The organism is Streptomyces sp. NPDC001617 (genome assembly GCF_053596855.1).
This window is the reverse complement of the sequence record NZ_JBSFHA010000087.1, coordinates 1-43,651: the sequence shown is the minus strand read 5'-3', so window position 1 is coordinate 43,651 and position 43,651 is coordinate 1. Positions and strand designations below refer to the sequence as shown.

Sequence of the window (43,651 nt, the reverse complement as noted above, 5' to 3'; positions counted from 1 at the left end):
GTGCTGCTGGAAGACGCTCTTGCGGTAGAAGACCGCCCACGGGTACGTGGTCATCGGCACGAAGTAGTACTTACCGTCCGCGCCCTTGCTGAGCTTCTTCATCGCGTCGGGGAAGTTGCCCCCGATCTTCTCCCACACGTCGTCGATCGGGGAGGCGAGGTTCTTGGCCGCGAAGAACTGCATGCGGTAGCCCGCGAACCAGTTGAACACGTCGTCCGGCGTGCCCTGCAGATACGAGTTGATCTGCTCCTGGAACGTGTTGTGGTCCTTGGTGTTCACGTCGACCGTGATCCCGGACTGCTTCTTGAACGCCGCGTAGATCTCGGCGAACGCCTTCTTGGGGACGGCGTCGGACGCGTTGGAGCCGAGGGTGACGGTCTTCGGGCCGGCGGAGGCACCGCTGCCGCCGCACGCGGACAGCAACGGTATGCCGGCACCGAGCAGAGCGGCCCCACCGAGTCCGCGCAGCACGGCGCGGCGGCTGGTACCAGGCAGGGATTGACCAGGGGATGAAAGGCGCATTTCGGCTCCTGAGGGGCTGTCATGGCCCGGGCGTGGCGCGTTGATTCAAGGGGGCATGACGGGAAGCGGTCGACGATACGACCAGAAACAAACGTGATCGGACAGATCCGATCGATCGACGCGTCGAAGAGTGAACTTTCCAGGGACCCGCTGTCAAGGCCCTGCGGGGAACGTGGTGAGCGGACCGCTCCTTTCGCAGTCGTCCGGCCTGTCGGCGGAAGAAAAGCTGCGCGGGCTCTTGACGCGTGACCGTCCGGCTGTCTAGATATGACCGCGCGGTCAGTGACCGCGCGGTCATACAGCTGACCTCGCCTGATGCGGGTACCAGATGGCGAGGCGGCAGGCGACAGGCATACGGCCAACAGGAGCTCTCATGACACCAGTGGCAGGGCGCGGCGCGGGGTCTCCCGCGCCGCGCAGCGCGGACGTGGCCCGCGTGGCCGGCGTTTCGCGCAAGACGGTGTCGCGGGTCCTCAACAACGAGCCGTATGTGTCCGAAGAGGTCCGGCGACGCGTCCTCGGCGCTGCCGAGGAACTCGGATACCGGCTGAACCAGGCGGCGAGGGCGTTGGCCTCGGGGCGCAATCGCTCCATCGGCGTCGTCGCCCTGGGGACGGCCGGATATGGAACCGCCATGCTCCTCGTCGGCATCGAGAAGGCCGTGCGCGACGCCGGTTACGCGCTGCGTGTGGTCAATACGCCGGACGGAGACCCCGAAGGCATCGCCGGCGCCGTGATGTCCCTCCTGGAACAGGGAGTTGACGGAATCGTCGTCTCCGAGCCCGTCGTGGAAGGAGAGGTCTCCGTCCGCATCGACGTGCCGGTCCTGTTCCTGGGGGCGCCACCGTCCTTCCCTTCCGCCCGGACCCTGACCGTGGGCGTCGGTGCTCACGCCCTGGCACGGGCGGCCACCGATCATCTGCTGGACCTGGGGCACACGACCGTTCACCACCTCGCCGGACCCGGTCGCTGGTACGCGACCACGGACCGTATCGAAGGCTGGCGGGCGGCGTTGGCGGTTCGCGGGGCACCGGAACCGCCGGTGCTCCAGGGGGACTGGTCAGCCGAGTCCGGTTACGCGGCAGGCCGCGCACTGGCCGCGGACACCTCGGTGACGGCGGTGTTCGTGGCGGGCGACGAGATGGCCATCGGCCTGATCCACGCCCTGCGGGAAGCCGGCCGGCGAGTGCCGGAGGACATCAGCGTCGTGGGCTTCGACGGTAACCCCGTCTTCGCCTACGTCGCTCCGCCCCTGACCACCGTGCGTCAACCCTTCGACGCCGCGGCACGGGAAGGAATCAAGCTTCTCGTGCACGCCATCGAGAAGCCGGAGACCGAGCTGCCTGCGGCGAGCGAGCCACCGGTCGACCTCGTCGTCCGCGGCTCGACCGCGCCCCCGCCGTCCCACAAGGACCAGACGGCGCTTCCCACCACCTGATCACCTGCCCCGTCCGTAGCGGGCGAAGAGCGCACGCCCGCGCACCAACCTCCGCCGCCCGATGGCCGCCTCACCGTGACATCTGTCGGACGCCCCCCGCCATCGCGGCGTCGGCCGACACGGCCATGTCGGCCGACGCCGCCCCCCGATTCCGCCGTTCCCGTCCGGACCGATCCGGGGTGCGGCGGGCACCAGAGCACAACCCCTTTCCCTCCCTTCTTTGAGAGCCGCACATGTTCGCTGCCCGAACAGGCGCCAGAACCAGCGCCGTTCCTCGTTCCCGTCCCCTCTCCCTCCTGTCGACGGCCTTCGCCCTGCTGGCCGTGGTGGCGACGCTGGTTCTGCCGGCCGCCGGCCGGGCGGATGCCCTGGCACGTCCGTCGCAGACGATGTACACCCCGCCGTCGGATGCGCCGTCGCCCGGGTCGCTGTACCCGCGGGCGCTGCGTCTGCAGCACAACGGCTCGGCCAACGGCACGATTCTCTCGACGTTCGAGCAGTACACCTCCGGCACCCCGGTCTTCCCGATCTACCGCAGCACCGACAACGGCAACTCCTGGACGAAGATCTCGGAGGTCGCCGACACGCAGAACGGCTGGGGCATGCGCTGGGAGCCCGAGTTGTTCGAACTGCCCACGGCGATGGGTGATTTCCCGGCGGGCACCATCCTGGCCGCCGGTGACTCCGTGCCCGGCGACCGGTCCGCAACCAAGATCGACCTGTACGCCAGCACAGACCGCGGACAGACCTGGAGCTTCGTCACCAACATCGCCACCGGCGGACGGGCGATATCCAGCAACGGCTACACGCCGGTGTGGGAGCCGTTCTTCCTCTACGCGGGCGGCAAGCTGATCGTCTACTACTCCGACCAGCGCGACCCCGCCCACGGCCAGAAGATCGTGCACCAGGTGTCCACCGACCTCCGCACCTGGGGGCCGGTCGTGGACGACGTGGCCATGCCGAACTACGCCGACCGCCCCGGCATGCCGGTGGTCACCCGGCTACCCAACGGCAACTACGTCATGACCCATGAGTACTGCGGCGCACCCGAGGGCGGCTGCTCCGTGTACTACCACATCTCCTCCGACCCCGAGGCGTTCCTCTCCGCCCCCGGGCAGGTGCTGCGGGCGACCGACGGCACCATCCCCAGCGGGGCGCCGTACGTCACCTGGCTGCCCGCCGGAGGCCCCAACGGCACGCTCGTCGTCAGTGGCGACACCCAGAACGACCTGTTCGTCAACACGGCGAACGGCGCAGCCAACGCCTGGACCCACATCCGCTCCAACGTCGCCAGCGGCTACAGCCGCGGCATGCTCCCGCTGCCCGACGGCCACAGCCTGCTGGTGCTGAGTGGAGGGCGTGGACGAAGCACCGGCCTCAATCCGGTCACGTACAGCACGGTCGACCTGGGCGGCGGCATCTCGGACGGCGCCACCTACACGGTGTCGAACGCCAACAGCGGCCTGAAGCTCACCATCGCGGGCGGTTCCGCCGCCAACGGCACCTACGCCACGCAGCAGAACACCGACAACACGACCGACCAGCAGTGGCGCTTCGTGCAGCAGGCATCCGGGTTCTTCAAGATCTTCAACGTCGCCAGCGGGAAAGTCCTGGGCGTGGAGAACCAGTCCACCGCCGACGGCGCCAAGGTTCTGCAGTGGGACGACAACGGCACCCTCGACCACGAGTGGGCCGTCGCCCCGAACCCGGCCGGCGGCTACACGATCACCAACCGCGTCACCGGCAAGTACCTCGAGATCCCCAGCGCCTCCACCGCCACCGGCACCACCGCCGACCAGTGGAGCGACAGCGGCTGCGCCTGCCAGCGCTGGAATTTCACCCAGACCGCCCTGCCCCCGCTGGGCACCGGGCAGTACGTCCTCGTCAACAAGAACAGCGGCAAGTACCTGGACATCCCCCAGGCCTCCACCGCCACCGGCACGGCAGCCGACCAGTGGCAGGACTCCGCCTGCTTCTGCCAGCTGTTCACCTTCCAGTCGGCCGCCGGCGGGGCCTGGACCGTCAAGAACGTCAACAGCAACCTCAACCTGGACATCTCTGGCGGTTCCACCACCGCGGGCGCCGCGGTCGTGCAGAACACACCGTCCAGCACCGACTCGCAGAAGTGGACCCTCACCGACGCGGGCAACGGCTACTACCGGTTCAAGAACGTCAACAGCAACCTCAGCATCGGTGTCGCCCAGTCCTCCACCGGCAACGGCGCCGCTGTCATCCAGTGGAATGACCTGAGTGTCGACGACCAGCTCTGGAAGATCGTCCGCATCAACTGAGTGGCTGCGTGCGACGAGGAGAGCGGGCGTGTATCCACGCCCGCTCTCCGCATCCGGCAAGGGAGCAATCCCTCCTTTTGGCGGGACGTTCCTGATGGGCGGCACGGAATTCGTCGTGGCCGACTTGCTCCCGATGCGCGGCGGCGAGGACCGCTCGATCCGCACATCCTTCGACACGTTCACCCCCATGGGACCCCCTTGGTCATCCCTGACGAGGTGGGCCCGCCGGAAGCGCTCGAACTGCGCTGTTCGGTGGAGGGCACGCTGCGGCAGCATGCCCGCGTTGCGAACCTCATCCGGGACGTCCCGAGGCTGCAGTCGTACACCTCGAGCGCGGTGCGGTTGATACCGGGTGACGTGGTCACCACCGGCACGTTCGCCGCGTCGGTACCGGCTCGCTGATCCGCCCCGACGCCGACCGAGCTCCCGCCTTCGCTCAGTGCAGCACCTCGGCCGCCTCCTCGGCGATCTCGCGCAGCACCGCGCTGATCCGGCGCTGGTCGGCATGGTTCATGCGACTGATCGGCACGGAGACGTTGAAGGCGACCTGCATGGGCGCTCGGTGGGCGGACAGGGCCACGGCGACCGAGCCCACCCCCTCCTCGCTCTCCTCGGAACTGGTGGCGTACCCGAGCCTGCGGGCCAGTTCGACCTCCCTTTCCAGCTCCGCTCGGGTGGCCACGGAGTTCGGCGTCAGCTGCCGCAGTTCCTCGTCCGGGTAGCGCCGTCGCAACTCGTCGTCGGCCAACTGCGCGAGGAGAGCCTTGCCGCTCGAGGTGCAGTGGGCCGGCATCGACTGCCCGAGGCGGGATGCGACGCGCACGGCGCGCGGACTCTCCAGGGCATCCACGAACCTGACCGTCGTCCCGTCCAGGACCCCCAGGTGCACCGTCTCCTGCAGTTCGGTGTTGAGCCGTTCCAGGAAGGGATGCAGGGTCTGCCGGACGTCGAAGCGCTGGAGGATGGAGAAGGCGACCCCGGTGAGTGCTGTTCCCGGTACGTACGCCTTGCCGCGCTCAGCCTGCCTGATGAAGCCGCGGTACATCAGCATCGCGAGCAGGCGGTGTGCGGTGGAGGTCGCGACCCCCAGATAGCTCGCGACCTCGGTGAGCCTGAGCTCGTTCCGCTCGCCGAGCAGGAGCAGGACCCTCAGCGCGTTGTCCACCGACTCGATCGGGTACTGCGGCGCCGGTCCGCTGGTGAGCGACGGCTGGACCTCGGACTTCTTCATAGCAGAAGGATAAGGCTGGTACGAGTCCCCCACCCTCCTCGGTTGACCGCACGCTCGAGAATTGTTCTACTGGGCAGAGTTAATCTCTGTTCTACGGAAACGGAGGGGTGATGGGCGATCATGCCGACGTCCTCGGCGACGTGCGCCGCGGAATGATCCCCGCGCACATCTACAACGACCAGGGTGTCTTCGAACTGGAGAAGAAACGCCTGTTCAGCCGTGTGTGGATGTTCGTCGGGCACGAGTCGGAGGTGCCGGCGCCCGGCGACTACGTCGTACGGCGCGTACTCGACGACTCCTTCATCGTCGTCCGCGACGAGAGCGGGCAGATCAACGCGCACTTCAATATGTGTCTGCACCGCGGAATGCAGGTGTGCCGTGCGGAGATGGGTAACGCCTCCCACTTCCGTTGTCCGTACCACGGCTGGTCCTACCGCAACGACGGCCGCATCGTGGGCCTGCCCTTCCACCAGGAGGCCTACGGCGGCGAGGCCGGCTTCCGCCGCAAGGGCCGGCGGCTGCTGCCCGCCCCGAGTCTGGACACGTACAACGGCCTGATCTTCGTCAGTCTCGACCCGGAAGCTCCGGACCTGCGCGACTACCTCGGCGACTTCGCCTTCTACCTCGACTACTACACGAAGCAGAGCCCGAGCGGCATCGAGCTGCGCGGTCCCCAGCGGTGGCGGGTGAAGGCCAACTGGAAGATCGGCGCGGAGAACTTCGCCGGCGACATGTACCACACGCCGCAGACCCACACGAGCGTCGTCGAGATCGGCCTGTTCCGCGAGCCCAAGGCGGAGAAGCGCAAGGACGGCTGCACCTACTGGGCGGACAACGGCGGAGGCACCACCTACAAGCTCCCGCCGGGCACCCTGGAGGAGCGCCTTCGGTACGTCGGCTACCCCGACGAGATGATCGAGCGGATGAAGAAGTCCTGGTCCGACGACCAGCTACGGGTCGTCGGCAACGACGGTTTCATGATCTCCGCCGCTTCCCTCTTCCCCAACATCAGCCTGGTGCACAACTGGCCGAAGGTTGGCGACAGCGACGCCGTGCTCCCGTTCATCTCCCTCCGTCAGTGGCAGCCGATCAGCCGGGACGAGACGGAGGTGCTGTCCTGGTTCGCCGTCGACGCCGAGGCACCCGAGGAGTTCAAGGAGCTGTCGTACAAGGCGTATCTCATGTGCTTCGGCTCCACCGGCATGTTCGAGCAGGACGACGTGGAGAACTGGGTGTCCCTCACGAACACCGCCGCCGGCTCGATGGCACGGCGCCTGCTCCTCAACAGCCGCATGGGCCTCCTGGCCGACGGCACCGAGGTCAGCCCGCAGCTCACGCCCGAGCAGTTCGCGGGTCCCGGCACGGCACACGTCGGCTACGGCGAATACAACCAACGCGAACTGCTGAACCGCTGGGCCGACTACCTCGCCACACCGGCCGAGGCGGCATCCACCATGGAGGTCGGCCGGAACGGCGGCACCTCGACAACGCAGTCCAACGGCGCGACGGGGCATCCGGCATGAGCACACAGACCGGGATGTACCGGGGCGGCGCCTACTCCTCAGGCCGCCAGGGCACCCACTCCGAGCAGGCCGTACTCGGCGCCCGAGCCTCTCGCGTCCGTCGGGAGGGGGCAACACTGCCCTTCCACGACGAGCGTCACCTGCTGGCCCACCAGTGGCTCGTCGACGAGACGTACCTCCTGGACGCCCAGCAGTACGAGGAGTGGCTGGACCTGCTCACGGACGACATCCACTACGTGATGCCGGTCCGGGTCACCACCGCGCTCGGTGCCGGTTTCGACACTGCGCCCGGTATGGCGCACTTCGACGAGGACAGGTACTCGCTCTCGCGTCGAGTCGCCCGCTTCCAGACCGAGCACGCCTGGACCGAGGATCCGCCGTCGCGGCTGAGGCACCACCTCACCAACGTCCGCACCTTCGCCGCCGACACACCGGATCACCTGGTGGTGGAGTCCGGTGTGCTGCTGTACCGCAGCCGCGGCGACTACCAGGAAGCGGCGCAGATCTCCGCCGGACGGGAGGACCTGCTCCGCCGCACGGACGACGGATGGAAGCTGGCGCGCCGCACCATCCTCGTCGACGACTCGGTGATCCGTATGCAGAACCTGGCGGTGTTCCTGTGACCCTGAGATGGAAAGGCGAGGAGGAGGACCTCCGGGCCGCCCACAGGGCCGCCGCGGAGAAGGCCGCTCTGGAGCTGGGCCGCACCGGCGAACCCCTCACGCTGGGCAACGAGTTCGCCGAGATCCGGGTCAGTCGCGTGGAGACCCGCAACGGCGCGCGGCTGCTCGTGGAGTCGACCCGCTCGGGTCAGTGGGTGGCCCTCTGTCCCCTGGAGCTGGAGGCGCTGACCTGGCAGAACACAGCCACGTTCGCCGCGATGATCGGCAAGTCCTTCGGCCCGCTCGTCCCCGAGGAGGAGATATGAGCGGCTGGCTGGACGGAAAGCGCGCTCTCGTGGTCGGTGCCGGATCGGGCATCGGGAAGGCCGTCGTCGACGTGTTCCGGATCGAGGGCGCACAGGTCGCCGCGCTCGAACGGGAACCGGCCAAATGCCGGGCGCTGCGGGACGACGTCCCCGAGACTCCCGTGGTCGAGGGCGACGCCACAACCCGATCCGCCAACGAGCGGGCCGTCCAGGCAGCCGTGGACGCCTTCGGCGGCCTCGACGTCCTCGTCAACTGTGTGGGGATCTTCGACTACTACAAGGGGCTCGGCGATCTGCCCGCCGACGTGCTGGACGAGGCGTTCGACGAGATGTTCTCCGTCAACGTCAGAAGCCAACTGCATTCCGTCAAGGCGGCCCTGCCCGTCCTGCGGGAGGCCAAGGGGACGATCGTCCTCACCGAGTCGACCTCCGCCTACCACCCTGGACGCGGCGGCATCCTCTACGTCTCGTCCAAGTTCGCCGTACGTGGCATGGTCACCTCCCTCGCCTACGAACTCGCCCCGGACGTCCGCGTCAACGCGGTCGCCCCCGGCGGCACCCTCGGCACCGACCTGCGCGGACTGGACAGCCTCGGACTGGCAGGTCGCAGCCTGGGCGACGCTCCGGGCCGGGCCGACGAACTCGCCGCCCGGGTCCCGCTGCGGACCGCGCTCACCGCCACCGACCACGCCTGGAGCTACGTCTTTCTCGCCTCCGACCGCTCGCGTGGCATCACCGGCCGCGCCGTCCACCCCGACGGCGGCATCGGCGTCAAAGCCTGAGTCTCATTCGACCCCTGTGAAGGGACAGCACCATGCCTCTCCTCAAGGCGGACCTGGCGGCCTGTCAGGGATACGCGAACTGCGTCATCGCCGCACCGGACACCTACGACCTCGACGACGACGGCGTCGTCATCCTCCTCAAGAGCGAGATCGCCGACGAGGACCTGTCCCGCGTCCGGGAAGCGGCCCGCAGCTGCCCCGTCTCCGCCCTCACCATCGAGGGCCCATGAGCGGCCGCACCGTCCTGATCGTGGGCGCCTCCGTAGCCGGCGTACAGACGGCCCGCTCCCTGCGTGCCCAAGGCCACGGGGGAAGGATCGTGCTGGCGGGTGCCGAGCCCCATCTGCCCTACGACAAGCCCCCGTTGTCCAAGCAGTTCCTGGTGGGGGAGTGGGACACGGAGCGCGTCCGCCTGCTCAGTAAGCAGGAAGCCGGGGCCCTGGGCATCGAACTACGGCTGGGCAGCCCGGCGGTGGAACTGGACCGGGCCGGGCAACGGGTCCGCTTCGAGGACGGCACCGAGTGCGGTTATGACGTGTGCGTCGTGGCCACGGGTGCTCAGGCGCGGCCTTCGCCGTGGCAGGCCGACGCCGGACTGCACCAGGTCCGCTCCCTCGCCGACGCCACCGCCCTGCGGGAGGACCTGGCGAAAGGAGGACACGTCGTGGTCATCGGCGCCGGTTTCATCGGGGCCGAGACGGCCTCCACCGCACGCGCCCTCGGCTGCCAGGTCACGGTCGTCGACCCGGCCCCCGTCCCCATGGAACGGGTACTCGGCGCGGGACTGGGCCAGCTGTTCGTCTCCCTGCACGAACGCCACGGCGTGCACACGCGACTCGGCCGTGGCGTGCGGTCGGTCAACGGGAGGGCGGGCGATCTCGCCGTCACCCTCGACGACGGCGAGACACTGCGGGCGCACACCGTCGTGGTCGGTATCGGAGCCGTCCCCAACGACGGCTGGCTCGCCGGATCCGGACTGCGCCTGGCGAACGGCGTCGTATGCGACGAGTACTGCCGCGCTGCCGTGGACGTCTTCGCGGCGGGCGACGTCGCCCGCTGGTTCCACCCAGGTCGCCAGGAGCACCTGCGTGTCGAGCACTGGACCAACGCCATCGACCAGGCCGCGCTGGTCGCCCACAACATCGTTCATCCCGGGCAGCCGCGGACCTACGCGCCCGTGGAGTACGTCTGGAGCGACCAGTACGACTGGAAGATCCAGATCGTCGGCCGTCCCGCCACGGCGGCCGCGCACACCGTGATCGGTGAGTTCGACGACAACGCCCGTGCAGTAGCGCTGTTCGGAGAGGAAACCGGCCGCTTCATCGCGGCCGTCACCGTCAACTGGCCCCGCGCCCTGCTGGAATGCCGCCGCCTCCTCTCTGCCGGAAGCACCCTGGCCACCGCCGAGCAGCGCGTCAACACACTCGCCCACCGACCCGTCCTGACCTCGGGAGCCGCCTTGTGACGAAACAGGACCTGGATGCCCTGCGTCGGCTCGTCTCGGACGCCTGCCGCGTGCTCGCGGGCCGCGGGCTCGCCGACGGCATTCTCGGACACATCAGCCTCCGTATCGACGAGTACACGCTGCTCGTCCGCTGCCGTGGCCCGCACGAACGCGGACTGCTGTACACCGAGCCGGACGACATCCGCCTTGTCGACCTCGACGGAACGGCGGCCGCCCCCGGGGAGCTGGAGGGATGGACGGTACCGAACGAACTCCCGCTGCACACCGAGGTCCTGCGCACCCGGCCGGATGTGGCCTGCGTCGTCCACGCGCATCCGCCGGCCGTCGTCGCTGCCGATCTCGCGGGACTCGGGATCCGCCCCGTCATCGGCGCATTCGACATCCCCGGCACCCGGCTTGCGGCCCGTGGCGTACCGGTTCACCCGCGGGGAGTGCTGATCCGCGATCGTCGGCTCGCGGCCGAGATGGTCGCCGCGCTCGGTGACCGTGACGCCGTCGTGCTCCGCGGCCACGGACTGACCACCGTCGGCACCGGCGTCCCCGAAGCCGTCTTGCACGCGATCTCGGTCGACACGATCGCCCGTCTCTCCCTGGACGTCGTCAAGGCGGGCGGGACTCTGAGGGATCTTCCGGAAGAAGACTTGCGTGAACTTCCCGACCTGGGCTGCTCGTTCAACCACGACACCGCCTGGCGACATGAACTGGCACGGCTCGGCCGGCCGGCGCAGACATCATGACCTAGACCTTCGTGCTCATCCCCGGTGCCTGGCACAGGGAAGACCTCGCGGAGGGAACCCCTCATGCGGAATTCGGTCTCACCCCACGCTTCCCACAAGGCCTCGGCTGCGCTGCCCAAGGCCTGACGTCCTCCCCGACCTTTGGAGTTCACCCATGAGTTCTGCGACCGAGATCCGGCTCGCGTCCCGTCCCGGCAAACAGCCGACGCTGGAAAACTTCGCCCTCGTGGATGTCGATGTACCCAGACCCGGGCCGGGCCAGCTCCTCGTCCGCAATGCGGTGCTCAGCGTCGACCCCTACATGCGCGGCCGGATGAGCGCGGCGTCGTCCTACGCCGAGCCCTACGAGGTGGGCAAGGTCATGCACGGCAGCGCGGTCGGCGAAGTGCTCGAATCCACTGTCGACGACTATCGGCCCGGTGACTACGTGCTGCACGGGCTGGGCTGGCGGTCGCATGCCGTGGTCGACGCCGGGAACGCGTCGAAAGTGGATCCTGACGCCGCGCCGCTGAGCACCCACCTGGGCGTGCTGGGCATGACCGGTCTCACCGCGTATGTCGGGCTGCTGGAAATCGCCCGGTTCAGGCCCGGCGACACCGTCTTCGTCTCGGGAGCGGCCGGGGCGGTCGGTTCCATGGTCGGTCAGCTCGCGAAACTGAAGGGCGCCAAGCGGGTCATCGGCAGCGCGGGTACCGCGGGCAAGGTGAGGCATCTCATCGGCGACCTCGGCTTCGACGCCGCCTTCAACTACAAGGACGGCCCGGTTGCCGGACTGCTCGAAGCCGCCGCCCCCGACGGCATCGATGTGTATTTCGACAACGTCGGCGGTGAGCACCTCGAGGCCGCGATCGAAGCGGCCAACCTGCACGCTCGGTTCGCCATGTGCGGGATGATCTCGATCTGGGACTCGACGGAACCGCCGACCGCGCCGCGGAACCTGATGAAGATCGTCGGTAAGCGCCTCGACATGCGCGGTTTCCTCGTGGGCGACCACTACGGACTGCAGCAGCGGTTTCTTGCCGAGGTGGCTCCGATGGTGAAGGAGCGCAGGCTGCGCTACGAGGAGACCGTCGTGGAAGGGATTCGCAACGCGCCGCAAGCCTTCCTCGATCTGCTCAAGGGTGCCAACACGGGCAAGATGTTGGTGCGTCTGTGACCGATCGGCGCACGGGCGCACCGAGGGGCTGACTGTGCAGGCCCGGGCGTCGCTCACGCCGACTGCGCGGCGGCGCGAACGGAGTCGCGTCGGGGCCCCACGACGTGATCCGCGTCGGGACGACCCTGCCCTGATCGTCCCGAAGCCCGGCCCCAGCCGTTCACCGCCCTCGTTGTCGGCCTGGGCGCCGACGCGGAGTTCGATGCCGCACGGTGTTCATGGATCAGTCGTGGGCTCTCGTTTCCGCTGAAGGCGGAGGCCGTCACGAGACCTCGGCGAGGCTGTCGAGTGCGCGCGAGTCGAAGTACTCCTCGATCCGTGTCACGAGCCCGTCCGAGTCGACCTGTACCCGCATCATCGCCGGCATCCGGAACGTACCTCCGGAGCGGAGCTCTGCGGTCAGCGTATGCTGCAGGAACGCCTGCGAGCCGACTGTCGTGATGTGTCGGTCTTCGTAGGTTCGGCTCGTCGAGACAGCGCAGAGGTGACCGAGCAGCGCAATCACGGCGTCGACATCCTGCTCGATCTCGTCGTGGTTGTGCCAGACAAGCGCGCCAGGCGCGAAGCAGCGGCGCAGCCCGTCCATGTCGCCCTTCTCGATCAAGGCCAGCTGGGTGTTCACCACGCTGAAGTCGGTGGTGCGAGGTTCTTCGCTTGACATGTCACTCCTCAATTCTGTCGGCGATGAATGGTCATCCTCCGACGCGACTCCTTTGGGCGTCGCTGTACGACGCGCTTGACGTTCACTCGCCGTGCCGGGTCGGTGATCCAGTCGTGCGAGCGGGCAGGTTCATCGGCAGACCCGGCAGTTGATGACCAACCCGACCGATGCCGTCCATGCCGCCGTAAACCCGGGAACGTCCCACACATCGAGTGCCACGCCGAGGCGCGAGCCGGACGGCTCACCGGTCCTGACCGGCAGGACCGGAGCACCGGCGGCGAGCGCGGCGACCCCTTCCGTCCCACGGCCCGAGGGCTGCACCTCGCCGTGTTCCCGAAACGCGTGCGGATCCAGTCGTACGCGCGCACTGTTGCCTTGCGCGTGGGGGAGGGGCGTGGGTGTCAGCCCACCGCGACCGCCTCCACCGCGGTCGGATGCACGTCGAACTCCGTCGTCTCCGCCAACTTCGAGATGCGTCGTCCCGCCTCGGTGAGCTCCAGGTTCGCCCTGGTCTCGATCAGCCAGGCGACGTATCCCTCGGGCACGTTCTCCTCCGGGCCCTGGTGGATCACGCCCTTGGGCACCCAGACCGCGGTGCCGGGCATGGCGACCGCGCCGAGTGCGCCGGGGCCCTTGACGTAGATGCCGATCTCGTCATAGTCCGCGTTGTGGTGCACCGGCGGCCGGCTGCTCTCCCGCGAGCCGAGGTAGTAGATCATCGTCTCGGTGGTCGGGTCGGTCATGAGCTGCGCCGGCGGAGACCCGACGCCCTTGACGGTCAGCGGGTGGACGTCGGACAGGTTGAAGCGCTGGACCACCGGGGCGCCGGAGGCCTGCATGATCGGCAGCGGGTCGTAGTCGTAGAAGTAGCTCGTCGTGTGCTCGCCGTGCCGGAGCACCAGCTCGTACTCCCCGGGCTGCCCGCCGGGATTCTCGTACGCACGGGGCAGGTCGACCTGCGCGGGGTTGAGTACCGAATCGTTCTCCGGGTTCACGTTCACCGGATTGGCCGTGGCCAGGATGATCAGGTGGAGCTCCTGCACGTCGACCAGGCGCAGCGCGACCGAACGCGGGATCCGAACGATGTCCATCGGCTTGAGATCGAGCACACCGAAGTCGGTTTCCAGCCGGGCGTGCCCTTCCAGGACGTTGAACACCTGGTCGTGATGCACGTCCCGCATCGCGAACGGAGTGTCCTCCGTGCGCTGCCACACGTCCAGCCGGACCGTGGGACCACGGAGGATCGTGACCGGCAGGGCCCGTGGATCGGCCGCCTCGGAAAGCGGGTGCCACGCCTCCAGGCGACGCGGTGTGTAGTCGCCCTCGACCCGGGTGTAAGTGGGGGTGTACTGCCGGCGCAGCATGACCGTGGACGGTCCGGCGAACCCGTTGCGGGTGTACAGATCCATGAGTGGCGCCCCGTTGGCGGGCGGCAAGGTCTCGGTCATGGTTACGCTGCCTTCCCGGAGTCTCCGGCGCGCCCGAGCCCGAGTCGGTCCCGGGCCTCCGCGGCGGTCGCGACCTTGCGACCGAGGACCGCCGCGGTGGCCACGGCACGCTCGACGGACTCCTTGCTGCTGGTGAGCAGGTCGTTGCGGTGCGGGAACTTGAACGCAGTGTCCTCGGTACCCACCCGGACGTCCAGGCCGAGCAGCATGGCCGCGGTGACCATGTACTGGCTCGCCCGGCCGGCGGAGGCAACCAGGATGTCGGCGTCGGCGTCGATCTCGCGGATCCGGTCCACGATGTTGATGAGCTCGTGGAACATCGCCTTGGGGTGCGGCAGGTACGTCGCCAGCCGGGTGTGCGAGTCGTCGTAGGGGTAGCCGATGAGGATTCCCCACATCGGCTTCTGCTTCAGGATCCCCTTGGACAGGATGAGACGGTTGGCCAGGTCGACCTCGGCGGCGGAGTGGATCGCGAAGACCAGCCGGACGCCGTGCTCGGTCGCCACGTGCGCCGCGGATTCCATCCAGGGCACCGGGAAGTTCGGCGCCATCGGCACCGTCTCGGCGATGCCACTGGTGATGGCGAACATGTTCTCCTCGAACGTGTCGCCGGTGAGGACGTTGGCGTCGCAGATCCAGTCCTTGTCGGTACCGACGTTGATCGCCTTGTGGAGCCGGCTGTACGCCTGCGGCAGGGTCAGGCCCTGCTCCCAGATCTTCGGGATGCCGAGGATGTCCAGGTGTATGCCACTGGCTCCCGCTTCGATCGATTCCACGGCGGCGGTCACGAACGACTCGTAGTCGAGGCCGAAGCCGGCGGAGCGGTCCTCCGACTCCTGGCGGACGATACGACCCGACACCGCGGCGGTGATCACGACCGTGTCGGGGACGTCCCACGGCGGCTGGACGTCGATTGACGGCAGTTCGTCCATGTCGGTGCGGCCGCGCGTTTCCACGGCAGAGCGGAGCGACGGCAACTCTGACCAACTCTGTGTGAGATCGAACATCGATACCTCCTTGTATCGCCAGCCGAGCGGTAGCGTGTCGAGCAAACCACGAAACATTCAATGTTTCAATAGATGGCTCAGGGGTGGCTCGATGACGCGTGGAACGGGGGCATCGCCGAGGGCGGACGTGCCGCCCCGCGCCTCAGCTCGCCGGGTCGGCGATCTCGTCGTGCCAGATGCCGGCGACGTGCTCGCTCGTCAGCCGCCGCACCTCGTCCGGCTCGTGCCGCCTGAGCGCCTCGAGGATTCGCTGGTGCTCGGCCAGGACGCGCCAGGGGTCGAAGCCGCCGCCGGGCGGCCCGGGCACCCGGTTCAGCGTCCTGCTCAGCAGTTCGACGATGACCGCCAGGAAGCGATTGCGCGTCGAGTTGATCAGAATGGAGTGGAACTCCACGGCGGACTCGGTGATGTCCTCGCCGCGTTGGATCTGCTCGTGTGTACGGTCGACGTTCGCCGCCAGTCGGTCGAGGTCCTCCGGCGTGATGCTCTCGGCGGCATAGGCGCTGATCACCGGTTCCAGGACGAGCTTCGCCCGGGCGAACTCGCCGACGGTGGACTGGTCGAGGGTCAGCAGATTCTCGAGGGCGGTGACGGCGGCCGGCAGAGACGGCCCCGCGACGAACGGACCGCCGCCCACGCCACTGCGTACCCGCACCAGACCCTGCTGTTCCAGGACCAGCAGAGCCTGGCGCACCATCGAGCGACTGACCTCGAACCGCTCGCTCAACTCGCGCTCGATCGGCAGGCGATCCCCGGGCGCGTACGTGCCGTCCAGGATCGCCTGCCGCAACTGACGGGCCACGTTCTCGTGGGGGCGCTCGATATGCTTCACCGGTTTCATGGGACCATTCTAGTCAACCATGCAATGGATCGATGTTTCCGGAGTATTAGACGCCGACGACAAAAAATCCGGCAGGTTTTGCCCCGGCCTCTCGTGTCACCGAGGCTCGCCAGTGGCGTCTTTTCGTGGCGTCATGAGATCAAGAGCGAATCGCACATATTGTTCGGCGATCTGCGCGGGGCCGTAGGGGCCTCCGGGGCGCCACCAGGTGGGCAGTGCGGTGCACATGGTCACAACGGCCCGGGCGGCCTCGTGGGGGTGGTCCGACCGGAACCTGCCCGCACGGACTGCCTGCTCGACCTCATGATCGATCAGGCGCTGCTGAGCAGTGCGCCGTTCGGCGATCCGGTCCCGTTCGGCGGGCTCCAGACTGCGCATTTCGCTGGCGCCGACGAAGCCCAGCTCCCTGCGGTGCGTGTGGAACAGGGCCAGGTTCTCGACGAGCGCGCTGAACCGTTCCACCGGGTCACGGCCCTCCCGGCGGGCGGCGCGAGCGCGGAGGGACAGGTCGCTCATCGTGTGGTCGAGGATGGTGACCAGCATCTGCTGTTTGCTCACGTGGTAGTGGTACATGCCCGAAACGGACAGGCCGGCCCGTGCCGCGATGTCACGCACGGTGGCGGCGTGATAGCCGACCTCGATGAACTCCGCGAGCGCAGCGCTCAGTACGGGATCGAAGCCGAGAGGCCCGTATGCGCGCCATGCGGCCGCACTCCTGCCCACCGAGGCGTCGGATGCCAGCGGTGTGGCCGAGGCCCTTGTCGCTCCGGCGTCCTCCACGCCGTGCAGGATCTGGTCGACGGTGGTGTTCAGCGCGTCGGCGACCTGGCGCAGCCGGACGACGCTCAGTCCGGTGTGCCCGTTCTCGATCTGGCTCAGAGTCGCGGGACTGACGCCGATCAGCCCCGCCAGGCCGCGCAGGCTGACGCCTCGCGCCTGGCGGGCCATGCGCACCCGCACCCCGGGTGCGTCGTCCGCGGGCTCGTTTCTCCGGGCTGTCGCCATCCGTCTCTCCCTCCACCGTGCATTGTTTGGGAATTCTAAACATTACCGAAGCTCCTCAGGTGATCTTATGTATTGACTGGTAAAAGGCATCTCGGGCACTCTGTCTGAACGGTTGCGATCGAGCGCTCGCACGTTCCAGCGAGCACCTCGCATACAGGAGGACGCATGAGTGTGCGGGCCGAGCAGGAGCAAGGGGTGCGGGAGGACCTTTCGTCCCTGGTGCGACTGGACCGGTTGACGCCGGTCCTGGCCGCCGCCCTCGACGACGACCGCTGGCTCGCGTCGGAGGCGACTCTGATGGCCGGCGGGAAGTCCAACCTCACGTTCGAGATCAGGAGTACGGCCGGCTCCGTAGTTCTGCGCCGGCCTCCCTCCGGGGAACTACTGCCCCGCGCGCACGACATGGGGCGCGAGGCGCGGGTCCAGCGAGCACTGCGGAACACCTCGGTGCCGGTGCCCGCCGTCCTGCTGGAGGAGCAGGACGCCGACGTGATCGGTGTGCCGTTCTACGTCATGGAGAAAGTGCCCGGTTTTGTCGTTCGCGGAGCCTTGCCTCCCTCGTATGCCACAACGACGCAGGACCGTACCGTGCTCGCCGACGCGCTGGTCGACGTGCTCGTCGCCCTGCACTCCCTCGATCCCTCCGAGATCGGGCTGGCGGACTTCGGCAGGCCGGGGGGATTCGTCCAGCGGCAGGTGCGACGTTGGCAAGGGCAGTGGGCCAGGTCGAAGAGCAACGACGTTCGCGCGCTCGACGAGCTGGGCGCACGGCTGGCCGCGGCGGCCGAGACCGTTGACCCGGCAGGCCCCGCCCTCACGCACGGCGACTACCGCCTCGACAACTGCTTGCTGGACACGTCGGGTGTCGGCCGGATCACCGCCGTACTCGACTGGGAACTGTCCACCCTCGGTGATCCGTTGGCCGACCTGGGGCTCCTGCTGTTCTACTGGCGCGAGCCGGGCGAAACGGTCTCTCCGCTCACGCCCACCGTGACGACCGAGCCGGGATTCCCCGACCGTGCGTACCTCGCCCGGCGGTACGCGGCAGCGACCGGGACCGACCTGAGAGGCCTCGCCTTCTACGAGGCGTTCGCCCACTTCAAGTTCGCCGTCATCGTGCAGGGAATCGCCGCCCGCACCGCCGCCGGATCAATGGCAGGACAGGACTTCGGAGACCTCGGGGCCGAGGTGGTCCGATGTGCCGAGGGAGGCCTGGAACGCCTCGCGAAGGGAAGCCACTGATGGACTTCGCGCCTTCCGCGAGGACGGAAGAACTGTGCGGGCGCATGTGGGAGTTCATGCGCGAGGAAGTCTTCCCCGCCGAACCCGTCTACCACCGCCATCTCGCGGAGTCCGGCCGGCACGACCGTCCCCCGGTCATGCGGCACCTCCAGGAATCCGCCAGGAACCGGGGCCTGTGGAACCTGTTCCTGCCCGCCGTGTCGGGCCTGACGAACCTGGAGTACGCCGCCGTGGCGGAGATATCCGGGTGGTCGCCGGTGATCGCTCCGGAGGCGATCAACTGCCAGGCCCCCGACACCGGCAACATGGAGTTGCTGCATGTGTTCGGCACTCCCGAGCAGAAGCAGCGATGGCTGGAGCCCCTGCTGGACGGGCGGATCCGGTCGGCCTTCGCGATGACCGAGCCCGGTGTGGCTTCGTCTGACGCCACCAACATCATCACGCGGATCCGCCGCGACGGCGACGCCTACGTCGTCGACGGCCGCAAGTGGTGGACCAGTGGGGCCATGGACGACCGCTGTCGGGTGTTCGTCGTGATGGGGCAGACCGATCCCGCAGCCGAGCCGCACCGCCGCCAGTCGATGATTCTCGTACCACGCGACACTCCCGGCGTCATGGTCAAGCGGGACCTGCCCCTCTTCGGCTACCACGACCAGCACGGACATGCCGAAGTGGTCTTCGACGACGTACGCGTCCCGGCGGCGAACCTGCTCGGCGGGGAGGGGGAGGGCTTCTCTATCGCCCAGGCGCGGCTGGGCCCCGGCCGGATTCATCACGCGATGCGGGCCGTCGGCATGGCCGAGCGGGCCCTGGCCCTGATGGTGGAACGCGCCCGCTCCCGCCATGCCTTCGGCGGTCCTCTGGCAGAGCAGGGCGTGGTCCGTGAGCTGATCGCGCAGTCGCGGATCGACATCGACCAGGTGCGCCTGTACGTACACAAGACCGCCTGGCTCATCGACCGTCACGGTGCCAAGGGTGCCCGCACCGAGATCTCCGGTATCAAGGTCGCCGCTCCCGCGACGGCGACCGCCGTGATCGACCGGGCCATCGAGCTCTTCGGAGCCGAGGGCATCTCCGACGACACCCCGTTGGCGTACTTCTACGCCTGGTCGCGCGCGCTGCGGATCGTCGACGGCCCCGACGCCGTCCATCGACGTTCCATCGCCCGTGAGGAACTCCGGCGCAGGCCCGTCCACGGCAGCAGCGGGCAGGACACCGCGCAGCAGGTTCTCCGGGAGGGAACGCCCGCCCGTGAAGTCGGCTGAGAAGGGCCTGGCCGTCCGGGCGGGTGCACACCCCGATCAGCAGCTTGAAGGGCGTGTTCGCTGATGCGGCCCAGGCAGTCGCCGCCATCCAGGACCGCCTCCTCGGGGTTGATTTGACCTGGAACTCGACACCATGGCCGCGCGTACGGGCGACGGTCAGACGCCGTCCGCCCATCCGCCCGTCCGCCGTGTGTCGGCCGGGGCCTGTTATTTCCTTCCATGAGAGTGAGCACGCCATGAGTGACCTCGTCCGTTACGAGCACGCTGCGGGCGTTGCCCGGATCGTTCTGGCACGCCCGGATCGCGCGAACGCCGTCGACCTGAGCACCGCTCGGGCGCTCGGCAAGGCCGTGAACAGGGCGGCCCATCCCGACGTCCGCGTGGTCGTCATACGCGGTGAGGGTGGTCGGTTCTGTGCCGGCGGCGACCTCGCGTCGATGGCCGCCGCACCTGACCGGGCCGCGTATGTGGAAGAACTGGCCACGACACTGGACGATGTGTTCCAGGAACTCGCCGCCCTGCCCAAGCCGGTCGTCGCCGCGGTCGAGGGGTCCGTGGCAGGGGCCGGACTCGCCCTGATGCTCAGCTGCGACGTGGTCGTGTCGGCCGCCTCCACGAAGTTCGTGCTGGCATACGCCGGGGTGGGCCTGACGCCCGACTGCGGGGTGTCCTACCTGTTGCCTCGTGTCATCGGACAGCAGCGCGCGCTCGACCTCGCATTGACCGGCCGCCGACTGACGGCAGGGGAAGCCCTCTCCTGGGGCCTGGTCTCCGATGTGGTGGACGACTCTTCCCTCGGGGCGCAGGTCGACCGTCTCACCCAACGGCTAGCGGTGGGAGCGCCGTTCGCGCTCGGGCAGGCCAAACTGCTCTTTCGCTCAAGGGAGTTGACCCGCGAGGAAATCGGACGTGCGGAGGCTCGGGTGATCGCGCAGGCCATCAACCGGCCTGAGACGACGGCGCTCGTCGAGGCTTTCACCGGACGCGGCGCGGCACCCGCTTGACCGGGGGCCTGTAGCAGTCGGTGCCTCGGAACATCGCGGTCTGCTGATGCCGCCGGCTCATCCCTGTGGGGACGCGACGTCGATCCTTACCGAGACCTCAGTGAGACGCTGAACAGTGCTCCCGACGGGGCGACAGGGCCCCCAGGCACTCGGATCGTTTCGCGATCCGAACCGCCGGGAGGCCCTGCTTCACGCGCGGTCCCTCAAGAGATCACGCACCCGGAGACCCCAGTTCTGAGTGCCCCGTGGGCGCTCACGTCTGCTCTGCGAGGGGACGCATGGTTCCACCCTCACTCGCACGCCCCGCCCGAGTGTCCGCTTCCGGTGTGCGGGGAACCAGGCCGATCAGCAGAGCGCCGATGATGCCGGGCACGGCCAGCGCGTAGAAGTTCCACTGGAACGCCAGCCCGGCCCCGATGATGAGTCCGAGCAGCGGCGGAGCGAGCATCGAGCCGACGCGGCCGAAGCCCAGCATCCAGCCCAACGCCGTGGCGGCCATCCGTACCGGATAGTGCTTCGAGACGTAGGCGAGGACGAACGTCTGCGTTCCCATCGCCCCGACGCCGCCCAGGGCGACGGCCGCGTACAGCACCGTCGTGGGCAGGCGCAGGCTGAGCAGTATGACGGCCACGCTGGACACGAGGAACGTCGTAGTGATGATCGGCTTGGAGCCGAGCCGGTCGGCTGCCAGGGAGAGGACGAGCGTGCCGATGACAGCTCCGAGGTTGAACACGAGCAGGAAGCCGAGCGAGGAGCCCGCGGAGTGGCCTGCGCGCCGCATGATCTCCGGGAGCCAGGTGTTGTAACCGTAGATCATGAACAGACACAGGCACGTCATCAGCAGGAAGCACACAGTCGCCACGACGTAGCCGCGCGAGAGGAGAGCACGCACCGGCGACATGCTGTCGGAATCGGTTCCGGACCTGCCTGGCTCAGAGACCGGGACGGCCTTCTGCTCGTCGTCCAAGGTGATGTTCCAGCGGTCGGCGGTCTTCTCCGCCTCGGCGTGCCGCCCTTGCGCCCGGAGGAAGACGATCGACTCGGGCAGGAGCTTGAAGGCCAGCGGAACGACCAGGAGCAGTGGCAGGAGGCCGATCAGGAACATCGCCTGCCAACCGAACCGTGGAATCACGAACATTCCGGTGAGAGCCGCGATGATGCCGCCGACAGGAAAGCCGCTGAAGAGGATCGCGAAGACGAGGTTTCGCGACTTGGGGTGCGAGTACTCACCGGTGAGCGCGCTGGCGGTCGGGAGCACGCCGCCGAGGCCGAGGCCGGCGAGGAACCGGAAGAGGCCGAACACCTCCGGAGAGGTGGCCGTCGCGCACAGGGCCGTCATCACCGAGAACCAGGCCAGGCAGGAGATCAGCATCCTGCGTCGGCCCAGTCGGTCGGTGAGCGTGCCGACCGCCGTAGCTCCGATGAGCATCCCGACCAGGGCGAGGGAACCGATCAGACCGGCACCGGCGGGCGTCAGGCCCCACCGGGGTTCGTGCAGAAGGGACGGAATCACCGCGCCGTAGATGACCACGTCATAGCCATCGGAGATGACGGTGACGCCACAGATTGCAAGGACGAGCAGCGTCACGGGAGGCCAGTTGGCCTTGGAGAGTCTTTCTCTGTGACTGATTTCGTGCATGACGGTTCCTCTCACATGGCTTCGCTTTTCGGCGAGGGTTCTCTCGCTCCGGGTGTGCCGTGCGGACGTCTCCGTGACGGCGTCCGCCGGTGCCACCCGCACGGGCGGGGGGTGAAGACATGCCCGCCTGGATCAGCGGGTTCGACTCTCGTGTGCGGGCCGCCGGGGCGGCCGGGCGCCTCGGCTCGTACGAGGACGGCGGCTCTCCTCGCTCATGTCGTGTCCCATCCGGAGGCTCCGGGCCACAACCATTGGTTCCTGACTGCATCGTCCGCGATACACCTCGCACCGCTAAGTGTGCACAGTATGACGGGCCTGTAAAGAGCGGGGTGCAGGAAACCTGTATGCGGGTGGTCAGGAAAGCCCGTGATCACCCTTGTGGTCGCCCGGTGCGGTCGGCCCTCCGCGGCGGTCTCGGCTACCGCCCCGAAGGCGGCACTCGTTCAGGACGCCCCACGTCGCGATGGCTCTATGCGCGTCGGCAATACGGATCGCGCAGTCCGGGAGGTGTGGACAGGTGCCGCCTTGGAACCGGACGCAGACCCTTGGTCACGCGTTGGCTGCGGAACTCCTGGTGAGGGGGCGTAGTTTGGGATGTTCGGCTCTGACAGGTCGGTGGCACTCCGCCAGTCACCTGAAGTGTATGCATATCTGCGCCATGTGTGGCCACGTGGACCCGTCAAGCGTTCTCGCGCCCCGTTGCCGGACCCCCAGGCGTCAAGCGGCCGGGCCGACCCGTACGACCTCGGTGCTCAAGCGACGGCCTGGACGAGCTGGCTGCGCAGCCACGCCCGGCCGGGGTCGCCGGCGGTGCGCGGATTCCACACCAGATCCACTCCGAGCATGGGCAGGGGAACCGGCGACTCCATCACCCGCAGCCCGCTCGGAGCCGCCACCCGCTCCGCGAGCCGGCGCTGCAGCAGCGCGACCATGGGAGTGCCGCTCACCATCGAGGGGATCATCAGGAACTCGAAAACGACGATCCGCACGACGAGATCGGGGATCAGCCGGGCGAGTACCTGCTGGGCGCCGACTCGGACCCCTTCCGACTCGAACACCACGTGAGGCAGTCGGGCGAGGTCGTCGGCGGTCAGTGTCGCCCCGATGCGGTCATTGTTCGCGTCGGCGACCACGACCCAGTCCTCCTGGTAGAGCCGCTCCCTCGGCAGCCTGGTCGGCACGGTGTCAGGCAACAGCACCACGTCCGCGGCCGACTCGTTCAGGGTGAGGACCGCCGAGGGCTCGAACGCCTCCACATGGAGCCGGACACCTGGTGCGGACGCGGCGAGCGTGGCGCTCAGGGCGGGAAGGATGGTCAGGGCGGCGGCGCCGGCCGTCGCGATACGGAAGATGCGCTCCGAGGTCGCCGGATCGAACAGCGGCGAACTGAGCACCTGGTTGGTCGCGGTCTCCAGGATCAGGTTGACCGGGCCGATCAGTGCGCCGGCACGTGAGGTGAGTACGTACTCCCGGCCGACCCGGACGAGGAGTTCATCACCCAGCGTGCGCCGTAGGCGCCTCAGGGCGTTGCTCATGGCCGGTTGTGTCAGACCAACAGCCTGCGCGGCGTGCGTGACACTGCGGTGCTCGAGGAGGGCGGCAAGCAACGGGAGCAGATTGAGGTCCACGCGATGCAGGTCGGCCGTCGTGCTCGTGGCCCGCCAAGAAGTATTCACAACATCTATATATCGCATGGGTAACAGTCATTCGACTGATCGACCGGTGAGTGATTACCGTCGATACCGGTCAAGAGGAGACTCCGCGAAGCGAAAACCTCCTGCTCATCGCCGGGCCGGCCTCAATGGGTTGAGCGGCTGAGGCATCGAGACCCACAACCGCCCGCCCGCCGAGCCGGGGCCGACGCCGCCATCCCACGCAGAACGGAAGTCCTCGTTGTCGAAGATCGAGACGGACAAGCACGAACTCCGTGAACGCATGGAGAACCGGGGGTGGCGAACCGCTTCCGGTCGTCGGCGTCGCGCCGGTTCCTCGGCGCTCCATCTGGACCCGCAGCTGCTGGGTCTCTTCCCTGTCGGCCACCGCCATCTCGGCTATCTGCAGACGATGGCCGGAGCACGGAGCACCGGTCCCTGTATGTCGCTTGCGACGAGGGAACCACGCCCCGCAAGCCGGTCTCTGTCCTGCCTTTGATACGAAGGAACAGTGCCCATGCACAACGCCGAAATGTCTGCCACCCGACGGCTGACCGTGGGCGTCTTCCCCGGCGCCGGGGGCGTCCATCTGTACCACGCTCTCGACTCCGGCTACTTCCAGCAGGCCGGACTGGAGGTGAACCTCGTCGAGGTCATCTCCTCCGACCAGCAGATGAAGGGCTGGAACGACGGCGACTACGACATCATCCACACCTCTCCCGACCACCTGCTGAGAGGAATCCTGAAACGGGATCCCGTGGCCGTTCGGGCCGAGGGCATCGGTGAACTCGCCGTTCACCGCCGTTCCGGCTCACCGTTGTCGACGGACCGGTGGGCCGTCGACAACGCGCAAAGCGCCTTCGCGTTCGTGCTGCGTGCCGTACTCGCCGACGTCGCCGAGTCCCCCGTCACCGACAGCCAACTCGTCCCGGTCGGCGGAACGCTGCAAAGGTTCCAGGCCCTGCCGACAGGCGCCGTCGACGGGACCACACTCCATCCGCCCTTCGACGCCCTCGCCACCGAGAGGGGGTACCCGCGTCTCGGCGGCCACCTTCAGGTCGCGCCCGATCTCATCACCAACGTGGTCGTCACTCCGCGCGCCACAGGCCGCACCTGGCATACCCGTGCCTACCTCGAGGTCTGCCGCGCGAGCACCGCGGAACTACTGACCTCCGGGGCGGGGGGCACAGAGGCGGCTCTGGTACGGCGCGGTCTGCCGGCAGCCACCGCCCGGGCCGCGGTCACCGGTCTCCTCGGGCCCGCCGGCCTCTCCACCTCCCCCGATGTGACCCTGCGCGGCATGGAAGCGGTGGCCGACCTGCGCCGCCGCTTCAATCCTGGCTGGGAGCCCTCCTGTCCGCTCCAGTCCCTGATCGGCCCCAGCCAGGAGGGCTGAGCAGGAGCAGCCGTCGTGGTGAGTGCATACAGCCCGCCCCTGCTGAACCAGATCACATCAGGTCGTTACGGCAGGACCTGCTGCTTGCCGTCCTTTCGTGCACTTGACCTGCATACACCTGGGTAGACTCCTGGCATGGACAGGCGAAGTAACGTGCCCACGGAGCGGTCGGCGGAGAACGGAAGCAGGGCGCAAGTCCCATCCGGGCCGTCGAGCGGTACACCGGGGCAGGCCGCGGGCGGACGCCGACTGGCACTTGACGTTCACGGACAGCTGCGGGACATGATCCTCAGCGGCGAACTGCGTCCGGGGTCGGCGCTGCTCCAGGCCGAGATGGCGCGGCAGCTGGGCGTCAGCCGCACGCCGATGCGTGAGGCGTTCCGGTTGCTCCAGGAAGAAGGGCTCATCGAGGCGGAGCCCGATCAGCGAGCCAGGGTGCGGGCAGTGGATCCCCAGGACCTCGACGGTGTCTACGGGGCCCGCATCATGCTCGAAACACTCGCTGTGAGCATGACGGCCAAGTCGCTCACGGCCGAGGATCTTGAACACATGGGCGAAGTGCTGCAGCGCATGCGAGAACTGGCGGGCAACGACCAGTCGGACGAGTGGCACGCCGCGCACAAGGAGTTCCATCGCGTCGCGACCCAGTCCGTGGGGCCGCATCTGCAGCGCATGATCGCGTCGCTCGGCGAGCACGCCGAGCGCTACATCCGGCTGGCCCAGCTGGGCGTTCCCAGTTCGTGGGGCCGCGCACACACAGAGCACGAAGCGCTGCTGGAGGCGCTGCGGCTCAATGACCCGGCAGAAGCGGCACGCGTGATCGCCCGGCACCTCGCGCGTACCGCGTTGAATGTCCTGGCCGACATCGCCCCGGAGTACGAACCGGCGGCCACACGGACGGCACTGGGGATCGCCCGCAACGGTCACTCGTGATGCCGTGTCCGGCCCGACGGCGATGTCACCGCCACGCCGTCGGCATCATCGACGCGGATGAGGGCCAAACCGAGCGCTGAGAGGCACTCCGCCTTCCGGCCCGAGGTCCAGAGCGACCTTCCGGTGTGCCGGCCAATGCCGTCCTGCAGTGCGACCACAGCCACCCGAATATGCGGCAAGGTCTGCAGGGCATCCTCTTGGAGCCCTCTTGGGTCAGGCGGGCCCCTGCTCCTGGTTGGTGATGAAGTCGGCCGGCATCTCGGGGCACCACACGGCGGCCGGGCAGTCCCAGTCGCTCGGCTTCCAGTCCTCGGTGATGCGGTCCATGTCGCCGGAGTACTCGATCCAGCTGCCCCAGGGGTCCTGGATGTAATGGAAGAGGTTCGAGCCGAGGGTGTGACGGCCGAGGCCCCAGCCCTTCCGGTAGCCCGCCGCCGCCATGTTCTGCGCCCCCATGGCGATCTGGTCGATGTCGGCCACCATCCAGCTGGAGTGGTGCAACCCGGGCTGCGCCGCCGGGACGAATCCGAAGACGTGGTGGTCGCCGGGCCCTGAGTTCATGAACGTGGCGATGCCGCGGATACGGTCCGACAGGCCCAGCCCGAGGGTGCGGGTGTAGAAGGCCTCGGAGGCGTCCAGATCGGAGCTGAAGATCAGCATGTGCCCGAGCCGCTGGGGGCGGGGCTTCTCTGTCGCGGTCAGCCAGCGGGCCTGGTCGATCCGACGCACCCGGTCGCCGACGTTGGCATCCTGCGCGTCGGTGGTGCCGAAGGCGCGCCAGGGCGCGACCCCCTCGTCACGAAGGTTGATCAGGTTGCCCTCGTGATCGCGCAGCCACAGCCCGCCGGGCACGTCGGCGGGCGCGTCGAGCAGCTTCAGGCCGAGACCTTCCAGATGGCGCTGCCACTCGGGCAGCGAGCCCGGCTCCACGGCGAAGGCCACGTGGTGCAGCCGCTTGACCGGCCCCTCCATCAGCACCGTCTGGTCCTGCTCCCGGCCGTCGCAGCGGATCACCACCGCGTTGCCGCGCTCAGCCGTATCCAGTCCGAACGCGTTGTAGAAGTTCGCGCCCGTATCCAGCGAGGGCACCTCGAGTCCGTAGTGCAGAAGGCCTTTGACACGCAACATGTGCTCTCCTCGATTTCCGGACCCACGTTCCCACGAGCCCTATAAGTGTGTACACCTATGTTGGTGTAACGTCCAGGCATCTTGGGAACCTTTTCCGATTTGAAGCCGTAGGTCATGTCCGCCGTTTCCAGGACATCACAGGCTTCCCGTCGGGGGCCGAGGAAGGCCGGGCCGGCGATCGCCCGAGGCGCTGCAGGGGTGACGGCTCGCCCCGAGCCGCATGGCACGGTGCGGCTTCCCGGCCGCGATTACGGCGCAGATGCTGTGGTGTGCGGGGCGGCGCCGTGCGGACGCACCCCGATGTCGACCCTGTATCACCTGGTGGTAGCGCTGGCCGTGCCTCGCATTTGAGGCGATGGTACGTCGGCCGGTGGGCGCGCACCGGGCGACCAGGATTCGCCGGATCGTGCACCCCCTGCGATGTGGGCCGTCGGGCCGGCGGCCGCGGTCGAGGGGGCCGACCATGCCCCCACCCCGATCGATGGAAGCCGGCGTCCGTTACCACCTGCATGTCTTCCCCCGCCCCACTTCCCATCCTAATGTGTATGCACTATGGTCCTGCTGCTAACAGAGCCGCTTGTCGGAGGAACGCATGACGCCGCCTGAATGGGCCTTGGTGCAGTACCGGGTCGACGACTCGGAAAAGATCGCCGTCGGTGTGAGCGCCAAGGGGACCGTGGTCCAGGGGCCACCCTGCACCGAAGGCCTCACGCTGATGGAAGTGCTGGGCCGGTGGGACGCGCTCGCACCACTGTTGCGCGACTGGACGCCGACGGCGTCGGACGCCGTGGTCGGCGCCCGACTCGCCCCGCCGCTGACGTATCCGGGCAAGGTGCTCTGCGCGGGTGCCAACTATTGGGACCACATCGCCGAGATGGGCTGTGAACGCCCCGATGAGCTGAGTGACCCGTTCTTCTTCCTCAAGCCGCCGACGACGACCGTGACGGGACCGGGCGACCAGGTGCCGTTGCCCGCCCATCCGGGCTCCTGTGTCGACTGGGAGGCCGAACTGGCCGTCGTCATCGGCCGAGGCGGCCGCAACCTGACGCCCGAGCAGGCCATGGACCATGTGGCCGGCTACCTCGTGGCGAACGACATCTCGGCCCGGGACCGGATCAAGGCCGCCAACCCGGTCGCCGATCCGTTCGCCTTCGACTGGCTCGCGCACAAGGGCCAGGACGGCTTCTGCCCGCTCGGCCCCGGCATGGTCCCCGCCTGGCAGATCCCCGACCCGCAGAACCTGCGGATCCGGTTGCATATCAACGGAGTGCTGAAGCAGGATTCCTCCACCGCGCAGATGATGGTGAAGATCCCTGAGGTGATCGCGGCGGCCAGCCGCCTGACCCGACTGGAGCCCGGGGATGTCATCCTCACCGGCACACCGGCCGGCGTCGGTTTCCCCCGTGGCGAATTCCTCGCCGCCGGAGACGAAGTAGTCGTCGAGATCGAGGGCATAGGCCTCCTGGAAAACACGGTGGTGGCGTCATGAGCAGCACTTCGACCGCTCCCCGGCTGGGCTGGCCGGAACCGCTGCCGGTTCCGGCGACCATGCGAGCCATGCTGTTCCGTCGGTTCGGACCTCCCGACGTCCTGGAGCAGGCCACGATCGACACGCCCCGCCCCGGCCCCGGTGAGGTGCTCGTGCAGGTCGCCGCGGTCGGCATCGGCCGGCTGCTCGACCTCACGGCACGTGCGGGCGACCACCCCTACGCCACCATCACGCCGCCCCACGTCCTGGGCGCGGACCATTCCGGCGTCGTCGCCGCGCTGGGAGAGGGCGTGGACTCCGTCCGGGTGGGGGACCGCGTGGCCGTGCTGCCTGCGGTCTCGTGCGGTCACTGCCACCTCTGCGCGGAAGGCCGCGAGGAAGTCTGCGACGAACTGACCGTGATTGGCACACACCGCCCCGGCGCCTACGCGGAGTACTGCGCGGTGCCCGCTCGCAACGTCCATGAGGTGCCGGACGGCATTCCGGCCGCGATGGCGGCCTCGCTGGCACTCCTCGGCGCGGTGGCCGCCAACCAGCTGACCCAGGCGGGGCTCCGCCCCGGGCACTGGGTACTCATCCAGGGCGCCGCCTCCGCGCTCGGCGCCACCACGGGTGCCTTCGCCCAGCACCTCGGCGCCAGGATCATCGCCACCTCCCGCTCGCCGGAGAAACGCCGGGCACTGGCCGCCGCGGGAGCCGACGTCGTGCTCGACGGCACTGCCCCGGACTTCGTGGAACGAGTGCGCGAGGTCACTGGCGGCTACGGCGTCGACATCGCCGTCGACAACCTCGGTGACCCGGCCCTCTGGGACGCCACCATCGGCACCCTGGCCCGCGGCGGGACCGTGGTCACTTCCGGTGCCTTCCTCGGCGGCCAGGTCAAGATAGACCTGCGGAGGGTCTACTCCGACTGCTACCGCATCATCGGTGTACGAACCGGGAACGCGGCCGCGGTGAAGGAACTGTGGACGCAGGTGGAGCGCGGATTCCGTGCCGTCCTCGACCGCACGTTCCCCATTGCCCGTGCCGCTGACGCCCACCGCTACATGGAGGACGACAACAACATCGGACGTGTGGCACTCACCCTGGACCCGGGAGACTGGGAGGCCTGAGAACACGGCTCCTGCCCCATGGTCCGTCCGCCGCCGTATCGCTGACGTCTCACGCGATGGAGCGACTCCGCCCCCGGAACAGCCGACGGCCGTGCCCCGGGGGCATTCCTCCCGGCGAAATCCTCGCCCCGCCATGCACCACGATCTGCACTGAGGGGATCGTTCGGCGCGGCATCACTCGATTCAGCACCGGGCGCCGCAGAAATCCCGGCGCGTTCGAGAGCGCTGCTCCCCGCTGTCGACCACGCTCAGGCTATTGGCCGCGTTCCAAGCGGGCTCCGGCTCGCACGAGTCCTGAAGGCCGGAGCCGACGCGCACGCGGTTCAGACCCGCACCGAGTCCAGCGGGATCGTCGGATACATGGGCGGCTCCTGGTCGGGAGTCAGCGCCGTGGGGCCGTAGACCCAGTCCATGAAGGCGTAGTCGTACGTGTCGCGGGCGCGCAACACGGCGTTGCGCTGTTCCCGCTTGGTGCCGGAGTGGTGCCACAGTTCGCCCCAGGGTCGTGCGGTGAGGACCACTCGGCGGCAGTGTTCGGGGCGTACGGCCTCGTAGGCGGCGAGTGCCGTCTCCCAGTCGACACCGGAACCCCGCGCGGACCGCTTCGCGAGCTGTGCGCCCACGTGTTGGGCCAGCACCCAGCCGTCCTCGACGGCCATGACGGCGCCCTGGGCCATGTACTGCAGCGGCGGGTGGGCCGCGTCGCCGAGCAGGGCGATGCGGCCGGTGACCCACTTCATGAGCGGCTCACGGTCGAACATCCGCCACCAGCGGTCGCGCCACATCGACGGCAGGCCCTTCTGGACCGGGCCGCACATTCCCTCGAAGGCCCGGTCGAGTTCGTCCGGGGTGCCCCAGTCGTCCTGGCCGGCCAGGGCCTTCGGCGACCGGAACACCGCGACCTGGTTGAACATCCGGCCGCCGCGCAGCGGGTACTGGACGAAGTGGCAGTGCGGTCCGACGTACAGCACGACGTCTTTCTCGTGAACGTCGTTGGCGCGCACCTGCTCGATGGGGACCGCGCCACGGTAGGCGACGTACGCCGAGTTGACGGGTTCGTCGTCGACGAGCAGGGTTCGCGCGATGGAGTGCAGCCCGTCGGCGGCGAGGACGACCTCGGCCTCGTCGCTCCGGCCGTCGGCGAAGGTGACACACGCGCCGCCCTCGATGTTCTCGTACGTCACGCAGCGCGTGCCGGTCACCAGTTCCACTCCCGCCCGCTCGCAGCCGCGCAGGAGGACGCCGTGCAGGTCGCTCCGGTGGGTCACCAGGTACGGGAAGCCGTACCGGCGTTCCATGTCCTTGAGGTCGACCCGGGTCAGCTCGCTCGCGTCGAGGGCGTCCTTCATGATCATGTGCTCGGGCAGGACGCCGAGTCCGACGACCTCGTCCAAGAGCCCGTAGTCGTGCAGGATCCGCGTGCAGTTCGGCGCGAGCTGCAGTCCCGCCCCGACCTCGCCGAACTCCGGGGCCTGCTCGTAGAGGCGGACTCGCAGGCCCTGGAGGGTGAGTGCCAGCGCGGCCGAGAGACCGCCGATTCCGCCACCGACGACCAGTACGTCGGGGCGGCGGGGGGTGTCTGTGGTGTTCATGTCTCGCTCCCGAGGGATCACAGCCACGGAGTCAGGGGTTCGGCCGGGGAGCCGTTGTCGGTCGTCACGCCGGTGTACGGGCGGCCCGCCAGATAGGCGGTGATGTCGGCGTCGCTGCCCTGGACGGCTGGGACGGTGTCGCTGCCGCGCCTGCCGACGATGTCGTGACGCAGTTCGGCGAGGAACTCCTCGGGCAGGTCGGCGAATCGGATACCCGTGTCCAGGTCGACGGCATGCACCATGACCTCCCTGGTGCGCATCCACGGGACCTCACTCGCCGGAACGGTCCGCCCTTGGGCGGTAAGTACCTCCGCCTGCCACTGCTCCTCGGCCAGGTCGGACATCGCGTAGGCCAGCAGTTGCGCCGACTCCTCGAACCAGGCGGTGAGCCATGCGGCGGGCAGCCGCGCGCCCGACTCGATGTCCGCCAGGCGTTGTTCCGGCGAGCTGTACATCGGGGTGGGCTCACCGGTGCGTGCCCAGTGCATGAGGTTCCTGAGGGCCCGAGCGTTGCCGGCCACATGGGCCACGACGTGCCCCCGGGTCCAGCCGGGGAGCGACGAGGGCGCGCCGTACGCCTCCTCGTCGAGGTCGGCGACGGCCTTGCGGCACAGGTCGGTTCCCTCGGCCGCCCAGGTCAGCGTCGTCCGGAGGGTTCTCATCGTGCCCCCTCGGAGACGACGCGGTTCTCGAGGCGGCCCAGGCCCTCGATCTCGGTGACGATGGTGTCGCCCTCGTGGAGGAACACCTGCGGCTTGCGGGCGTGGCCGACGCCGCCGGGGGTGCCGGTGGCGATGATGTCGCCGGGGTTGAGGCGGATCATCGTGGAGACGTAGCGGACCAGGTGCACCGGGTCGAAGAGCAGGTCGCCGGTATTGTCCTGCTGCATGACCTGGCCGTTGACCTCGCAGCGGATGTCGAGCGCGGGGCGCGGGCCGCCGACCTCGTCGGTGGTGACCAGGAACGGACCGAGCGGGGTGGTGGAGTCCCAGTTCTTGCCCTGGAGCCACTCGCGGGTGCGGAACTGCCAGTCGCGGCAGGTGACGTCGTTGAGGACGGTGAAACCCGCGATGGCGGCCTCCGCCTCGGCTTCACTCGCGCGCCGGACCTGTCGGCCGACGACCACGGCGAGTTCGGCCTCCCAGTCGAACTGCTCGGTCTCCACCGGACGCCGTACGTCGTCGAGGGCGCCGACGAGGGTGTCCGCGAACTTGCAGAAGAGGGTGGGGTATTCGGGCAGGTCGCGGCCCATCTCCTTGATGTGCTTCTGGTAGTTGAGGCCGACGCACACCACCTTGGTGGGGCGGGGCACGAGTGGGGCGAACTCGGCGTCCGTGCCCGCGTACTGCTGACCGTCGGCCGCGGCCGCGGCCTCCAGACCGCCGGCCGATGCCAGTACGGCGCCCACGTCCGGCAGCCCGAGCTCGACGAGGGCGTCGCCCTCGACGCGAACCGCCGTGGTGCGGTTGCCGATTCGGATGGTGGCGAGCTTCACGCGTTCTCCTCGATGTGGGTGCGGAACAGGGCGAGCTTGGTGAACAGCGGGGCGTCGCTGAACTGGAACAGATCGAGCGCGCCGGAGTCGGAGTCGGACGGCGAGGCCTCGGACCGGATCGACAGGGGCTGCCAGGAGGGGACGACGAAGAGGTCGCCGCGCTGGACCGACCAGGAGAAGTCGCCCACGGTCACTCGGCCGGAACCGTCGAAGACCTGGTAGACCGACGAACCCGTCTCGCGGCGCGGAGCGGTCTCCGCGCCGCGGACGATGCGGTGGAACTGGGCGCGGATGGTGGGCAGGACGTCGCCGGCCGTGGTGGGGTTGGTATAGCGCACCAGCGCGTGGCCGGGTCCGACGGTGCCGGGGTGGCCCTGGCGTTCCAGCTCCAGCTGGTCGGTGAGCGCGGCGTGGGTGTCCACCCAGCGGTAGCACAGCAGGGGAGTGCCCTCCCGGCGCCCGAGCTGCGAGACCGGTGCCAGTCCCGGGTGGCCCCACAGGTGCTCCGAACGCGACCGCTCGGGCGTCGCGTGCTCCTCCTGGGACAACTCGTCCCGGCCGAAGTCGAAGAACTGCGCCTCGATGTCGTACTGGAAGGGAATGTCGAGACCGTCGATCCACGCCATGGGCGTGCTCGCCGAGTTGTGGTGGGCGTGCCAGTTCATGCCGGCCTGCGGCAGGAAGTCGCCCCGGCGCATGGGCACCGGGTCGCGCTCGACGACCGTCCACACGCCTTCGCCCTCCACCACGAAGCGGAAGGCGTTCTGGGTGTGCCGGTGCTCGGGTGCGTTCTCGCCGGGCATCAGGTACTGGATGGCAGCCCACAGGGTCGGAGTCGCGTAGGGCCTGCCGCCCAGGCTCGGGTTGGCCAGGGCCATGGCCCGACGCTCTCCGCCTCGGCCCACCGGCACGAGGCCGCCGGACCGGGCGGCCAGCTCGACCAGCGACTTCCACTCCCACAGGTGCGGTTGCGCCTTCGACCGCGGATGCTCGGGCATCAGGTCGCCGATCCGGGTCCACAGCGGCACCAGGAGGGCCTTCTCGAAGTCCCGGTAGAGGTCCTCCAGCTCGGGCGTGACGGGCGGCTGGTCCGGCCGGTCCTCGGCGGTGAGGTGCAGGGGGGAGACGACGTCGTCCTCTTCGCTCATACCCCCACCGTGCGTCGCCTTCCCCTCCCTGGAACAGTAGATTCTGTTCAGCAGAACAGACCTGGGAGAGGCGGCACCCGTGGCCAAGTCGATGAAGAACCCGCCTGCCTACGGGGTGACGAGCGTGGACCATGCCCTCCAGCTGGCGGTGATACTGCAAGTGGAGGGACCGCTCACCGTGTCGGAGGCCGCCCGGCGGCTCGGAGTGGCCCGCTCCAGTGCTCACCGGCTGCTCTCCACACTCGTGTACCGGGACTTCGCGGTACAGAACGACGACCGCAGCTATCGGGTCGGCCCGGTGCTGGAGATGGCGGCCAAAGCCCAGTCGAACGTCAGCGCCCTCCGGTCTGCAGCCCTCGGCCCGTTGCAGACCCTCGTCGACACTCTCGACGAGACCGCGAACCTCACCATCCGCACCGGCCGTACCGTCCGCTTCATCGCCTCGATCGAATGCGGACAGGCCCTCCGCGTCGGCAACAGGGAGGGCATGGTCTTCCCCGCACACCAAGTGAGCGGAGGCCTGGTCATGCTGGCCGCCCTCACCGACGACGAGGTGACCGCGCTCTACACCGACCTCCCGGCCGATGCGACCGAAGACCGCCCGGACCTCACGGAGTTGCACGCCGAGCTCCGGGTCGTTCGGCGAAGCGGCGTCGCCGTCAACCTGGAGCGATCCGAGCGCGGTGTCGTCGCCATCGGGTGCGGGGTGACCGACCGGAGTGGCACCACGATCGCGGCCCTGTCGGTGTCCCTGCCCAGCGTGCGGTACTCGGCAGGCCGGGTGAAGAGGCTCGTGGCGGCCCTGACCGCCGCAGCGGACGGTGTCTCAGTCGCACTGGACGGGGCACGGGACTCCCGGCGGCGATGAGTCGGCTGCGATCCTGCCGTCACCCTCGGCCCGTGCCGGTCACCGGCGACGAATGGGTCGTCCGACGTGCTGCCGTCGCCGCGGACGAAGTCATCCGTTCAGATACCCGCCGTCGACAGGCATGGTGATGCCCGTGATGTAACGCGCTTCGTCCGAAGCCAGAAAGACGACGGCGTTGCTGACATCGGCCGGGGCGAGCAGTGCCACGGGCAGCGGGTTGGCGAACCTCGCGTTGGCGGTGACTTCCGGATGCTCCTCGACGAACTGCTGAAACTCGGGATTCGTCACCATCGGGGTCTCGACGCCACCCGGGTTCACGGTGTTGACCCGGATCGAGTGTCGGGCGAACTCGGACGCATAGCGCCGCATGAGGCCGACGAGTCCGTGCTTCGAGGCGCTGTAGGCCAGGTTGCCGGGGTGGGCGTTGATGCCGAGGCTGCTCAGGCCCGCGGCCGAACTGGTGATGATGATCGAGCCGCCGGCACCGCGCTCGATCATCCCCGGAGTGCACACCTCGATCGTGTTCCAGGCGCCCGTGAGATTGACGGCGATCGTGTCGAACCAGGCACTCTCCTCGACTCCTTGGTGGATCCAGCTGTTGATACCGGCGTTGCACACCACGATGTCGACCTGGCCGAACGCGGCGACGCCGGCGTCGTACACGTTTCGCAGCGTGCCCCGGTCACGGACGTCGGCCGGCTGGGCCACGATCTCGCCACCCTCGGCCTGGACGAGTCGGACGGTCTCGTCGAGATCCTGCTTGGTGGCGAGGGAGTAGTACACGCTCGGGATCTGGTCGCAGAGGTCCGAGGCGATGATCTTCGCGCCCTCCTGAGCCAGCCGAATCGCATGCGACCGGCCCTGTCCACGTGCGGCACCGGTGATGAAGGCGACCTTGTCGTCGAGTCGTCCCATGAGTGGTTCTCCCTTCTCCTGTGCCCGCCCGGTCAGGCCAACGGCTTGGCGTGAAACATTGAATCATTGAATATTTGATTCCGGTAACCCTCTGGTGAGCGAGCACATCGCCGGTGTCCGGCGCGACGAACTGGGTGACTTCGCGAGCTGTGCCGTCGGCATCGTGATGGCCGAGGTACACGCGACTCCTGATGGACCTTGAAATATTGAATGTTTGGTGATTTGCTGCAGAATGAAGCCGAGGCAACGACTCGATCCGGCAATGGAGCCGACGGGCTCCTGTCCGCGGCAGAAAGGTGCAGGGCCGATGTTCGATCTCACCAAGGCATGGGCGGAGTTGCCGTCGGAGGTCACGCTGTTCCGGATCGGCGGAGACCTGCGTCTTGACCATGGTTGTGGTGAAGCGGCGGGGAGTATCGCTTTCGCGGCCCGGTCCACGTCGTCAGGACCGGCCCAGCTCAGTCGGCGACCGGTTGTGTGCAGGGCGCGCGCCCTGGTGGAGCCGCGGCGATGACCGGGCAGGTGCTGTGGGAGCCGACGCCCGAGTCCGTGGCGGCCAGCAGGATCGGCCGCTACGCCACCTGGCTGGACGAGTCGAGAGGGAGGGACTTCGCCGACTACCAGGAGCTCTGGCAGTGGTCGGTGGACGACCTCGACGGCTTCTGGCAGTCGATCTGGCACCATTTCGACATCCTCGCCGACGGCGACCCGACCGTGGTGCTCGCCAGTCGCTCGATGCCGGGAGCACGCTGGTTTCCCGACGTGCGACTCAACTACGCCGAGAACATGTTGCGCGGCAGTGACCACGATGTAGTGGTGACCGCATTGTCACAGACGCGCGGCGAGATCCGGCTGACGCGAGCCGCACTGCGCGACGCGGTCGCCCGTGTGGGCGCGGCGCTCCGCCGTCTCGGCGTCGGCAGGGGAGATCGCGTCGTGGCGTACCTGCCGAACATCCCCGAGACACTCATCGCGATGCTGGCGACGACGAGCATCGGCGCCACCTGGGCAGTGTGCGCGCCCGAGCTCGGTACGCAGAGCGTCCTCGACCGACTGACCCAGCTCGAACCGAAGGTTCTGCTCGCCGTCGACGGCTACCGGTACGGCGACAAGGACATCGATCGGCGGCCCGAAGTCGACAGGATCCGCGGCGCTCTGCCAAGCCTCGCGGTCACGGTCGCCGTTCCCTATCTGTTCCCGGAGGACGCACCCGCGGACCTCCTGCGCTGGGAGGAACTGCTGGCCGAGCCGGCGCGGCCGAAGTTCGAGCGGGTCCCCTTCGACCATCCACTGTGGGTGCTGTTCTCGTCGGGCACGACCGGCCTGCCCAAGGCGATCACGCACTCGCACGGCGGCATGACGCTCGAGTACGCGAAGGCTCTTGCGCTCCAGTGCGACCTCGGCCCTCACGACAGGTTCTTCGTCTACACCACGACCACCTGGATGATGTGGAACTTTCAGGTGTCAGGGCTGCTGACCGGGGCGATGATCGTGCTGTTCGACGGAAACCCGGCATACCCGGACGCCGCCGGCCTGTGGCGCGTCGTCGAAGACACAGGCGTGACGGTCTTCGGCTGCGGCGCGGCCTTCCTGGTGGGTTGCCGCAAGGCGGGGATGCGACCAGGTGATCATTTCGACCTGTCCCGTCTGAGAGGGATGGTCTCGACCGGCTCGCCCCTCCCCGCGGAGGCCTTCCAGTGGGTGTACGGCGCGGTGAATCCCACCGTGCTCCTGCAGTCCTCCAGCGGCGGCACCGACGTGGCCACCGCGTTCGTCGGAGGAAACCCGATGCTTCCGGTGCACGCCGGGGAGATCGCGACTCGGATGCTGGGAGTGAACGCGCAGGCCTTCGATGAGGACGGCAGCCCGGTCGTCGGACAGCCCGGAGAGTTCGTCGTCACCGAGCCGATGCCCTCGATGCCGGTCTTCTTCTGGAACGACCCTGATGGCAAGAAATACCGGCAGGCGTACTTCGACCGCTATCCCGGCGTGTGGTGCCATGGGGACTGGGCGACTTTCAGCGCAAGCGGTGCATGTGTGATCACAGGCCGCTCCGACGGCACCCTCAACCGTGGCGGTATCCGTCTGGGCACGAGCGAGTTCTACTCCGTGCTCGGCGAGGTCGTCGGGGTTGCCGACAGCCTCGTCGTCCACATCGACGACCCGTCCGGCGGACCCGGGACGCTGATCCTCTTCGTCGAGCCCGCCTCGCCGACGGCAGAGGTGGACGAAGAGCTTCGATCACGCATCGTCTCGGCGCTTCGAGAGCGGCTCTCACCGCGGCATGTGCCGGACGAGGTCATCGCCGTACCGGCCATCCCGTACAACCTGACCGGAAAAAAGCTGGAGATACCGGTCAAGCGGCTCCTTCAAGGGCACCCACGCCCGGCGGTGGTGTCCGAGGGGGCGGTCCGCAACCCCGAGTCCCTCGAAGCCTTCAGCCGTCTGGCCGAGAAGCGCGAGTGACCCCTGTCGTCCTCCGCGGGCTCACGACGACAGAGGACTTCGATCCCGCACAAACCCAGTTCAGAGCAAGGATGCGAGAGGTAGAAGCGGTCATGAAGGCCATTGTGTTCAACGAGTACGGCGGTAGCGAGGTTCTGCGGGTGGCGGAGACCGAGGAACCGCATGCGGGCCCCGGCCAGATCCGGTTGAAGGTGGTGACCGCGTCCGTCAACCCTCTGGACTCCAGGGTGCGCCGGGGCTGGTTGCAGGACATGTTCCCCCTCTCCTTCCCTGCGGTAGCCGGTGCCGAGGCGGCCGGGATCGTGGACGAGGTGGGTGAGGGTGTGACCGGTGTCTCGGTGGGGGACGAGGTGCTGGGCTGGACCGATACCGGTTCCTACGCCGAGTACGCCCTGAGCGCGAACTTCGCGCCCAAGCCCGCCGGACTCGGCTGGGAGACGGCTGCCGCGCTGCCCGTGGCCGTCGAAACCTGCGACCGCGTGCTCGACATCCTCAAGCCGACCGAAGGGGAGACCCTGCTGATCCACGGGGCAGCCGGGGTGGTGGGCTCTGTGGGGGTTCAGCTCGCCGTGTCCCGCGGCGTCGTCGTGGTCGGTACCGCCTCCGAGGCCAACCACGACTACCTGCGCTCCCTCGGTGCGATCCCCGTCACCTACGGCGAGGGCCTGGCCGACCGGGTCCGTGCCGCCGCTCCGCAGGGCATCGACGCCGTCTTCGACGCCACCGGTCACGACGTGCTGGAAGCGTCCGTCGAACTGCGCGGCGGAACCACCGACCGCATCGTCACCATCGCCGACCCTCGCGCCGCCGAACTGGGCATCATCCTCTCCGGAGGCCCCACCCGCCCGTTCGGACCGCAGCTCGCCGACTACGCCCGTCTCGCGGCCGAGGGCCGGCTGAGCGTCCGGATCGACCAGACGCTGCCGCTCACCGAGGCCGCCAGGGCCCAGGACCTCAGCGAAGCCGGACACTCACGCGGCAAGCTCATCCTGCACCCCTGACACGGTGCGGTGTACCGAGCACTGCTGGCTTCCTTCGCCTGAAGCAAACCCGCGTCCGGCGAACCTGAGCAGGCCGCCCTCGCCCTGGTCAACCGGGAGCGACGCTGGGTCATGCACGAGCAGGAGACCCTGGACAGCTGGACCAACGGGCGGGTGACGCCGCTCGGCGACACCGCCCACCCGACGGCTCAGCACCATGGCGCCGACCTAGCCACCATGCGACGTACTCGCCTGCAGTTGAGCTGCTGTCATCCGGCCAACCCGGCAGAGAAGGGCGAAGACATGAGAGGTGTCGGGTCGAGCCCCCCCTCGCACCCGGTGGGCACGGACACCAACAGGGGACTGCACGTCGGAACAGTGTCGCCGGATCGCCGCGGGGCAAGCGCCCTTACGCCGCAGGCTGCTGCCCGAAACCATCAAACCGGTGCTTTCCCTCGCCGTGGATGCGGCAGTGGGAGTACGGCCCAGAACATCGTCGTCGCCGGAGGCTGACACATTTATGAGCGCACGGCAAAACATCCACCTGACGCTTGCCATCAATGATTCCGACCAGGTTCGTGATCTCGTCACCGGCCGTGTGCCCACCGACGGGATCGACCTCACGTGCCTGCTCTACGAGGTGGAGGAGATCTTCTTTCGGTTCACGAAGTTCCGGGAATGGGACATCTCCGAGATGTCCCTGGGCAAGTACTGCTCACTCGTGGCCGACGGCGACGACTCCTTGGTCGGTCTGCCGGTCTTTCCTTCACGGTCGTTCCGGCATTCGGGGATTTTCATCCGCAGCGATGGACCGCTGGATAATCCTGCCGCACTCGGCCAGGCCCGAATCGGCATTCCCGAGTGGACTGTTACAGCCACGGTGTACCAGCGGGCGTTGCTTCAGCATGAATACGGCATAGATCTCACCCAGGTGCAGTGGGTTCAAGGCGGGATCAACGAAGCGGGCCGGATCGAAACCCTTCCCATAAACCTTCCCGCAGGTGTGAAGGTCCATCCTGAGCGAGAACGTTCTCTGAACGAGCTACTTCTCCGTGGCGAACTCGACGCCATCCTGGTTCCACACCCACCCGAGGGGTTTACCGACGGCTCTGGTCGCATCGTGCAGCTGTTCAGTGAGAGTCAGTCGGTCGAGGAAGACTACTACCGGCGTACCGGAGTTTTCCCCATCATGCACCTGATCGTGCTCAGAGCGGACGTGTACAAGCGCCATCCCTGGGCGGCCGGGAATCTCGCCAAGGCATTCAACATCGCAAAGAACCGCAGTCTGGTGCGCCTACGCGATTCCACTGCACCGCATTTCCCGCTGCCGTGGGGCCCGGATATAACTCGCTCTGCTGAGGGAATATTCGGTCCCGATCTCTGGCCCTATGGCATCGAACCCAACCGGGCCACGATCGACGCCTTTCTCCGCTTCGCTCACGAGCAGGGCTTGACGGCGCTGCGGCTGAGTTGTGAAGACCTGTTTCCGCCACCGGTCCGCGAGACCTATGTAATCTGACGCACGGCTGCGGCGCGTGAGCCCGGGCGAGGCCGACGGCGACATTGATCGCCCTCCCTTCATCACCGGGCGCCGACATGGACGGAAGCGCCACTCCGGACGGGGTGTCCCATCCAACGATCCGCCCGCCCGCCACGGGCGTTCGAAGTTCGCCGCCCACCGCGCTGATCGGACCCGCGAATTGCGCGGGACCGGCGCTCCACACTGACCGCACACCGGACGTAATCGGGCCGAGGGACGGCACGGTGCTGCAGGGTCCCTCTCCCGCCTGGAGGAGAACACAGCCGACGCCGCTCACCCTCACCGAGGAAGAGCGCGCCCACCTCGCCTGATGCCGACCTCACCCGACTTCGTAGACGAAAGATGGCCATACCATGAAGCTGTTGATCCTCGGTGCGACCGGACCCACCGGTCGTCATGTCGTCGACCTTGCCCTGCGCTCGGGTGACCAAGTCACCGCCCTGGTCCGTAACCCGGCGGGGCTGGGCGACCTGGCGGACCAGGTCACCGTGGTAACCGGCGACGCGACCTCCCGTCGCGACGTCGCCGCTGCCCTGGCCGGACAGGACGCTGTCATCTCCGCTCTGGGCAGAGGCAAGTCGGCGGCCGCCGACGCCCTCTTCACAGGCTCCTCGGCGGCCCTGATCGCCGCGGCCGGGGAAACGGGCGTCTCCCGCCTCATCTGGTTGTCGTCGTTCGGCGTGGGCCACACTTACGCGTGGTCGAGCGGTTTCCAGAAGGTGATGTACCGCACCTTCCTCCGGTGGCTCTACGAGAACAAGGAAGTCGCCGACGACAGCATCCGCTCAAGCGACCTCGACTGGACCGTCGTCTACCCGACCATGCTGACCCATGGCCCGGCCAGGGGCACGTACCGCGCGGATGACCGGCTGCCGATGAAGGGCAACCCCAAGATCAGCCGGGCGGACGTCGCCGCCTTCATGCACCAGGCGGCACACGGAAGCGAGTGGATCCGCCGCTCGGCCGTCATCTCCGACTGACCGTGCTCACCCCGTCTCATGACTGTCGTTGTAGGCGGGCGCAGCTTGCTGCTCGCTACAACGGTCTGCCCTGGGACGTGTCGTGACGATCGTCAACTTGAACACTCGATCTCGCCCTGGCCGCACGGAGCGGCTTCCAGGCGCCCGCCGAGATGGAAAACGCAACGAGGAGTCTACGCATCGTGAACAGGCTTGCAGGAAAGGTAGTTCTTATCAGCGGAGGCGCACGCGGGATGGGTGCGGCTCACGCTCGTGCGGTTGTTGCCGAAGGCGGGCAGGTCGTCGTCGGGGACATCCTGGATGGCGAAGGTGAAGCCCTAGCCCAAGAGATAGGCAGCGAGAACGCCGTCTTCGCGCACCTTGACGTGACCAGCTATTCCTCTTGGGAAGCTGCCGTCAAGACGGCGACGGACACGTTCGGCTCCCTCACGACGCTTGTGAACAACGCCGGCATCCTGAGCTTCGGAACGCTGGAGGACTGCAGTGTCAGTGACTGGGAGAAGATCATTTCTGTCAACCTGACGGGTCAGTTCCTGGGAGCCAAGGCTGCACGTGCCAGCCTGGTTTCGGCCGCGCCTGCCTCCATCATCAATATCTCGTCGGTGGCGGGCTTCCGTGGCTTCGCCGGCCTCTTGGGCTACAACGCCTCCAAGCACGCCATACGTGGCCTCACCAAGTCCTTGGCCCTGGAACTCGCTCCGGTCGGCGTCCGCGTCAACTCGGTGCATCCGGGGGCTGTGGCGACGGCGATGATCCAGGGCCTGGGCGGCGACGCTGAGCCGAACCCCATGAACAGGATCGCGGATCCCGCGGAACTCTCGGGAATCGTGGTCTACCTCGCCAGCGACGAGTCGAGCTTCGCAACCGGTGCTGAGTTCGTCGTCGACGGAGGTGAACTGGCCGGTGGTGGAACCATCAACGCCGGTTGATCAAAGCCGATGAGAGGCGCGGCATTTGGCTCGGGACACGGGGCGAGCTTGATGCGGGTCAACTGCGCGCTCTGGAGGCAGCGTGGGAAGCCGGTCCGGCCTCGAGTGCACCCCGGCCGGGCTGGACCGGCTGCTGCACCGCATCGGCTGGAGCGTTCAGATCCCGACCCGTGAAGCCACCGAGGGGACGAGTTGAAGATCGCCGCAGGGCCTGGGGCCGCCCAAGGGACGCACCTGGGGCCACCGCGGCCCCACACCGGTCGCGAAGGTCCCCGCCGCCGGCACGAAACATGTCTCGATGGCCCCGCTGATCTGCACCAAAGACAGCCGCAGGCCACAACTGATCTACCGCATCCACCTCGACCGCGGCCCCGCCACGAACCGGCACAAGGGCTTCACCGAGACCGACTACGCCCGCCTGCTGGACGCCGCACACCACGCACGAGCCGATCGCCGCCCGATCATGGCTGACGGGCAAGGAGTCCGAGTACCTGCACCCCCCGAGCGTCCGGGGCGTTCAATGGGGCGGGCTTGGTCGTCCGGTGAGGTGTACGCGGCAGCCCGGACCGAGGGGGCCGCTTGCCGCTCGGGTCACGTCCGCTCGACTGATCCAGCCGACCCCGCCGCCGCGCCCGTCCCGTACATGATCGGTACGGTGGTGCCGGGACGACGAGAGGGGGCGGTGCGGCCGTGGGTGAGCAAGCGGACATCAGGACGGCGAAGGAGGCCGCCGACCATGAGCTCATTCTGGCGTTCGGCCGGCTGCAAGGGGCGGCCAACCGGCTGGAGTACATCCTCGGCCGGGCGCTCGAAGTGGAGTGCGGCGTCAGCCACTTGATGTTC

39 protein-coding genes and 2 pseudogenes are annotated in these 43,651 nt (G+C 68.2%); 26 read left to right on the top strand and 15 right to left on the bottom strand.

Translation table 11 applies throughout. The annotated features are described in order from the left end of the window. The coding region (locus ACWC09_RS42295; RefSeq protein WP_450856370.1) for an ABC transporter substrate-binding protein at nucleotides 1–522 on the bottom strand (522 nt) is incomplete at its 3' end. Nucleotides 523–895: 373 nt separating this feature from the next. On the opposite strand from ACWC09_RS42295, the gene ACWC09_RS42290 reads away from it, so the two are divergent. The 3 genes from ACWC09_RS42290 to ACWC09_RS42280 all read left to right on the top strand — a co-directional run bounded on the left by ACWC09_RS42290 (nucleotide 896) and on the right by ACWC09_RS42280 (nucleotide 4,653). Beyond that, nucleotides 896–1,960, top strand: coding sequence for a LacI family DNA-binding transcriptional regulator (locus tag ACWC09_RS42290; RefSeq protein ID WP_450856369.1), 1,065 nt, complete (start codon nucleotides 896–898; stop codon nucleotides 1,958–1,960). Between the two features lie 233 nt (nucleotides 1,961–2,193). After that, on the top strand, nucleotides 2,194–4,251 hold the full coding sequence (locus ACWC09_RS42285; protein ID WP_450856368.1) for an RICIN domain-containing protein: 2,058 nt from the start codon (nucleotides 2,194–2,196) through the stop codon (nucleotides 4,249–4,251). Further along, on the top strand, nucleotides 4,252–4,653 hold the full coding sequence (locus ACWC09_RS42280; protein WP_450856367.1) for a fumarylacetoacetate hydrolase family protein: 402 nt from the start codon (nucleotides 4,252–4,254) through the stop codon (nucleotides 4,651–4,653). A 34-nt stretch (nucleotides 4,654–4,687) separates the two neighbouring features. Here the strand turns inward: ACWC09_RS42280 and ACWC09_RS42275 are convergent, their stop codons facing one another. After that, nucleotides 4,688–5,482, bottom strand: coding sequence for an IclR family transcriptional regulator (locus ACWC09_RS42275; protein ID WP_450856366.1), 795 nt, complete (start codon nucleotides 5,480–5,482; stop codon nucleotides 4,688–4,690). A gap of 110 nt (nucleotides 5,483–5,592) precedes the next feature. Here ACWC09_RS42275 and ACWC09_RS42270 point away from each other — a divergent pair, with 110 nt between their 5' ends. The 8 genes from ACWC09_RS42270 (at nucleotide 5,593) to ACWC09_RS42235 (ending at nucleotide 12,073) form a co-directional block, all read left to right on the top strand. Further along, nucleotides 5,593–7,005, top strand: a complete 1,413-nt coding sequence (locus tag ACWC09_RS42270) for a Rieske 2Fe-2S domain-containing protein (RefSeq protein ID WP_450856365.1) — start codon at nucleotides 5,593–5,595, stop codon at nucleotides 7,003–7,005. Continuing rightward, nucleotides 7,002–7,628 carry a 3-phenylpropionate/cinnamic acid dioxygenase subunit beta gene (locus ACWC09_RS42265; protein WP_450856364.1) on the top strand — a complete coding sequence of 209 codons (627 nt, stop codon included), beginning with the start codon at nucleotides 7,002–7,004 and terminating at the stop codon, nucleotides 7,626–7,628. The genes ACWC09_RS42270 and ACWC09_RS42265 overlap by 4 nt, the downstream gene beginning before the upstream one ends. After that, nucleotides 7,625–7,933 (top strand): hypothetical protein, encoded by a 309-nt coding sequence (locus ACWC09_RS42260; RefSeq protein WP_450856363.1) that lies wholly within the window; start codon nucleotides 7,625–7,627, stop codon nucleotides 7,931–7,933. The genes ACWC09_RS42265 and ACWC09_RS42260 overlap by 4 nt, the downstream gene beginning before the upstream one ends. Next, nucleotides 7,930–8,715, top strand: coding sequence for a 3-(cis-5,6-dihydroxycyclohexa-1,3-dien-1-yl)propanoate dehydrogenase (gene hcaB / locus ACWC09_RS42255; RefSeq protein WP_450856362.1), 786 nt, complete (start codon nucleotides 7,930–7,932; stop codon nucleotides 8,713–8,715). Before ACWC09_RS42260 ends, hcaB begins: the two co-directional genes overlap by 4 nt. A gap of 32 nt (nucleotides 8,716–8,747) precedes the next feature. Next, nucleotides 8,748–8,945, top strand: coding sequence for a ferredoxin (locus ACWC09_RS42250; RefSeq protein ID WP_450856361.1), 198 nt, complete (start codon nucleotides 8,748–8,750; stop codon nucleotides 8,943–8,945). Continuing rightward, on the top strand, nucleotides 8,942–10,180 hold the full coding sequence (locus tag ACWC09_RS42245) for an NAD(P)/FAD-dependent oxidoreductase (RefSeq protein WP_450856360.1): 1,239 nt from the start codon (nucleotides 8,942–8,944) through the stop codon (nucleotides 10,178–10,180). The genes ACWC09_RS42250 and ACWC09_RS42245 overlap by 4 nt, the downstream gene beginning before the upstream one ends. Continuing rightward, nucleotides 10,177–10,917 carry a class II aldolase/adducin family protein gene (locus tag ACWC09_RS42240; protein ID WP_450856359.1) on the top strand — a complete coding sequence of 247 codons (741 nt, stop codon included), beginning with the start codon at nucleotides 10,177–10,179 and terminating at the stop codon, nucleotides 10,915–10,917. Before ACWC09_RS42245 ends, ACWC09_RS42240 begins: the two co-directional genes overlap by 4 nt. Before the next feature lie 154 nt (nucleotides 10,918–11,071). Next, nucleotides 11,072–12,073: an NADP-dependent oxidoreductase gene (locus ACWC09_RS42235; protein ID WP_450856358.1), complete on the top strand. Its 1,002-nt coding sequence runs from the start codon at nucleotides 11,072–11,074 to the stop codon at nucleotides 12,071–12,073. A gap of 262 nt (nucleotides 12,074–12,335) precedes the next feature. Here the strand turns inward: ACWC09_RS42235 and ACWC09_RS42230 are convergent, their stop codons facing one another. The 5 genes from ACWC09_RS42230 to ACWC09_RS42210 form a co-directional block, all read right to left on the bottom strand. Further along, complete coding sequence (locus ACWC09_RS42230) at nucleotides 12,336–12,698, bottom strand: nuclear transport factor 2 family protein (RefSeq protein ID WP_450856357.1); 363 nt, start codon at nucleotides 12,696–12,698, stop codon at nucleotides 12,336–12,338. A 437-nt stretch (nucleotides 12,699–13,135) separates the two neighbouring features. After that, the gene (locus tag ACWC09_RS42225) at nucleotides 13,136–14,182 is read right to left on the bottom strand and encodes a hypothetical protein (protein ID WP_450856356.1); all 1,047 of its coding nucleotides are present in this window, start codon (nucleotides 14,180–14,182) and stop codon (nucleotides 13,136–13,138) included. Between the two features lie 2 nt (nucleotides 14,183–14,184). Continuing rightward, nucleotides 14,185–15,189 (bottom strand): 3-keto-5-aminohexanoate cleavage protein, encoded by a 1,005-nt coding sequence (locus ACWC09_RS42220; RefSeq protein ID WP_450856355.1) that lies wholly within the window; start codon nucleotides 15,187–15,189, stop codon nucleotides 14,185–14,187. A 142-nt stretch (nucleotides 15,190–15,331) separates the two neighbouring features. Further along, complete coding sequence (locus ACWC09_RS42215) at nucleotides 15,332–16,030, bottom strand: FadR/GntR family transcriptional regulator (RefSeq protein WP_450856354.1); 699 nt, start codon at nucleotides 16,028–16,030, stop codon at nucleotides 15,332–15,334. A gap of 96 nt (nucleotides 16,031–16,126) precedes the next feature. After that, the gene (locus tag ACWC09_RS42210) at nucleotides 16,127–17,035 is read right to left on the bottom strand and encodes a TetR family transcriptional regulator (RefSeq protein ID WP_450856353.1); all 909 of its coding nucleotides are present in this window, start codon (nucleotides 17,033–17,035) and stop codon (nucleotides 16,127–16,129) included. 165 nt (nucleotides 17,036–17,200) lie between these two features. Here ACWC09_RS42210 and ACWC09_RS42205 point away from each other — a divergent pair, with 165 nt between their 5' ends. The 3 genes from ACWC09_RS42205 to ACWC09_RS42195 all read left to right on the top strand — a co-directional run bounded on the left by ACWC09_RS42205 (nucleotide 17,201) and on the right by ACWC09_RS42195 (nucleotide 20,546). Further along, a complete protein-coding gene (locus ACWC09_RS42205) occupies nucleotides 17,201–18,277 on the top strand; it encodes a phosphotransferase family protein (protein ID WP_450856352.1) in 1,077 nt (358 codons plus the stop codon). Next, nucleotides 18,277–19,542: an acyl-CoA dehydrogenase family protein gene (locus ACWC09_RS42200; RefSeq protein WP_450856351.1), complete on the top strand. Its 1,266-nt coding sequence runs from the start codon at nucleotides 18,277–18,279 to the stop codon at nucleotides 19,540–19,542. The genes ACWC09_RS42205 and ACWC09_RS42200 overlap by 1 nt, the downstream gene beginning before the upstream one ends. Before the next feature lie 236 nt (nucleotides 19,543–19,778). Continuing rightward, nucleotides 19,779–20,546, top strand: a complete 768-nt coding sequence (locus ACWC09_RS42195) for an enoyl-CoA hydratase/isomerase family protein (protein ID WP_450856350.1) — start codon at nucleotides 19,779–19,781, stop codon at nucleotides 20,544–20,546. Between the two features lie 253 nt (nucleotides 20,547–20,799). On the opposite strand, the gene ACWC09_RS42190 is transcribed toward ACWC09_RS42195, so the two are convergent. Both ACWC09_RS42190 and ACWC09_RS42185 read right to left on the bottom strand, forming a co-directional pair. Then, the gene (locus ACWC09_RS42190; RefSeq protein ID WP_450856349.1) at nucleotides 20,800–22,185 is read right to left on the bottom strand and encodes an MFS transporter; all 1,386 of its coding nucleotides are present in this window, start codon (nucleotides 22,183–22,185) and stop codon (nucleotides 20,800–20,802) included. A gap of 752 nt (nucleotides 22,186–22,937) precedes the next feature. After that, nucleotides 22,938–23,879 (bottom strand): LysR family transcriptional regulator, encoded by a 942-nt coding sequence (locus tag ACWC09_RS42185; protein WP_450856348.1) that lies wholly within the window; start codon nucleotides 23,877–23,879, stop codon nucleotides 22,938–22,940. A gap of 475 nt (nucleotides 23,880–24,354) precedes the next feature. Here ACWC09_RS42185 and ACWC09_RS42180 point away from each other — a divergent pair, with 475 nt between their 5' ends. Both ACWC09_RS42180 and ACWC09_RS42175 read left to right on the top strand, forming a co-directional pair. After that, nucleotides 24,355–25,233 carry an ABC transporter substrate-binding protein gene (locus ACWC09_RS42180; protein WP_450856347.1) on the top strand — a complete coding sequence of 293 codons (879 nt, stop codon included), beginning with the start codon at nucleotides 24,355–24,357 and terminating at the stop codon, nucleotides 25,231–25,233. Between the two features lie 135 nt (nucleotides 25,234–25,368). Next, a complete protein-coding gene (locus tag ACWC09_RS42175) occupies nucleotides 25,369–26,166 on the top strand; it encodes a GntR family transcriptional regulator (RefSeq protein WP_450856346.1) in 798 nt (265 codons plus the stop codon). Between the two features lie 213 nt (nucleotides 26,167–26,379). Here the strand turns inward: ACWC09_RS42175 and ACWC09_RS42170 are convergent, their stop codons facing one another. Beyond that, the gene (locus ACWC09_RS42170; protein WP_450856345.1) at nucleotides 26,380–27,294 is read right to left on the bottom strand and encodes a VOC family protein; all 915 of its coding nucleotides are present in this window, start codon (nucleotides 27,292–27,294) and stop codon (nucleotides 26,380–26,382) included. 592 nt (nucleotides 27,295–27,886) lie between these two features. Between ACWC09_RS42170 and ACWC09_RS42165 the strand changes: the two genes are divergently transcribed. Then, the gene (locus ACWC09_RS42165; RefSeq protein ID WP_450856344.1) at nucleotides 27,887–28,783 is read left to right on the top strand and encodes a fumarylacetoacetate hydrolase family protein; all 897 of its coding nucleotides are present in this window, start codon (nucleotides 27,887–27,889) and stop codon (nucleotides 28,781–28,783) included. After that, nucleotides 28,780–29,895, top strand: a complete 1,116-nt coding sequence (locus ACWC09_RS42160; protein ID WP_450856343.1) for an alcohol dehydrogenase catalytic domain-containing protein — start codon at nucleotides 28,780–28,782, stop codon at nucleotides 29,893–29,895. The genes ACWC09_RS42165 and ACWC09_RS42160 overlap by 4 nt, the downstream gene beginning before the upstream one ends. 323 nt (nucleotides 29,896–30,218) lie before the next feature. Here the strand turns inward: ACWC09_RS42160 and ACWC09_RS42155 are convergent, their stop codons facing one another. The 4 genes from ACWC09_RS42155 to ACWC09_RS42140 are packed head-to-tail and all read right to left on the bottom strand — an operon-like array spanning nucleotide 30,219 to nucleotide 34,130. Continuing rightward, entirely contained in the window at nucleotides 30,219–31,487 is a 1,269-nt protein-coding gene (locus tag ACWC09_RS42155; protein WP_450856342.1) for an FAD-dependent oxidoreductase, read from the bottom strand. A 17-nt stretch (nucleotides 31,488–31,504) separates the two neighbouring features. Then, nucleotides 31,505–32,149 carry a maleylpyruvate isomerase family mycothiol-dependent enzyme gene (locus ACWC09_RS42150; RefSeq protein ID WP_450856341.1) on the bottom strand — a complete coding sequence of 215 codons (645 nt, stop codon included), beginning with the start codon at nucleotides 32,147–32,149 and terminating at the stop codon, nucleotides 31,505–31,507. Then, the gene (locus ACWC09_RS42145) at nucleotides 32,146–32,982 is read right to left on the bottom strand and encodes a fumarylacetoacetate hydrolase family protein (protein ID WP_450856340.1); all 837 of its coding nucleotides are present in this window, start codon (nucleotides 32,980–32,982) and stop codon (nucleotides 32,146–32,148) included. The genes ACWC09_RS42150 and ACWC09_RS42145 overlap by 4 nt, the downstream gene beginning before the upstream one ends. Next, a complete protein-coding gene (locus ACWC09_RS42140) occupies nucleotides 32,979–34,130 on the bottom strand; it encodes a cupin domain-containing protein (protein ID WP_450856339.1) in 1,152 nt (383 codons plus the stop codon). The genes ACWC09_RS42145 and ACWC09_RS42140 overlap by 4 nt, the downstream gene beginning before the upstream one ends. Nucleotides 34,131–34,209: 79 nt before the next feature. Between ACWC09_RS42140 and ACWC09_RS42135 the strand changes: the two genes are divergently transcribed. Then, nucleotides 34,210–34,998 carry an IclR family transcriptional regulator gene (locus ACWC09_RS42135; RefSeq protein WP_450856338.1) on the top strand — a complete coding sequence of 263 codons (789 nt, stop codon included), beginning with the start codon at nucleotides 34,210–34,212 and terminating at the stop codon, nucleotides 34,996–34,998. Nucleotides 34,999–35,088: 90 nt separating this feature from the next. On the opposite strand, the gene ACWC09_RS42130 is transcribed toward ACWC09_RS42135, so the two are convergent. Next, nucleotides 35,089–35,913: a mycofactocin-coupled SDR family oxidoreductase gene (locus ACWC09_RS42130; protein WP_450856337.1), complete on the bottom strand. Its 825-nt coding sequence runs from the start codon at nucleotides 35,911–35,913 to the stop codon at nucleotides 35,089–35,091. 510 nt (nucleotides 35,914–36,423) lie between these two features. Here ACWC09_RS42130 and ACWC09_RS42125 point away from each other — a divergent pair. The 7 genes and pseudogenes from ACWC09_RS42125 to ACWC09_RS42095 form a co-directional block, all read left to right on the top strand. Further along, nucleotides 36,424–38,379, top strand: coding sequence for an acetoacetate--CoA ligase (locus ACWC09_RS42125; protein ID WP_450856336.1), 1,956 nt, complete (start codon nucleotides 36,424–36,426; stop codon nucleotides 38,377–38,379). Between the two features lie 92 nt (nucleotides 38,380–38,471). Next, entirely contained in the window at nucleotides 38,472–39,380 is a 909-nt protein-coding gene (locus tag ACWC09_RS42120; protein WP_450856335.1) for an NADP-dependent oxidoreductase, read from the top strand. Between the two features lie 424 nt (nucleotides 39,381–39,804). After that, nucleotides 39,805–40,878 carry a hypothetical protein gene (locus tag ACWC09_RS42115; protein ID WP_450856334.1) on the top strand — a complete coding sequence of 358 codons (1,074 nt, stop codon included), beginning with the start codon at nucleotides 39,805–39,807 and terminating at the stop codon, nucleotides 40,876–40,878. A 374-nt stretch (nucleotides 40,879–41,252) separates the two neighbouring features. Next, nucleotides 41,253–41,879 (top strand): NAD(P)-dependent oxidoreductase, encoded by a 627-nt coding sequence (locus ACWC09_RS42110; protein WP_450856333.1) that lies wholly within the window; start codon nucleotides 41,253–41,255, stop codon nucleotides 41,877–41,879. 182 nt (nucleotides 41,880–42,061) lie between these two features. Then, entirely contained in the window at nucleotides 42,062–42,808 is a 747-nt protein-coding gene (locus ACWC09_RS42105) for an SDR family oxidoreductase (RefSeq protein ID WP_450856332.1), read from the top strand. A gap of 52 nt (nucleotides 42,809–42,860) precedes the next feature. Continuing rightward, nucleotides 42,861–43,244, top strand: a pseudogene (locus ACWC09_RS42100) (winged helix-turn-helix domain-containing protein); the annotation flags it as partial. A gap of 254 nt (nucleotides 43,245–43,498) precedes the next feature. Further along, nucleotides 43,499–43,651 (top strand): annotated as a pseudogene (locus tag ACWC09_RS42095) (MarR family winged helix-turn-helix transcriptional regulator); the annotation flags it as partial.

What these genes read in the sequence shown, in the direction of transcription:
- ACWC09_RS42190 (WP_450856349.1), bottom strand. Translation starts at nt 22,185, where the DNA reads ATGCACGAAATCAGTCACAGAGAAAGACTCTCCAAGGCCAACTGGCCT.
- ACWC09_RS42275 (WP_450856366.1), bottom strand. Translation starts at nt 5,482, where the DNA reads ATGAAGAAGTCCGAGGTCCAGCCGTCGCTCACCAGCGGACCGGCGCCG.
- hcaB (WP_450856362.1), top strand. Translation starts at nt 7,930, where the DNA reads ATGAGCGGCTGGCTGGACGGAAAGCGCGCTCTCGTGGTCGGTGCCGGA.
- ACWC09_RS42200 (WP_450856351.1), top strand. Translation starts at nt 18,277, where the DNA reads ATGGACTTCGCGCCTTCCGCGAGGACGGAAGAACTGTGCGGGCGCATG.
- ACWC09_RS42195 (WP_450856350.1), top strand. Translation starts at nt 19,779, where the DNA reads ATGAGTGACCTCGTCCGTTACGAGCACGCTGCGGGCGTTGCCCGGATC.
- ACWC09_RS42290 (WP_450856369.1), top strand. Translation starts at nt 896, where the DNA reads ATGACACCAGTGGCAGGGCGCGGCGCGGGGTCTCCCGCGCCGCGCAGC.
- ACWC09_RS42125 (WP_450856336.1), top strand. Translation starts at nt 36,424, where the DNA reads ATGACCGGGCAGGTGCTGTGGGAGCCGACGCCCGAGTCCGTGGCGGCC.
- ACWC09_RS42250 (WP_450856361.1), top strand. Translation starts at nt 8,748, where the DNA reads ATGCCTCTCCTCAAGGCGGACCTGGCGGCCTGTCAGGGATACGCGAAC.
- ACWC09_RS42170 (WP_450856345.1), bottom strand. Translation starts at nt 27,294, where the DNA reads ATGTTGCGTGTCAAAGGCCTTCTGCACTACGGACTCGAGGTGCCCTCG.
- ACWC09_RS42235 (WP_450856358.1), top strand. Translation starts at nt 11,072, where the DNA reads ATGAGTTCTGCGACCGAGATCCGGCTCGCGTCCCGTCCCGGCAAACAG.
- ACWC09_RS42210 (WP_450856353.1), bottom strand. Translation starts at nt 17,035, where the DNA reads ATGGCGACAGCCCGGAGAAACGAGCCCGCGGACGACGCACCCGGGGTG.
- ACWC09_RS42160 (WP_450856343.1), top strand. Translation starts at nt 28,780, where the DNA reads ATGAGCAGCACTTCGACCGCTCCCCGGCTGGGCTGGCCGGAACCGCTG.
- ACWC09_RS42175 (WP_450856346.1), top strand. Translation starts at nt 25,369, where the DNA reads ATGGACAGGCGAAGTAACGTGCCCACGGAGCGGTCGGCGGAGAACGGA.
- ACWC09_RS42110 (WP_450856333.1), top strand. Translation starts at nt 41,253, where the DNA reads ATGAAGCTGTTGATCCTCGGTGCGACCGGACCCACCGGTCGTCATGTC.
- ACWC09_RS42180 (WP_450856347.1), top strand. Translation starts at nt 24,355, where the DNA reads ATGCACAACGCCGAAATGTCTGCCACCCGACGGCTGACCGTGGGCGTC.
- ACWC09_RS42245 (WP_450856360.1), top strand. Translation starts at nt 8,942, where the DNA reads ATGAGCGGCCGCACCGTCCTGATCGTGGGCGCCTCCGTAGCCGGCGTA.
- ACWC09_RS42285 (WP_450856368.1), top strand. Translation starts at nt 2,194, where the DNA reads ATGTTCGCTGCCCGAACAGGCGCCAGAACCAGCGCCGTTCCTCGTTCC.
- ACWC09_RS42140 (WP_450856339.1), bottom strand. Translation starts at nt 34,130, where the DNA reads ATGAGCGAAGAGGACGACGTCGTCTCCCCCCTGCACCTCACCGCCGAG.
- ACWC09_RS42220 (WP_450856355.1), bottom strand. Translation starts at nt 15,189, where the DNA reads ATGTTCGATCTCACACAGAGTTGGTCAGAGTTGCCGTCGCTCCGCTCT.
- ACWC09_RS42265 (WP_450856364.1), top strand. Translation starts at nt 7,002, where the DNA reads ATGAGCACACAGACCGGGATGTACCGGGGCGGCGCCTACTCCTCAGGC.
- ACWC09_RS42120 (WP_450856335.1), top strand. Translation starts at nt 38,472, where the DNA reads ATGAAGGCCATTGTGTTCAACGAGTACGGCGGTAGCGAGGTTCTGCGG.
- ACWC09_RS42165 (WP_450856344.1), top strand. Translation starts at nt 27,887, where the DNA reads ATGACGCCGCCTGAATGGGCCTTGGTGCAGTACCGGGTCGACGACTCG.
- ACWC09_RS42270 (WP_450856365.1), top strand. Translation starts at nt 5,593, where the DNA reads ATGGGCGATCATGCCGACGTCCTCGGCGACGTGCGCCGCGGAATGATC.
- ACWC09_RS42185 (WP_450856348.1), bottom strand. Translation starts at nt 23,879, where the DNA reads ATGCGATATATAGATGTTGTGAATACTTCTTGGCGGGCCACGAGCACG.
- ACWC09_RS42130 (WP_450856337.1), bottom strand. Translation starts at nt 35,913, where the DNA reads ATGGGACGACTCGACGACAAGGTCGCCTTCATCACCGGTGCCGCACGT.
- ACWC09_RS42205 (WP_450856352.1), top strand. Translation starts at nt 17,201, where the DNA reads ATGAGTGTGCGGGCCGAGCAGGAGCAAGGGGTGCGGGAGGACCTTTCG.
- ACWC09_RS42225 (WP_450856356.1), bottom strand. Translation starts at nt 14,182, where the DNA reads ATGACCGAGACCTTGCCGCCCGCCAACGGGGCGCCACTCATGGATCTG.
- ACWC09_RS42215 (WP_450856354.1), bottom strand. Translation starts at nt 16,030, where the DNA reads ATGAAACCGGTGAAGCATATCGAGCGCCCCCACGAGAACGTGGCCCGT.
- ACWC09_RS42155 (WP_450856342.1), bottom strand. Translation starts at nt 31,487, where the DNA reads ATGAACACCACAGACACCCCCCGCCGCCCCGACGTACTGGTCGTCGGT.
- ACWC09_RS42150 (WP_450856341.1), bottom strand. Translation starts at nt 32,149, where the DNA reads ATGAGAACCCTCCGGACGACGCTGACCTGGGCGGCCGAGGGAACCGAC.